At 69.0% G+C, this 57085-nt stretch carries 52 protein-coding genes (1 of these 52 running past the window's edge); 13 read left to right on the top strand and 39 right to left on the bottom strand.

Going from position 1 to position 57085, the window contains the following annotated elements; translation table 11 throughout:
- On the top strand, window positions 1-420 hold part of the coding region annotated (locus QHF85_RS21305) for a CAP domain-containing protein (protein ID WP_281329088.1) (this coding region is incomplete at its 5' end). The annotated region extends 216 nt beyond the left edge of the window; 420 of 636 annotated nt are visible.
- A 4-nt stretch (window positions 421-424) separates the two neighbouring features.
- Here QHF85_RS21305 and QHF85_RS21300 read toward each other — a convergent pair.
- Window positions 425-2257, bottom strand: a complete 1833-nt coding sequence (locus QHF85_RS21300) for a radical SAM protein (protein WP_281329087.1) — start codon at window positions 2255-2257, stop codon at window positions 425-427.
- Window positions 2258-2478: 221 nt separating this feature from the next.
- Entirely contained in the window at window positions 2479-3645 is a 1167-nt protein-coding gene (locus QHF85_RS21295; RefSeq protein WP_281329086.1) for a radical SAM protein, read from the bottom strand.
- A 98-nt stretch (window positions 3646-3743) separates the two neighbouring features.
- On the opposite strand from QHF85_RS21295, the gene QHF85_RS21290 reads away from it, so the two are divergent.
- Window positions 3744-4178, top strand: a complete 435-nt coding sequence (locus QHF85_RS21290; protein WP_281329085.1) for a zf-TFIIB domain-containing protein — start codon at window positions 3744-3746, stop codon at window positions 4176-4178.
- On the opposite strand, the gene QHF85_RS21285 is transcribed toward QHF85_RS21290, so the two are convergent.
- Together QHF85_RS21285 and QHF85_RS21280 are read right to left on the bottom strand one after the other, a co-directional pair.
- Window positions 4175-4699 carry a hypothetical protein gene (locus QHF85_RS21285; protein ID WP_281329084.1) on the bottom strand — a complete coding sequence of 175 codons (525 nt, stop codon included), beginning with the start codon at window positions 4697-4699 and terminating at the stop codon, window positions 4175-4177. The genes QHF85_RS21290 and QHF85_RS21285 overlap by 4 nt on opposite strands.
- Window positions 4700-4819: 120 nt before the next feature.
- A complete protein-coding gene (locus QHF85_RS21280) occupies window positions 4820-5896 on the bottom strand; it encodes a vWA domain-containing protein (protein WP_281329083.1) in 1077 nt (358 codons plus the stop codon).
- A 338-nt stretch (window positions 5897-6234) separates the two neighbouring features.
- On the opposite strand from QHF85_RS21280, the gene QHF85_RS21275 reads away from it, so the two are divergent.
- The 3 genes from QHF85_RS21275 (at window position 6235) to QHF85_RS21265 (ending at window position 9788) form a co-directional block, all read left to right on the top strand.
- A complete protein-coding gene (locus QHF85_RS21275; protein ID WP_281329082.1) occupies window positions 6235-7212 on the top strand; it encodes an ATP-binding cassette domain-containing protein in 978 nt (325 codons plus the stop codon).
- Window positions 7209-7967, top strand: coding sequence for an ABC transporter permease (locus tag QHF85_RS21270; protein ID WP_281329081.1), 759 nt, complete (start codon window positions 7209-7211; stop codon window positions 7965-7967). Before QHF85_RS21275 ends, QHF85_RS21270 begins: the two co-directional genes overlap by 4 nt.
- A gap of 120 nt (window positions 7968-8087) precedes the next feature.
- Window positions 8088-9788: a hypothetical protein gene (locus tag QHF85_RS21265; RefSeq protein ID WP_281329080.1), complete on the top strand. Its 1701-nt coding sequence runs from the start codon at window positions 8088-8090 to the stop codon at window positions 9786-9788.
- Here QHF85_RS21265 and QHF85_RS21260 read toward each other — a convergent pair.
- The 4 genes from QHF85_RS21260 to QHF85_RS21245 form a co-directional block, all read right to left on the bottom strand.
- Entirely contained in the window at window positions 9754-10923 is a 1170-nt protein-coding gene (locus tag QHF85_RS21260; RefSeq protein ID WP_281329079.1) for a 5-(carboxyamino)imidazole ribonucleotide synthase, read from the bottom strand. The genes QHF85_RS21265 and QHF85_RS21260 overlap by 35 nt on opposite strands.
- A 4-nt stretch (window positions 10924-10927) precedes the next feature.
- Window positions 10928-11416, bottom strand: a complete 489-nt coding sequence (gene purE / locus QHF85_RS21255; protein WP_281329078.1) for a 5-(carboxyamino)imidazole ribonucleotide mutase — start codon at window positions 11414-11416, stop codon at window positions 10928-10930.
- A 185-nt stretch (window positions 11417-11601) separates the two neighbouring features.
- Entirely contained in the window at window positions 11602-12333 is a 732-nt protein-coding gene (locus tag QHF85_RS21250) for a hypothetical protein (protein ID WP_281329077.1), read from the bottom strand.
- 368 nt (window positions 12334-12701) lie between these two features.
- Window positions 12702-13508: a hypothetical protein gene (locus tag QHF85_RS21245; RefSeq protein ID WP_281329076.1), complete on the bottom strand. Its 807-nt coding sequence runs from the start codon at window positions 13506-13508 to the stop codon at window positions 12702-12704.
- 261 nt (window positions 13509-13769) lie between these two features.
- On the opposite strand from QHF85_RS21245, the gene QHF85_RS21240 reads away from it, so the two are divergent.
- Window positions 13770-15995 carry a hypothetical protein gene (locus QHF85_RS21240; protein ID WP_281329075.1) on the top strand — a complete coding sequence of 742 codons (2226 nt, stop codon included), beginning with the start codon at window positions 13770-13772 and terminating at the stop codon, window positions 15993-15995.
- 244 nt (window positions 15996-16239) lie between these two features.
- Here the strand turns inward: QHF85_RS21240 and QHF85_RS21235 are convergent, their stop codons facing one another.
- Window positions 16240-16431, bottom strand: coding sequence for a hypothetical protein (locus QHF85_RS21235; RefSeq protein WP_281329074.1), 192 nt, complete (start codon window positions 16429-16431; stop codon window positions 16240-16242).
- Here QHF85_RS21235 and QHF85_RS21230 point away from each other — a divergent pair.
- Window positions 16424-17284: a hypothetical protein gene (locus QHF85_RS21230; protein WP_281329073.1), complete on the top strand. Its 861-nt coding sequence runs from the start codon at window positions 16424-16426 to the stop codon at window positions 17282-17284. The two genes, QHF85_RS21235 and QHF85_RS21230, sit on opposite strands and share 8 nt — an antisense overlap.
- A 60-nt stretch (window positions 17285-17344) precedes the next feature.
- Here the strand turns inward: QHF85_RS21230 and QHF85_RS21225 are convergent, their stop codons facing one another.
- Both QHF85_RS21225 and QHF85_RS21220 read right to left on the bottom strand, forming a co-directional pair.
- Complete coding sequence (locus QHF85_RS21225; protein WP_281329072.1) at window positions 17345-17920, bottom strand: peroxiredoxin; 576 nt, start codon at window positions 17918-17920, stop codon at window positions 17345-17347.
- A 59-nt stretch (window positions 17921-17979) separates the two neighbouring features.
- Window positions 17980-19338: a hypothetical protein gene (locus tag QHF85_RS21220; protein WP_281329071.1), complete on the bottom strand. Its 1359-nt coding sequence runs from the start codon at window positions 19336-19338 to the stop codon at window positions 17980-17982.
- Window positions 19339-19467: 129 nt separating this feature from the next.
- Between QHF85_RS21220 and QHF85_RS21215 the strand changes: the two genes are divergently transcribed.
- Window positions 19468-21723: a bifunctional salicylyl-CoA 5-hydroxylase/oxidoreductase gene (locus QHF85_RS21215; protein WP_281329070.1), complete on the top strand. Its 2256-nt coding sequence runs from the start codon at window positions 19468-19470 to the stop codon at window positions 21721-21723.
- Window positions 21724-21726: 3 nt separating this feature from the next.
- Here the strand turns inward: QHF85_RS21215 and QHF85_RS21210 are convergent, their stop codons facing one another.
- Together QHF85_RS21210 and QHF85_RS21205 are read right to left on the bottom strand one after the other, a co-directional pair.
- Window positions 21727-22515 (bottom strand): class I SAM-dependent methyltransferase, encoded by a 789-nt coding sequence (locus tag QHF85_RS21210; protein WP_281329069.1) that lies wholly within the window; start codon window positions 22513-22515, stop codon window positions 21727-21729.
- Window positions 22516-22608: 93 nt separating this feature from the next.
- The gene (locus QHF85_RS21205) at window positions 22609-23514 is read right to left on the bottom strand and encodes a LysR family transcriptional regulator (protein WP_281329068.1); all 906 of its coding nucleotides are present in this window, start codon (window positions 23512-23514) and stop codon (window positions 22609-22611) included.
- Window positions 23515-23624: 110 nt separating this feature from the next.
- Between QHF85_RS21205 and QHF85_RS21200 the strand changes: the two genes are divergently transcribed.
- Complete coding sequence (locus QHF85_RS21200; protein WP_281329067.1) at window positions 23625-24290, top strand: YceI family protein; 666 nt, start codon at window positions 23625-23627, stop codon at window positions 24288-24290.
- 13 nt (window positions 24291-24303) lie between these two features.
- On the opposite strand, the gene QHF85_RS21195 is transcribed toward QHF85_RS21200, so the two are convergent.
- The 16 genes from QHF85_RS21195 to QHF85_RS21120 form a co-directional block, all read right to left on the bottom strand.
- A complete protein-coding gene (locus QHF85_RS21195; protein WP_281329066.1) occupies window positions 24304-25188 on the bottom strand; it encodes a L,D-transpeptidase family protein in 885 nt (294 codons plus the stop codon).
- Window positions 25189-25241: 53 nt separating this feature from the next.
- A complete protein-coding gene (locus QHF85_RS21190) occupies window positions 25242-26561 on the bottom strand; it encodes a DUF58 domain-containing protein (protein ID WP_281329065.1) in 1320 nt (439 codons plus the stop codon).
- Between the two features lie 6 nt (window positions 26562-26567).
- On the bottom strand, window positions 26568-27533 hold the full coding sequence (locus QHF85_RS21185) for a MoxR family ATPase (RefSeq protein WP_281329064.1): 966 nt from the start codon (window positions 27531-27533) through the stop codon (window positions 26568-26570).
- Window positions 27530-29878, bottom strand: coding sequence for a DUF4350 domain-containing protein (locus tag QHF85_RS21180; RefSeq protein ID WP_281329063.1), 2349 nt, complete (start codon window positions 29876-29878; stop codon window positions 27530-27532). Before QHF85_RS21180 ends, QHF85_RS21185 begins: the two co-directional genes overlap by 4 nt.
- Window positions 29875-30675 (bottom strand): hypothetical protein, encoded by an 801-nt coding sequence (locus QHF85_RS21175; RefSeq protein ID WP_281329062.1) that lies wholly within the window; start codon window positions 30673-30675, stop codon window positions 29875-29877. The genes QHF85_RS21180 and QHF85_RS21175 overlap by 4 nt, the downstream gene beginning before the upstream one ends.
- Window positions 30672-31637: a stage II sporulation protein M gene (locus QHF85_RS21170; RefSeq protein ID WP_281329061.1), complete on the bottom strand. Its 966-nt coding sequence runs from the start codon at window positions 31635-31637 to the stop codon at window positions 30672-30674. Before QHF85_RS21170 ends, QHF85_RS21175 begins: the two co-directional genes overlap by 4 nt.
- Window positions 31634-32410, bottom strand: coding sequence for an RDD family protein (locus QHF85_RS21165; RefSeq protein ID WP_281329060.1), 777 nt, complete (start codon window positions 32408-32410; stop codon window positions 31634-31636). The genes QHF85_RS21170 and QHF85_RS21165 overlap by 4 nt, the downstream gene beginning before the upstream one ends.
- A 39-nt stretch (window positions 32411-32449) precedes the next feature.
- Window positions 32450-33055 carry a Uma2 family endonuclease gene (locus QHF85_RS21160; protein ID WP_281329059.1) on the bottom strand — a complete coding sequence of 202 codons (606 nt, stop codon included), beginning with the start codon at window positions 33053-33055 and terminating at the stop codon, window positions 32450-32452.
- Between the two features lie 116 nt (window positions 33056-33171).
- Window positions 33172-34200, bottom strand: a complete 1029-nt coding sequence (locus QHF85_RS21155) for a serine/threonine-protein kinase (protein ID WP_281329058.1) — start codon at window positions 34198-34200, stop codon at window positions 33172-33174.
- A gap of 10 nt (window positions 34201-34210) precedes the next feature.
- Entirely contained in the window at window positions 34211-35272 is a 1062-nt protein-coding gene (locus QHF85_RS21150) for an ABC transporter ATP-binding protein (protein WP_281329090.1), read from the bottom strand.
- Between the two features lie 14 nt (window positions 35273-35286).
- Window positions 35287-36075, bottom strand: coding sequence for an ABC transporter permease (locus QHF85_RS21145; protein ID WP_281329057.1), 789 nt, complete (start codon window positions 36073-36075; stop codon window positions 35287-35289).
- Window positions 36072-36998 (bottom strand): ABC transporter permease, encoded by a 927-nt coding sequence (locus QHF85_RS21140; RefSeq protein WP_281329056.1) that lies wholly within the window; start codon window positions 36996-36998, stop codon window positions 36072-36074. Before QHF85_RS21140 ends, QHF85_RS21145 begins: the two co-directional genes overlap by 4 nt.
- 10 nt (window positions 36999-37008) lie before the next feature.
- The gene (locus QHF85_RS21135; RefSeq protein WP_281329055.1) at window positions 37009-38169 is read right to left on the bottom strand and encodes an ABC transporter substrate-binding protein; all 1161 of its coding nucleotides are present in this window, start codon (window positions 38167-38169) and stop codon (window positions 37009-37011) included.
- Between the two features lie 28 nt (window positions 38170-38197).
- Window positions 38198-39649, bottom strand: coding sequence for an aldehyde dehydrogenase family protein (locus tag QHF85_RS21130; protein WP_281329054.1), 1452 nt, complete (start codon window positions 39647-39649; stop codon window positions 38198-38200).
- A complete protein-coding gene (gene gabT / locus QHF85_RS21125) occupies window positions 39646-41028 on the bottom strand; it encodes a 4-aminobutyrate--2-oxoglutarate transaminase (RefSeq protein ID WP_281329053.1) in 1383 nt (460 codons plus the stop codon). The genes QHF85_RS21130 and gabT overlap by 4 nt, the downstream gene beginning before the upstream one ends.
- Before the next feature lie 23 nt (window positions 41029-41051).
- A complete protein-coding gene (locus QHF85_RS21120; RefSeq protein ID WP_281329052.1) occupies window positions 41052-42518 on the bottom strand; it encodes an aldehyde dehydrogenase family protein in 1467 nt (488 codons plus the stop codon).
- A gap of 272 nt (window positions 42519-42790) precedes the next feature.
- On the opposite strand from QHF85_RS21120, the gene QHF85_RS21115 reads away from it, so the two are divergent.
- On the top strand, window positions 42791-43645 hold the full coding sequence (locus QHF85_RS21115; RefSeq protein WP_281329051.1) for a DUF4393 domain-containing protein: 855 nt from the start codon (window positions 42791-42793) through the stop codon (window positions 43643-43645).
- 14 nt (window positions 43646-43659) lie between these two features.
- Here the strand turns inward: QHF85_RS21115 and QHF85_RS21110 are convergent, their stop codons facing one another.
- From QHF85_RS21110 to QHF85_RS21095, 4 genes are all read right to left on the bottom strand, one after another.
- Window positions 43660-43962: a hypothetical protein gene (locus tag QHF85_RS21110; protein WP_281329050.1), complete on the bottom strand. Its 303-nt coding sequence runs from the start codon at window positions 43960-43962 to the stop codon at window positions 43660-43662.
- A 177-nt stretch (window positions 43963-44139) separates the two neighbouring features.
- Complete coding sequence (locus QHF85_RS21105; protein ID WP_281329049.1) at window positions 44140-44367, bottom strand: hypothetical protein; 228 nt, start codon at window positions 44365-44367, stop codon at window positions 44140-44142.
- 48 nt (window positions 44368-44415) lie between these two features.
- On the bottom strand, window positions 44416-45084 hold the full coding sequence (locus QHF85_RS21100; protein WP_281329048.1) for a hypothetical protein: 669 nt from the start codon (window positions 45082-45084) through the stop codon (window positions 44416-44418).
- Window positions 45085-45462: 378 nt separating this feature from the next.
- Window positions 45463-46830: a M12 family metallopeptidase gene (locus QHF85_RS21095; protein ID WP_281329047.1), complete on the bottom strand. Its 1368-nt coding sequence runs from the start codon at window positions 46828-46830 to the stop codon at window positions 45463-45465.
- A gap of 81 nt (window positions 46831-46911) precedes the next feature.
- Here QHF85_RS21095 and QHF85_RS21090 point away from each other — a divergent pair, with 81 nt between their 5' ends.
- Window positions 46912-47337 carry a DUF4377 domain-containing protein gene (locus QHF85_RS21090; RefSeq protein ID WP_281329046.1) on the top strand — a complete coding sequence of 142 codons (426 nt, stop codon included), beginning with the start codon at window positions 46912-46914 and terminating at the stop codon, window positions 47335-47337.
- A 28-nt stretch (window positions 47338-47365) separates the two neighbouring features.
- Here QHF85_RS21090 and QHF85_RS21085 read toward each other — a convergent pair whose 3' ends face one another.
- The 4 genes from QHF85_RS21085 to QHF85_RS21070 are packed head-to-tail and all read right to left on the bottom strand — an operon-like array spanning window position 47366 to window position 54087.
- Window positions 47366-48265 (bottom strand): Uma2 family endonuclease, encoded by a 900-nt coding sequence (locus QHF85_RS21085; RefSeq protein WP_281329045.1) that lies wholly within the window; start codon window positions 48263-48265, stop codon window positions 47366-47368.
- A gap of 28 nt (window positions 48266-48293) precedes the next feature.
- The gene (locus QHF85_RS21080) at window positions 48294-48617 is read right to left on the bottom strand and encodes a hypothetical protein (RefSeq protein ID WP_281329044.1); all 324 of its coding nucleotides are present in this window, start codon (window positions 48615-48617) and stop codon (window positions 48294-48296) included.
- Window positions 48614-53155, bottom strand: a complete 4542-nt coding sequence (locus tag QHF85_RS21075; RefSeq protein WP_281329043.1) for a sigma 54-interacting transcriptional regulator — start codon at window positions 53153-53155, stop codon at window positions 48614-48616. Before QHF85_RS21075 ends, QHF85_RS21080 begins: the two co-directional genes overlap by 4 nt.
- Window positions 53156-53178: 23 nt before the next feature.
- On the bottom strand, window positions 53179-54087 hold the full coding sequence (locus QHF85_RS21070; protein ID WP_281329042.1) for a hypothetical protein: 909 nt from the start codon (window positions 54085-54087) through the stop codon (window positions 53179-53181).
- 286 nt (window positions 54088-54373) lie between these two features.
- Between QHF85_RS21070 and QHF85_RS21065 the strand changes: the two genes are divergently transcribed.
- Complete coding sequence (locus QHF85_RS21065) at window positions 54374-55417, top strand: alpha/beta hydrolase (protein WP_281329041.1); 1044 nt, start codon at window positions 54374-54376, stop codon at window positions 55415-55417.
- Window positions 55418-55495: 78 nt separating this feature from the next.
- On the opposite strand, the gene QHF85_RS21060 is transcribed toward QHF85_RS21065, so the two are convergent.
- Complete coding sequence (locus tag QHF85_RS21060; RefSeq protein ID WP_281329040.1) at window positions 55496-55939, bottom strand: hypothetical protein; 444 nt, start codon at window positions 55937-55939, stop codon at window positions 55496-55498.
- 285 nt (window positions 55940-56224) lie between these two features.
- On the opposite strand from QHF85_RS21060, the gene QHF85_RS21055 reads away from it, so the two are divergent.
- Window positions 56225-56503 (top strand): hypothetical protein, encoded by a 279-nt coding sequence (locus tag QHF85_RS21055; RefSeq protein ID WP_281329039.1) that lies wholly within the window; start codon window positions 56225-56227, stop codon window positions 56501-56503.
- Here QHF85_RS21055 and QHF85_RS21050 read toward each other — a convergent pair.
- On the bottom strand, window positions 56500-56931 hold the full coding sequence (locus QHF85_RS21050) for a hypothetical protein (protein ID WP_281329038.1): 432 nt from the start codon (window positions 56929-56931) through the stop codon (window positions 56500-56502). The two genes, QHF85_RS21055 and QHF85_RS21050, sit on opposite strands and share 4 nt — an antisense overlap.
- Window positions 56932-57085 lie beyond the last annotated feature (154 nt).

The raw sequence follows: 57085 nt of genomic DNA, 5'->3' as shown, positions 1-57085 counted from the left end.
GACGCCGAAGAGCAGGGCTTTCTGGGCATCCTGAACGATTACCGCGCGCAGAACGGCCTCCCGCCGCTCATGGGTTGCACCTCGCTGCACCGCGCCGCGCAGGGGCACAGCGAGGACATGCGCGACCAGAACTATTTTTCGCACACGGGCCTGAATGGATCGGGCTTCAGCGACCGCGCGTGCGACGCCTGTTACGACCACGCGTGTCCCGTGCAGACCGCCATGGGCGAGAACATCGCCGCGGGCAACGGCACCGCGGACGCGACGTTCACGCAATGGAAAAACTCGGCCGGGCACAACGCGAACATGCTCGGCAGCTCGTACACGGTGATCGGCATCGGCCGCGCGACCGGCGGCGGCGATTACGGCGCTTACTGGACGACGGTCTTCGGCGGGGCGACCGAGGCGAGCTGCAACTGAGCCCTCACGTCACGACGCGGAGGCGCGTCCGCGGCTGGAACGAGGCGTGGCTGCCCGTCTGCGGGACGCGCATCTCGGGGTCCTGGGCGCGCGGCGCGGGCGCGCTCCAGACCGCGTAATCGGCCGAGAGCGGCCCCGGGAGCATCGGCTGCACGGTCCGTTCGAGGAGCTGAAACTCGTTGTGGGCTTCGAGCTCGAGCGGCATGCCCCGCAGCGGCCCCGCCTGATCGAGCCACGCCTTCACCTTCTGCACGTTGCGCACGAGCACCCAGTGCTGCGGATCCTTGCGCCAGGCCTCCGTGAAGAGGTCTTGCATGTTCTTCCAGGCCGAGCGCCGGGCCGCGATCACCGCGAGCATGTTCAAGCAGAGCCCGGGCAAAGGGTGCCCGAGCTCGAGCGCGCGCGCCGCGTGCCGCTCGGCCGCGTCGAGGTTGTTCTCCCGGTAATGCGCGCTCGCGCAGTCGAGGTGCGCCGCGTGGTGATCGCCGAGCCGCGCGAGGATCGCCTCGCATTCGGCCGCGCTCTCCCGGTAATGCTCGCGCAGGCCGCTGTTCTCGCGGAACCAGTCGCTCATGAGCTTCGTGTCCTCCTCGGACGCGTCGAACGGGACCTTGAGCTCCTGGAAATCGCCGTTGAAATAGACCTCGGGATCGAGCCACCCGGAGGCCGTCGCCTCCTCGTAATCGCGCGTGCCGGGATAAATCGAGAGGCACGAGAAAATGTACTGGTGGGGCCGCGCGCGGTCGAGGAACGCGAGGGTCTCGCGGAACGTCTCGGCCGTCTCGCCGCGGTTGCCGAGCATCATGAAATACCTGACCTTGATGCCGTATTTCTTCGCGAGCTCGGTCGCGTCGATGATCTTCTGCACCGTGATCTTCTTGTCGACCGCCTTCAAGATCCGCGGCGAGCCGCTCTCCACGCCGAGCGACAGCCGCTCGCAGCCCGCGAGGCGCATCTCGTAGAGCAGCTCCTCGCCGAGCACGTCGACGCGCGTGTCGCAGCTCCACAAGAACCGGAGGTTGCGCTCCCGGATGCCGCGGCAGAGGTCGAGGACGCGCTTTCGGTTCGTGGTGAACGTGTCGTCCTTGACGAGGATCATCTTCACGGGCAAACGCGCCACCGTCTTTTCGAGCACGTCGAGCACGTGCGGCACCGATTGCCCGCGGAACCCGCGTCCCCAGGTGTTCTCCGCCCCGCAGAACGTGCACGCCCACGGGCAGCCGCGGGACGTCATCAGGATGTGCGTGTCGAAAAACGTGTGCGGCGATGCGAGCGTGTCGAGGTCCTCGATCGAGGCGCGGCTCGGCCCCATCTCCACGCGGCCTTCGAATCGATACGCCGCGCCCGCGAGCCCCCGCAAGCTGCGGCCCGCGGACAAGCGATCCACGATCTCGAGGAACGTGACTTCACTCTCGCCGATCGTGGCGACGTCCACCTCGGGCCAATGCTCGAGGATCTCCTTCGCGAACGGGCTCGCGTGCGGGCCTCCGACGACGATGGGCGCCTTCGGGCGGCGCGCGCGGATCGCCTTCGCGACGAGCGCGACGCCGCGGCGGTTCGCGGTCCAGCACGACATCGCGTAGAGATCGGCGTCGAGCGTGGAGAGCACCTCCTCGACCTTCGCCCACGTCATCGCCGAGAGGTTCAGGACCTTCACCTGATGGCCGGCGCGAATGGCCTGCGCCGCGATCGACAAGAGGCCGTAAGGGATCTGGTAGAAATCCGCGTCGAGATCCCCCTCGCGGTACTCGGCGGGCGGCCCGTCGCCGCGGGCGTCGAATGGCTCGCCGCGAGCCGGGATCTTCCAGGGCGGGGGATACAGGAGCGCAATACGCATCGGTGCCTCTCGACGGACCGATTGTAACGGGTCGCGGCGGATCAGCGCCTCGAAAAATCACGCGCGCCGTTCGGCCCGGCCGGCCGGGTCCCACGAGCAGACGCAAAAAAAAACGCGCCACGCGGACCTCGGGGGGGGACAGGTCGACGCGCGGCGCGCGAGGAGGTTGATAGCAGCGGGGTCCGGAGCGTGCAAGCCGCGGAAGCCGGATCTCCGCGATTTCATTCGGGGTTCATGCCCGGCGGCAGCTCGCCGCTCCACACGGGGATCCCGCGCGCCGAAAGCTCGCGCGCGAGCTCCTCGGCCCGCTCGGCTTGCCACGCCGGGTCGCGTGTCCGGGCAAACCGTGCATCGGAGAACTCCGCCTCGGCCCCGAACGCGCCGCGCAAGACGTCGATGCTGACCGACCGAACGACAGGCGCGAGCGCGTCCGCGAGCCGCGGGATCGATCCCTCGAGGATCGGCTGGACGACCGCGAAGGTGCGCACGCCGTGCCGGGAGAACGTGGACAGGAGGTCGAGCCGCTCCGGGATGCTCGCCCCGCGCGGCTCGAAGAATCGTCGGACCTCGTCGTCGATCGTCGGAATCGACACGCCGAGCCAGGCCTCGGGGAGCGCGGCGAAGACCGAAAGATCCTGCTCGACGAGGCGACATCGCGTGAGCACGAGGACCGGCCGCGGCGAGCGAGCGGCCGCGATCGTTTGAAGACACGCGCGCGTGAGGCCATAGCGGCGCTCGATCGGATGGTACGGATCACTCACGATCGGGCAGAACTTGATCGGCCACCGCGGGAGCCGTTCGAGCTCGTCCGCGAGCACCTCGGGCGCATTGACGCGCACGTCCACGTACGAGCCCCAGGGCACCTCGGGCAAACGAGCGAGGCGGCGCGACTCGACGACGCGTGTCTGCGCGTAGCAGAACCGGCACCCCACGAGACAACCGACATACGGGCTCAGGGTATGGTGCCGCTCGCTCGGCGCGCCGGCCGGGGTGAGCAGGCTGCCCACGCGCACCTCCCGCACGCGCGCGCCCGCCTCTTCGAGCTCGCGCGCCTCGAACGCCTCGCGCTCGATCGCGGCGAGCACGTCCCGCTCGCTCGTGGATGCGCGCGCGGCGAGGGCCTTGCAAAGCGCGAGGCCAAGCGCGGGATCGACGTCGCCGCGGCCCGCGCCGTCGCGATACCGGAAGAGCAAGCGCTCGGTGCGCGCGGCGAAGCGGCCGCCGTCCTCCACGCGGGCGATCTCGAGGTGCACGTCGCGCCCGCCGACGTCGACGGTGACGCGCAGCCCGAGCTCGGTCGAGAGCGCGGTGATGCGCGCGCCTTTCGTGAGCTCGTCCCCGGGCGCGAGGGGCGCGAGGAGGGCTCGGAGGTGGCGATCGAGATCCATGCGGGGCGGCGAACGATAACGTACCGGCGGCGCAAACGAAACAAGCTTGCCTTCCTCGCTTCCGGGCGCGGCGGGAGCTCTGGTAACATCGGGAGCCGATGGAATGCCCTCGTTGCACGTTCGAGACGACGAACGACCCCTACCGCGGCACCGACGCGCGCCACCACCGGCGTATGCGACTCTCCGCCATCGCCCACGCGGCCGGCGTGGAGATCGATCACTGTAGCGGGTGCGGCGGCGTCTTCCTCGACCACGGCGAGCTCGCGAAAATCCAGATCGCGGCGCGCAGCGACACGAAGCCGACGCGCGCCCCGACGACGGCCCTCCAGCGCGTCTACGCGCGCGCCCGGGAGCACGGCGCCGGGACCGACGGAGAGGCCGCCGCCGCGCTCGTTTGCCCGTCCTGCGGGGGCGAGATGGCCGCGCGCAACTGGGGCTTCGGCTCCGAGGTGATGGTCGACACGTGCATCGAGTGCCGCGGCGTGTGGCTCGATTCCGGCGAGCTCGAGGCGCTCGAAGACCTGTTCCGTTAAAATCCGAGGCCGGCGTGCAGGCCGAGCTCGACCCATTCGAGGGGCGTGTACACCGAATAGGTCCCTCGATCGGACGTGCTCTGCACGGCCACGTATCCCGCGTGCACGCCGACCCGGACGATCGCCGCGCTCAGATCGACCGCGGCGCCCAGGTCGTACGTCGGTCCGCGGACATCCGCCTGGACGATGGCGAGCCCGTAATGGGCGAAAATCGAGGGCTGCACCATCCCGCGTAATGCCAGGCGCCCGCCCACGACCCCGCGCATCGGGGTCTCGATCGCGTTCAGGCGCAGGTAGGATCCCCCGACCTCCGGGGTGATCGCGAAAGGCCCGAGGTTCGCGCGATACCCGATCCGGCCGCCGAGACCGCTGCCGACGTCGCCGAGGGGGCCGCCGCCGCTGGTCACGACGCCGACGTTCATGTCGGCCCCGACCGAAAGGCCAGCCCGGGCCGTGGAGGGGAACAACCCCGCCACGCCAAAGCCCGTGATCGCGGAAATGAGGAAAAGGGGTCGGCGCATGTTTACCTCCAGGGACGGTCTTCCGCTGAGGGGAAGCACGTCCGGCGCCGAGCCGACGGACAGCCGGCCCGGACGCCTTTCGCTGGAGAAACCATGGCCCGCGGGAATGCGGAATTCGATTCAGGCGGCCTCGGCCTTGGCCCAGTCGTCGACCTCGTAGAGGAAGCGCGTGCCGCCGATGAGCTTGCGGTTGTACGAGGTGCTTTGCACGAAGACCACGTACTTCTCCAGGCTCGCGGGCTTGATGCGCACGGTCGCGCCGGGCGGCAAACCGAGCATCTCGCGGGCGCGCTCGCCGCTATAGAGATCGCCCGTCTTGCGATCCATCAGCACGACCTCCTTGTGCCCCTGGATCGTCTCGGTCTTCATGAACTCGTAGAAGCCGCGGCCCACCTTGAAGGTCAGGCCGTTTTCCTGGACGAACTGCTTGATGGCCATGTCGCGGTCCACCTCGAGCGCCTGGAACCTGCCGGGCGACACGGCGCGGAGGTCGGTGTCGCCGTATTCGGCGGACGCCTCGCGCTTCATCATCGTGCCGAACATCTTGTCGAGGCCGCGGTTCATGCGGCCCTGCTTCTTCACCTCGCGCTCGTAGCTCTGGAGCTTCTCGTCGGACGATTGCTTGTAGCAAACCGCGAGGATCATGTCGGTCACGTAGGCGAACTGGTCGAGGCCGATGTGGAAGCCGCCGCTCTTCCGCGCGAGCTCCGCGTAAAACGGCGTCGCGTGGCGGCGGCCGAGGCATTGCACGCCGTAGACCGGGATCCCGGCCGCGCCGAGCGCGTCGACCTCATTGCGCCAATCGAGCTTCTTCGGGTTCTGGTTCGGCCCGTGCGGCACGTCGTCGCCCATCAGGACGAAGACCTTCGTGTAATCCTTGGTCCAGGACATCGACCGGGCCTCGTGCAGGACGAGCTCGTAACACTCGGGCGCGTCGCCGCCGCCCGTGGGGCCGACCTTCTCCACGAAGCGCACGATCGCGTCCCCGTCGTCCGTCAGGTCGAGGGCCTTCGTCACGTACGTCGAGCCGGCGTCGCAATAATCGCCGTGGGCGATGATGCCGATCCGGATCCCCGGGATCTCCTTCATCAATCGCCGCACCGTCTCGCCGACCTTGCGGCGGACCTGCGTCAAGCAGGGGTACATGCTGCCGGTGGTGTCGAAAGAGAAGACGACCTCGATCCTGTTGTCGATCATGCCCAAGCCCTCCGATGGTCGCGACCGCGTCGCGATTGGTTCGTCCAATGTGCGACCATTCGACGCGATTGTCCATTGACGATTCAGGTGGGTCGGACATTGTTCGACACGTCGTTCGGCAATGGCGAACCACGATCCGCGATTGCAGCGAAAAGTGCGGCGGAATCGCGATGGGACATTGTTCGTCACATCTCGGGGACAGCCGCGGCGCGGCCCCGCTTTACGAGCGGACGCCCCTCCGGTAACGTCGCGCGCCCCGGGCGTTCCGCGCGCCTCCCTTGCGGCCCTCGGCTTGCAGGGCGTATGAAGACAGCCCCCAGAAGCCCTATCCGCACACGATGAGCCCCTCCCCCGCGATCGAGGTCCGTGACCTCTCGAAGCGCTTCGGCGACGTCGAGGCCGTCCGCGGCGTGAGCTTCACCGTGAAGGAAGGCGAGATATTCGGGTTTCTCGGGCCGAACGGCGCCGGCAAGACCACGACGATCAAGATGCTCTGCACGCTGCTCGCGCCGACGAGCGGCGTCCTCGAGCTCGCCGGCTTCGACGTCACGAAAAACCCCGAGGACGTGCGGCGCTCCATCGGCGTGATCTTTCAAGATCCGTCCCTCGACGATCGCCTCACCGCGGAGGAGAACCTCGAGCTGCACGCCGTCGTCTACGGCGTTCCCCGCGCCGAGCGACGCGCGCGCCTCGACGAGGCCCTCGCATTCGTGGAGCTCTCGGATCGAAAGAAAGATCTGGTGCGCACGTTCTCCGGCGGCATGAAGCGGAGGCTCGAGATCGCCCGCGGCCTCGTGCATCGCCCGCGCGTGCTCTTCCTGGACGAACCAACGACCGGGCTCGATCCACAGACGCGGAAAGCAACGTGGGAGGTGCTGCGCGGCCTGCGCGACCAGAGCGGCATGACGTTGTTCCTGACGACCCATTACATGGACGAGGCCGAGAACTGCGATCGAATCGCGGTGATCGATCACGGGCGGATCGTGGCCGAGGACAGCCCCGAGGCGCTGAAGCGCGCCGTGGGCAAGGACGTGGTCTTCGTGCGGACGAACGAGCCCGCGGCGCTCTGCGCGCTGCTCGCCGAGCGCTACGGCCTCACGCCGGATCGGACCGAGGAGGGCCTCTGCTTCCGCGTGGAGGACGGTGAGGCGTTCGTGGTGCAACTCGTCTCCGAGGCGCGCGTCGCCGTCACGGGCATCGCGGTGCGTCGCCCGACGCTCGACGACGTGTTCCTCGCCCTCACGGGTCGTCAGATCCGCAACGGCAACGGCGAGGCCGGACGCGCCGCGATGCGCGCCATGGCGCGGCGGAGATGAGCATGCGCGCGGAGGTCGTCTACCACCTCGCCCGCCGCGACGTCGTGAAGTTCCTGCGCGACCGGCAGAACCTCGTCGCGACGCTCGTGCGGCCGCTGCTCTGGATCCTCGCCGTCGGCTTCGGGCTCCGGCGCGCGTTCGACACGGGCGCGACCGGCGTCGATTTCGTCTCCTTCCTCGTGCCCGGCGTGGCCACGATGGCCGTGCTCTTCTCCAGCATGTTCTCCGCGATCTCGATCGTGTGGGACCGTGAGTTCGGCTTCCTGAAGGAGCTGCTCGTCGCGCCCGTCCCGCGCACGACGCTCGTCCTCGCGAAGATGATCTCCGCGAGCGTGACCGCGCTCGTCGAGGTCTCGGTCGTGCTGCTCGTCTCTCCGCTCCTCGGGGCGCGGATCGATCCGCTCGGCGCGCTCGTCGCGATCCCCGTGCTCGTCGCCTTCGGCATGTCCGTGAGCGCGCTCGGGATCGCCGTGGCCTCGCGCATGAAGACGTTCGAGGGCTTCGGCGGGATCGTCAACTTCCTGATCCAGCCGGTCTTTTTCTTCTCGGGCGCGCTTTATCCGCTCGACGGCCTGCCGCCCGCGCTCGCGGCCGTGGTGCGGCTGAACCCCATGTCCTACGCGGTCGACGCGACGCGAGGCCTCTGCGTCGGCGTGCACCATTTCCCCATCGCGCTCGACGCGGGCGTCGTGCTCGCGACGCTCGGCGTCTTCGGGACGCTCGCGGTGCGCTCGTTCGCGCGGATGCAGGCCTGAAACCCCGGGGCGGCCGCGCGCGCCGCCGCAAGTTCTTGACGCGCGCGGCAACGAATTCCATACGTCGAGGAGCGTCGTTCGATCGAAATGCGAAGGCCTCGCCGTCCTGCCCTCCCCGCCTTGTTCCTTGCCGTGACCCTCGCGCTCTCCGCGGCGGGCTGCGGACGCGCCTACAAGCACGCCATGCAGCGCGGCGACACGTTCGCCCGCGCCGGCGACTGGGACGCGGCGGCCGCGGAGTACGAGCGCGCGGTGCGCATCGAGCCGGACGAGGTCGAAGCGCAGCGCAGGCTCGCGGGCGCGCGGCGCAAGCAGTCGGAGGCGCGCACGGCCGAGAGCCGCGAGGCGCTCTCGCGCGGAGAGCTCGAAAAGGCGCTCTTCTTCGCGCGCGACGCAGTCGCGTTCGAGCCGGTGAACCAGGAGGCGCGGCGCGCATACGTCGAGGCGCGCGCCGCGGTCTTCAAGCGAGCCGAGGAGCTGCTCGCGAGCGGCCACGACGACGCGGCCCTCGCCCTCGCGCGCGCGGCGCGGCGGTGCGATCCGAACGATCGAGACGCCGCCGCCCTCGAAGGCCGGGTCCTCGATCGGATGGCGACGCGCGCCTACGACCGCGCCGTCAAGTACGCCGCCGAGGGCAAGCGCGGAAACGCCCTGCTCGCGTTCCGCGACGTCGAGGCCGCCCGCCCGGGCTTCCGCGACGCGAAGCAACGCGCCGAGGACATCCGCCGCGCGCTCGAGGACGAGCTCCGGTTCTTCCTCGTGATCGAAAAACCCGCGGACACGAAGGCGAGCGGCGTCTCCGCGCTCGTGGAGGCCGAGCTTCTGCGGTGGAAGGGCGACTCGCGCGCGCGGCTCGTCGCCGCGACCGATCACGAGCCGCCGCCGAACGCGGCCGGCGTGCGGATCCAGGCCGCCTTCGACACCATCGCCCGCGGCCACGACGTCGCCACGCAGGCCCGCACCTGTGATTACGTGTGCGGGACCGATCGCCTCCCGAACCCCGCCTACGACGCCGCCTCGCGCGAGGTCGACGAGGCCGAGCGGCGCGCGCGCGCCGCCGAAGGGAACGCCCGCCGCGCGAAGAAGATCGTCGAGGACGCGCGCCGCGCGCTCACGGTGGCGACGAACTTCCACGACCGCGCCAAGGCCGACGAGAAGCGCAAGGACCGCGAGCTCGATCAGTGCCGCGCGACGCACAAGCTGCCCTCCGAGTGCAAAGCCGAGGACGATCGCCTCGAAGACGCGCGCCGCGCCCGGAGAGACGCGGAGAACCGCGAGGACGAGGCGAAGCGCGAGGTCGAGCGCAAGGAGCAGGAGCACGGGGACGCTCAGCAGAAGGTCTCCGACGAGCGCGACGCCTGGGAGCGCGCCGTCGCGGTCCTCCGCAGGACGCCGACGACGGTCCTCGTCGATCGCATCTGCACGCACAACTACGGCGTCGAGCTGCACACGTGGACCGCCGCCACTTCACTCGCGCTCCGCGCCCACGTCCTCGGCGACGCGAACCCCGTGACCTTGCCGGCGGATCCGATCACGACGCGCGCGACGGACGAGACCTTCCGCGCCGAGTCCGGGCGTTGCGTCGAGGTCGCAGCGGGCGATCCCTTGCGCCCGCCCTCCGACGGGGACATCGAGGCCGCGCTCGCCGCGCGCGCGGTCGAGAAGATCCGCGGGCAGGTGTTCGTCTGGTACGCGGGGTACGTCCAGAGCTACGCGGACGACCACGCGCGGGAGAAAGCGGCGGGGCGGATCGAGGAGGCGAACGAGGCCTGGGTCCGCCACCAGATCACGGGCCCGGGTCTTCCCCCGATCGGCCGCTGACGAGCGCGCTGCGCGCCGCGAGCACCCGCTCTGCGGCCTTCTCCGCCGTCTCCGCCATCGCCACGAGGTGCCCCATCTTCCGACCCCGGCGCGCCTCGGTTTTTCCATACAGATGAATCTTCACGTCCGGGAACGCCGCGGCGCGATCCCATTGCGGCTCGCCGTGTTGCCACAGATCGCCGAGCAGGTTCGCCATCGCCGCGGGCCGGAGCAACGTCGGCTCGCCGAGGGGCAAGCCACAGACGGCCCGCAATTGCTGCTCGAACTGGCTCGTCACGCAGGCGTCGAACGTGTAATGCCCGGAGTTGTGGGGCCGCGGGGCGAGCTCGTTCACCACGATGTCGCCGTTTGGCAGGTAAAACATCTCCACGCCGAGCACGCCCACGAGGTCGATCGCCTTCGCGATGTCCGCGGCGAGCTCCGTCGCGCGCGCCCGCGCCGCCGCGGGGACGCCCGCGGGAGCGAGCGAGACATCCAGGATGTGCCGCGCGTGCCGGTTCTCGGCGACCTCAAAGGGGACGATGTCTCCGGCATGCGAGCGCGCGACGACCACGGAGAGCTCGCACGCGAACGGGACGAACGCCTCGAGCACGCCGAGCTTGCCGGAGAGCGCCTCGAACGCGCGGCCCGCGTGTTCGGGCGCGTTGATCCGGACCTGGCCTTTGCCGTCGTATCCGAACTCCGCCGTCTTCAGGATCGCCGGCGTGCCGAGACGCACGAGCGCGGCGCGGAGCTCGTCCTCCGTCCGGATCTCAGCGAAGCCAGCCACCGGAAAGCCGCCCTTTTCGAGGAAACGTTTCTCCCGAAGCCTGTGGCGGCACGTATCGAGCACCACCGGCGAAGGGTGAACGGGCCGCAGCTCTGCGACGGCGGCGAGCGTCTCGGAGGGGACGTTTTCGAACTCGAACGTCACGACGTCGACCGCCTCGGCGAAGCGCCGCGCTGCGTCCACGTCCTCGTACGGCGCGACGACCTCGACGTCCGCGACCTGCCCCGCGGGTCCGTCCTGCGAGGGGTCGAGCGCGTGCACGCGGTAGCCCATGCGCCGCGCCGCGATCGCGAACATGCGGCCGAGCTGTCCGCCGCCCAGGATGCCCACGGTGCGTCCGGGGAGAATGGGGCCGCGGGAGGTCACGTCGTCAAACCTCGCTTTCGAGCGCGGCCCGGGTCTGCTCCGCGCGGAAGGCTTTGATGCGCTCGCGCAGCGGGGCGTCGTGCAGCGCGAGAATGGAAGCGGCGAGGAGCGCGGCGTTCTTCGCGCCCGCGTCGCCGATCGCCAGGGTCCCCACGGGGATGCCGCCCGGCATCTGCACGATGGAGAGCAGCGAGTCGAGCCCATGCAGCGCGTGCGACAGGATCGGCACCCCGAGCACGGGCAGGACCGTCTTCGCGGCCACCATCCCGGGCAGGTGCGCGGCGCCGCCCGCGCCGGCGATGATCACCTGGAGCCCGCGCGCCTCGGCCTCTTCCGCGTAGCTGAAGAGGAGGTCCGGCGTGCGATGGGCGCTGACCACGCGCATCTCGTACGGCACCTCCAGGCGATCGAGCATCTCGGCGGCCTTTCGCAAGGTCGGCGCGTCGCTCGTGCTGCCCATGATGATCCCCACGCGGGGGGCGCGCTGCGTCATGGCGGGTGTTCTAGTCGGTTTCGGGGCGCACGTCACCGAGGTCGGAAGGGAGGGCCCGGCCGCCCGGTGAAACGAGCGGACGGACCCTCCGTCCCTTGCGCCGCCCCGAGGGTCCCCGAGCCCTGCGCGAGCTCGGGGACCACGGGGGTGTTCGGGTTTGCGCGAAGAAACGACGCGCGTTTCGCTCAGTCCCAGCCGCCGCCGCACGGCCCGATGTCGTTGAACGCGAACTCGCGGCCGGCGATGTAGAGCCTCATGCGGGCGAAGTCGAGGTCGCCCCCGAAGGCGCCGCCGCCAGGGCAGAAGTCATCGTAATAGTCATCGAGCCCGATCGCACCCTGCCAGATGTTGCCGCCGGCGAGCGGCGTCGCGTAGTAGCCGCCGATGCCGACGTCGCTGAAGAACCCGTCGCCGCCGTACCACCCGCCCCCGCCGACGGCGCCGCAGGTCGCGCCGCCCGTGAGGAACGCGTAGATCTCGACCTGGTCCACCCCGCACGCGGAGGCGCCCGGGAAGCGACAGAGAATCTGCTCGCCGTCGAAGCAGACGTCGATGTCGTCGAACGCCAGGTCGCCGAGGCAGGCGCCGCCGGCGCCCCAGCCGCCGAAGCCGCCCAGGCCGCCGACGCCGACGCCGCCGTAACCGCCGTAGCCGTAGCCGCCATACCCGCCGTAGCCGTAGCCGGGGAAGCCGCCGTAGCCGGCGTAGCCGCCGCCCCAGCCGCCATAATAGCCGCCGATCCTACCGAGGCCGCCGTATCCGTACCCGGCGCGGTATCCAACTCCGCCGCGGGGTCCGTAGTATCCGTTCCCATACCCCAGGCCGCCGCCCCAATCACCAGCGACCGCCTGCCCGGAGGCGGCGAGGAGCATGGCAGAAGCGAACGCAGCGGAAAGGACGCGGAGCGACTTCTTCATGAAAACCCCCTTTTCGGTTCTCTGCCTCCTCTCGCGCCAAACATCGACGCGAGAAGGGCCGGCGTCTCATTACATCAAGCAGCGGCTCGCCGGCGTGCCGCGCGCTCCGGAGCATTGCAAGGTCGCGGCCGTGGGCGGGGCGCGCCATGGTCGTTCGAGAGCGTGCGATATGGGCTCGCACACCGGCCAAGCGACGCGGCCGCGAACGTATTTCGGTCCGCGGACATACGCGCGCCGTGCAATGAGAAACCATACCGCCCGGGGTGCGCCGCGCATCCGAATCGAGGACGGAGCCTCGCGCCCCGCGCGAAATGGCCTGGTCGGCCGGGACGCCGCGACGCCGCCCCAGATCGTCGGGAACGCTCGGATCAGCCGAATCGCTCGAGCGCTTCTCCCACGGTGGAGAGGCGCGGCGCGCGGAGCAGGCCTCCTTCGAGGGGCTCGGCGCGGACCGGATCGACGAGGTGCGTGTCCGTCGGCCGGCCTTCGAGATCGGCACAAAGCACGTCGAGAAGGACGCCGTCGGTCTCGGCGACGTGCCAGTGCACGTTGTCACGCGCGTCGGAGATGCTCGTCGCCTCGCCCGGGCCGAGGATCCGATCGATCGTGGGTCGGAGGACGATATTGCCGGGCTCGTCGCGCACGCGATCGTAATGGCGGACGCGGAACCGGCCCCGGAGCACGTAATGCATGGAGACCATGTTGTCGTGCGCGTGGGGCGGGTTCGCCCGTCCGGCGCGCAGGACGAAGAGCTTCGTCACGACGCGCTTCCCCTCGTTCTCGGGGAGCGAGGACGAGAACGGTACGACCGCGGCGCCCCGGATCGCCGCGGGCGCACGCGCGAGCAGGGCTTCGACGTCGATCGCCCGGGCGATCTCCTCGGGCGAGGCGCCGCGGAACGCCTGCTCCACGAGCTCCTGCCACGTCACGGGCGCAAGTCGCCCCTCGGCGAGGGCCTGGGAGGCCTCGCGGGCGGCCCGGAAGACGTCCTCCGCGCCGCGGCGCTCGGCGGGCGCGGCCGAGCCTGAAAAGAGCGTATACCGGGCCAGCGCGCCGAGGGCCGCGGCGAGGCAGGCGCCCATTGCGACGCGACGCCCGACGCGTCGCTCGGCGCGCTGGGCCCCCGCGGCCGTGGGCCGGCCCGGGAGCACGAACGTGCGGGGTTCGCTGGGCATGGATATGCGCGCATTACGAGACGACCGATGGAAAGTCAAGAAAACAGCGCGATCCATGTGTCGCGCTTCGTCTCCGCGCCCCGGCGATCTCCGTGACCGCGCGGCATTCCGAGAAATATCCAGCCCGGAGATACCCGGCGTTCGTCGTGTACGGAACGGGCGTGACGTGACGTCGCGTGCCCGAGGGACGGTGAATCCGCCCACGTTCGACGCACGAGGGCATTGCCTGGGCTGCGAAACCGTGGCAAGAGCGTCCACCGCGTGGCAAAAGCGCCCTTCATTTTCAGTGATTATCGCGGCCTCGTACAGCTCAAGCTGGAGACGGCCGAGGACCTCGCGCTGATCCATGCGCTCCCGCCCGCCCGCTGGTCGTCGACGAGCGTCCCCATCGACCAGCTCCTCTGCGACGAGGCGTTGCTCCGGTACGTCGACGTCGACGGCAACGGGCGCATTCGCGTGCAGGAGCTCCTCGCCGCGCACGATTGGCTGCGGGCGCGCCTCCGGAACACGAACCGCCTCGCCGAGCGGACCGACACCGTCCACCTCGACGACCTCGACACCTCGCAGCCCGAGGCCGCTCGCCTCCGCGCCCTCGCGAAAAAACGCATCAAGGCGAGCGGGCAGGCCGCGCGCCCCGGCGCGACGCTCACGCTCGCCGACATTCGGGGCTTCCGCGACGGGTATGCGCGAAAATCGCCGAACGGCGACGGGATCGTGGCGCCCGCGCAGATCGAGGCGCCGGCCCTCGCGCGCCTCGCGGCGTTGATCGTCGAGGCCACGGGCGGCGAGATGGATCTGTCGGGTGACCTCGGCGTCTCCGCGGCGAAGCTCGACGCGTTCCTCGCGCTCGGCCACGCAGAGCTCGCGTGGGAGGCGGCGGGCACGCTGCGCGAGAATGCGGAGGTGAGCCTCGTGCTGCCGTTCGGCGCCGGGACCGCGGCCGCGTTCGAGGTCGTGGACACGCTCGCGGGCAAGCTCGATCAATTCTTCGCGCAATGTGATCTGCTCGGACAAGGCCCGGTCGCGGAGGATCGGCTCAGCGTCAAGCCGGAGCGGCTCGCGGCGCTCGACGTGGGTGATCCCGCGGCGATCCGTGGCTTCTTGCGGGAGGCCGCGCTCGCGCCGCCGGACCGGTCGGGCGTGCTCGACCTCGAATCCGCTTTGAATCCGCTCTTCGCGGACGAGGCGCGACGGCTCTCGGTCGAGGTCTTGCCGCGGGCGCTCGGCGAGCCGGGGCCCGTGCGCAAGCTCGATCGCAAAGGCTGGGAGCGGGTCCGCGCGCTCTTCGAGCCGTACCGCGCGTGGCAATCGAAGAGGCCCGCGCCATTGCCGGGCGGGCTCGGGGGCGCGGAGCTCCGCGCCTTGCTCGAAGGGCCCTCGCCGGAGGCGCTGCGCGCGCTCTTGACCGAGGACGAGAAGGCCTCGGCGGAGCTCGTGGCCCTCTCGGATCTGGAGAAGCTCGCGCTCCTGCAGCGGTGGCTCCTCGACCTCGCGAACAACATGGTCAGCTTCCCCGCGCTCTTTTCGGCCGGGGAGCGGTGCTTGTTCGAGGTCGGCACGCTCGTGCTCGACGGCCGCGAGATCAACCTCTGCGTCCGCGTCCTCGACAAGGCCGAGCACCGGCCGATCGCGGAGACGAGCAACATCTTCGTCGCGTACGTCGATCTGGAGCGCAAGGAGGGCGACGAGCCGCGCGCGATGTACGTCGCCGCGGGCGTGACCTCGGGCTCGCGGCGCGGCATTGCCGTGGGCAAGCGCGGCGTGTTTTACGATCGCGACGGCAAGGAATGGGACGCGAAGGTCACGGACGTGATCGTCAAGCCCATTTCCATCCAGGAGGCGGCGTTCGCGCCTTTTGTGAAGCTTCGCGAGTTCGTCGGCGACAAGGTGACGAAGCTCTTCGGCACCAAGCTCGAGGCCATGGAGAAGCGCGTCTCCGATCGCGTCGACGCGCAACTCGCGGCCGGCCCGCCGCCTCCCCCGCCCGCCGCGCCTCCGCCGCCGCCGACCCCGCCCGCCGCGCCGCTCGTGGGCCCGGGGCTGCAAGGCTCGATCGTGGGCGGCGGCATCGCCTTCGCGGCCGTCGGCTCGGCCGCGGCGTTCGCGCTCCAGACGCTTTCGAATACGAACCCCTTGAATGCCCTGCTCGCTATCGTGGGCATCGCGCTCGGGGTGATGACGGTCTCGGGCTTCCTCGGCTGGTTGAAGCTCCGCAGGCGTGACGTCTCTGCGCTGCTCGAAGCGTCGGGCTGGGCGTTCAACGTGCGCATCTACCTCCGGCGGAATCTGAGCCTGCGCTTCACGCGGGTGCCGCCGCTCCCGCGGGGCAGCGTGCGCGAGCGAAGCGTCCTTCCCGTCTTCGTCTCCGGCGAGGACCAGGCGCCCGTGGGCCGTATCGTGCTCGGCCTCGCCGCCGTCGTGATCACCGTGACCCTCGCGTGGCATTACCGCGAGGCCATCGTGGCATGGCTCCGCCATTTCTTCTGATTTGATCCGAAACGCCCGCTGGCGCGTACCCCTGTACGCTGCGAAGGAGCCATAACGAGCCCTGCTCGGGAGCTTGACAGTGGCTCGCATTCGCGATTTCCTGTCCATCCTGGCGCGCGAGCGCCAGCATTTTCTTAACGAGGGGACTACGACATGAAGGCACTTGCGAAGTACGCTGGCATTGCGCTCGCCGTGGGCATCGTGGGCTGCGGCGGCGGCGACGGCGTGAGGGGGACGCGATCGATCAAGCGCTGCTCGCGCAATACCGCGCGGCCGTCCCCAGCGAGACGCAGATCAAGGCTTCCGCGCCGGAGGCCTCGAGCGGCGCGAAGATCGGCGATCCGGCGCTGTACCCGTCCGGCTCGGCGGAGATCGCGCTCGGGATCAACGGCTCGATCGAGTACATCATCACGTCGCTGAAGGTCATCGTGAGCATCGAGCCCACGATCTACAACAGCGACACGAAGGAATTCTTCTGGGGCCCGTACGAGAGCGAGGACGGGTTCGGGACGATCGCCGCATACATCAAGGACGCGGGCGAAGGGCAGGAGTTCCGTTACCATTACGCGATCCTCCGCGGCAAGGACAAGGACGTCGCGGGCCTCGTGCCGGTCCTCTGGGGCGGCGCGAACCCGGATCCCGAGGCGAAGGATCACGGCTCGGGCATCACGCTGGTCGATTTCGAGGCGAACCACGCGTTCGAGACGGCGAACAACCCGAACGGCGCGAACATGCCGATGGACCGCGGCCGATTCGTCGCCGTGTACGGCAAGGACGGGACGGACAAGGGCGATCTGACGCTCGTCCTCGCGGCCCTGCGCGGCTTCGTGTCCAAGGACAAACCGGACGCAGAGCCCGCGGATCTCGATTACCTGTACGGCCGCCTCGACGACGGCGCGAACAAGGTCGATTTCATCGACTGGAAGAGCGCGTTCGACGTACACGAGGATCCCGCGAAAGCCAAGCCCGAGGACGTCGGCGTGCGCCTCGCGTTCGTGAACGAGGGCCAGGGCCGCGCCGAGGCGCAATCGTCCGGCGGCGACCTCGCGGAGGGCCAGGTCGCGGACGCGATCGAGTGCTGGGACAACGCGCTCGCGCAGACCTATCTGTCGTTCACTACCTCGACGAACGGCGCGGAGGACGCCGCGGTCTCCGAGGGCGATCTGGCGAGCTGCGGCCTCTTCCAGGCGTCGCTCTCCGAGCTCGGCGTGCCCGCGCTCGCGGACGTGCCCGCGGAGTACAAGGCGGCGCTCGATCAGCTCGCGAAGAACGGCGTGCCGCAGGATTGATCCGGCGGCAAACTCCGAAATGAAACAAGGGGGCTCGGACGACCGGGCCCCCTTTTCGTGTCAGCTCTTCGCGGCGGCGATCACGGTCGAGGCGTGCTCCTTCGGGTCCACCTCGAGCCACACATGCTTGATCTTCCCGTCCTTGCCGATCAGGAACGATTGCCGCGCGGCGAACGAGAGGCGCATCGGCACGCGGAAGGCCTTCGCGACGGCGCCGTCCGTGTCCACGACGAGCGGGAACGGCAGCTTGTATTTGTCGATGAACGCCTTGTGGCTCTCGGCGTCCTGCGTCGAGACGCCGTACACCTCGAGCCCGGCGGCCTGGATGTCGGCCCAGCCGTCGCGCAGCCCCTGCGCCTCGATGGTGCACCCGGGCGTATCGTCCTTCGGATAGAAATACACGAGGACCTGCTTGCCCTTCAGGCTCGACAGCTTGACCTCCTTGCCGTCCGTGAGCTTCAGCGTGATGTCGGGCGCGGCGTCTCCGACTTCGAGCAGCTTCGTCTCGTCGGAGCCGTGGGGGTTCGCCGCGGCGGCCGGATCGGCCTTCGTGGAGGCGGGTTTGTCATCCTTGCACGCCGCGAGGCCGAGCGCGGCGATCACGAGGAGCGGGAGGAGGCGGGGCGATCCGTTCATGGCCGGCAGGATGGCAAAGACGCGCCGGCGCCGCAAGGCTCGAGGTCCGCGCTTTCGGATCAGGGCTTCTTGCGCGGCTTCGGCCTCGGGGCGGGCAGCGTGGTGAGCTGGCGCGTCGTCGGCAGGTAGCCGCCGTACTGCTTGTCGAACCGCCACAGGATCTCGATCGCCCGTGGCGTCTCCTCGTCCGCATACTCACGGGGTATGCCGCGCATGCCGAACCAATCGAATTTGTCCGAATGGATCTCGTAGACCTTCTCCCACCGGCCGACCCCCGTCTCGGCGTTGAACGGATACAAGGTGGAGCCATCCTCCAAGATGGCGAGGACCGACCATCCTGCCTGGAAGCCCGCGTCGTCGAGCTTGTCCGTCTGCGAATAACTGAAGATGTGGATCTGCTTGTTTCGCTCGACGATGCCCATCGGCTCCTCGCCGACGTCCCCGATGTCGACGAGCTCCATGAGCTCACCCGCCTTGAAGACGGCGATGGAGGGAATGACGGCGGAGACATGTCCGATCTCGACATCGCCGAGCTTCCGCTCGAACACGTAAAGAGGGTACTCCGTGGCCACGGCGGTGGAGGTGTCCTTGCCTGGGTGGCGGACCGTCTCGATGTGGTCGAGATCCGCGGGAGAATACGAGAGGCCGACTGGCTTTCGCTCGGCGCGGTTCTGATGATAGACCGCGGCGCGGAGCTTGGCGTGCGGCTCGAATGCCACGGGTTCGGGCACCGGGACGTCGATCCATTCCCCTGCGTCGATCTTCGGGGGCGCGGGGGTCGTCGCGGCGATGGCCCGGACCCGCGCCGCGACGATTGGCGCTTCCGACGCGCGAGGATACGCCGAGACGGGAATCCGGGCCTCGATCGTCATCCCGCGCTCGGTGCGCTTCATCGCCGTGACGGAATGGGCAACCGGCTCCAGCGCGCCGCCTGGGGCCACCTGAAAAAGGCCCCTCTTGTCGAGCCGAAACATCCGCTCGAATCGCGCCGCGTGCGCCTCGTCGCCGGACGAGGGCGCGGGCGCCGAAGGAGGAAAACCAAAGGCGAGCCAGATCCCGTCTTTCGCGAGCTCGGCGAGATCCGCCGCGACGAACGCGCCGTCCTTCGTGAGCGCGAAGGCCAGGTGCGAGGGCGCGTCGCGCGCATTCGGATCGGTCGGAGACGGCTTGCCCCCGGGCGAGCGCGGCAGGAGCGAACCCCATTCGGCGATGTCGCCGTCGATCGAAGGATTCTCGGGGAGGTTGTAGGGGTCCGTCACGCTGACGAGCGGCGAGGGCTCGCGGGGCGCGGGCGCCTTCACGACCGCGGACTCTTGCGGCGACGGCGCGGGCTTGCCACTGTTCTGCGGCGCGGGCGCAGAGGCGCACGCGGCCGACAGCGCGGCAACCGAGGAGGCAAGCGCGACGAAGCGGGTCATGGCCTTCCGCGTCTACCATACCTGTTCACGCTCGGGGCTGCGGATCGCCTTTGGCGTCCTACGCCCCGAACCCCTTGACACCTTCGCCATCGTGGACTCCCCTCCGCCGCACGAACCGGAGGATCGACGTTGAAGATCACGAGCATCGGTGGCGGACCCAGCGGCCTCTACCTCGCCATCCTGGCCAAGAAGCGCGACCCCTCGCGCGAGGTGACGGTGCTCGAGCGCAACCGGCCGGACGACACGTTCGGCTTCGGCGTGGTCTTCTCCGACGCGACGCTCGACAACCTGGAGAGCGTCGATCGGCCGGTCTACGACGCGATCCGGAAGAGCCTCGCGCACTGGGACGACATCCACACGTTCTACCGCGGCGAGCGGCTCGTCTCGACAGGGCACGGCTTCAGCGGCCTCTCGCGTCAGCGCCTGCTCACGATCCTGCAGGCCCGCGCCGAGGAGCTCGGCGTCGTCCTCCGGTTCGAGCACGAGGCCACGGACGTCGAGGCGATCCGGCGCGCGAGTGACCTCGTCATCGGGGCGGACGGCGTGAACAGCGTGGTGCGCTGTCTCTACCAGCCGCACTTCGGCACGCGCGTCCACGGCCGGCCGAACCGCTTCGTCTGGCTCGGCACGACGTTCCCGTTCGACGCGTTCACGTTCTACTTCGACGCGAACGACCACGGCCTCTTCCGGGTGCACGCGTATCGTTACGAGCCCGAACGATCGACGTTCATCGTGGAGTGCCGCGAGGAGACGTGGCGCCGCGCCGGGCTCGATCGGGCGACCGAGGACGAGACGATCGCGTACTGCGAGAAGCTCTTCGCGCCGCGGCTCGCCGGCCACCGGCTGCTCAAGAACAGGAGCGTCTGGCGGAGCTTCCCGACCGTCTACAATGAGCGGTTCTCCTGGGAAAACGTGGTCCTCGTGGGGGACGCCGTGCATACGGCGCATTTCTCCATCGGTTCGGGGACGAAGCTCGCGCTGGAGGACGCGATCAGCCTGGCGGACGCGCTCGACGCGCACCCGCGCCTCCCCGACGCGCTCGCCGCGTACGAGGTGGATCGACGGCCGAAGGTGGAGACGCTCCAGCGCGCGGCGCAGGTGAGCCTGGAGTGGTTCGAGAATACCGAGCGATACATGGATCTCGATCCGCTGCAGTTCGAGTTCAGCATGCTGACGCGCAGCCTGCGCGTGACGCACGAGAACTTGAAGGTGCGGGATCCGGCGCTCGTGCGCTCGGTCGACGCGTGGGTCGCGTCGAAAGCCGAGGCGCAATCGGGCGTGCGGATCGAGGGCAAGGAGCCGCCGCCGCCGATGTTCACGCCGTATCGGCTCGGCAAGCTCGTCCTCGACAATCGCGTGGTCGTGTCGCCGATGTGCCAGTATTCGGCGGAGGACGGGGCGCCGAACGATTGGCACCTCGTGCACCTCGGCAGCCGCGCGGTCGGCGGCGCGGGGCTCGTCATCGCCGAGATGACGGACGTGAGCCCCGAAGGCCGCATCACGCCCGGGTGCACGGGCCTCTACCGCGCGGGCCACGTGCCCGCGTGGCGGCGCGTGACCGAATTCGTGCATCAATGCTCCACGGCGAAGATCGGGGTGCAGATCGCCCACGCGGGTCGAAAAGGATCGACGAAGCGAATGTGGGAGGGCATCGATCAGCCGCTCGAATCGGGCGGATGGCCGCTCATCGCCGCGTCCGCGATCCCCTACCTGCCCGAGAGTCCCGTGCCTCGCGCAATGGATCGCGAGGACATGGTTCGCGTGAAGGCCGATTTCGTGACGGCCGCGAAGATGGCCGACGAGGCGGGGTTCGACCTCGTCGAGGTGCACATGGCCCACGGGTACCTGCTCGCGAGCTTCCTCTCGCCGATCACGAACCGGAGGACCGACGAATACGGCGGCTCGATCGAGAATCGCATGCGCTTCCCCCTCGAGGTCTTCGACGCGGTGCGGGCGGCGTGGCCGAAGGACAAACCGACGAGCGTGCGCATCTCGGCGACGGACTGGGCGCCGGGCGGGATCACGCCGGAGGACGTGATCCGGCTCGCGGTGGCGCTGCGGGAGCACGGGGTCGACATCGTCGATGTTTCGGCGGGACAAACCGATCCTTCGGCGAGGCCGGTGTACGGTCGGCTCTTCCAGACACCGTTCAGCGAGCTCGTGCGGCTCGAAGCGAAGGTGCCGACGATGACCGTGGGCAACATCCAGAGTTATGCCGACGTGAACAGCATCATCGCCGCGGGGCGGGCGGATCTCTGCGTGCTCGCGCGGGCGCACCTCTTCGATCCCTACTGGACGCGGCACGCGGCGGCGGAGCAGGGATACGTGATGCGGTGGCCGAACCAGTACGTATCGGTGGAGCGGTACGTGCCCCGCATGAAATGAGCGTCATCCCCGGCGGCGCGCGAGCGCGAAATAACTCGGCAGCGCCTCGATTTCATCACGCGTCCGCAGCGGCAGCGTGTACATGACCGTGGGTCCGCTCTCCAGGATCTCCCACGCGGCGCTGGGGAAGTATTCGCGGACCTCGGCGTCGCCAAAGCGGGACGGCGGTCGGACGCCGGCGGCGACGACCTTGCGCATCGGCTCGGGCAAATACGTCGGTGTCGCGCCCTGGAGCACCATGTGATCGAGCGGATCGCCGTCGATGCTGCTCTCCGATAGGTAAAGCACGCCCCGCGCGGCGAGGGCGCCGCGCATGTTCTCGATCGCGACGGCGCGGCGCGGCGGATCGAGGACGTGGAGGACGCCGCGCATGAAGACATTCGTGCCGCCGAGCTCGTCCGTGAGCCATCGGAGCGCGTAGGGCATGCTGACGTCGGCGACATGGAAGGAGAGGTTTGTGATCCCGGCAGACTCCTCCCACGCCTTGTCGATGGCGTGGCTCGAAACGTCGAGCCCGACGACCCTGGGAAACCGCGCGGCGAGGAGCCGCGTGAACCTTCCATTGCCGCAGCCGATGTCGATCACGGGCAGGTCGGGGGCAAAATGGGCGGCCACGCGATTCATGACCTCCTCGATTTCGCGGATGTCCTCCGTATCCCAAAGCACCTCACCGCCGTTGCCCGTGCGGCGGATGCCGCTCCAGAAGCGGTCCCACGCCTTCGCCGGGTCACGCGGCGCGCGCGCGGCGTACGAGAGGAGCTGCGGGAGGAGAAGGTATTTTTGGAAGGACATGGGGAGACGACGATGAGGCCAGCGGGTAGAATCGAGAAGATGTGCCCTCCGCGCGCTCCCGCTGCCTTTCGAGCGCGCCAAGGCCCGCCGCCTCTATTCGTCGCTCGTGCTGCGGAACCGCTGGACGACGTAATCCACGAAGGCCCGCACCTTCGTCGGCATGTGCCTGCGGTACGGGTGCACGAGGAAGACGTTTGTCTCGCCAAGCGCGTGCTCCGGCAGGACGCGCCGCAGCCGGCCCGCCTCGATGTCCGTCGCGATGAACGACCGCGGCAGCCGCGCGACGCCGATCCCGTCGAGCGTCGCCTGGCGCAGCACGGCGATGTTGTCGGTGATGAGGCTCCCGGAGACGGGGACGAGGTGCGTGCGGCGGCCGCATCGAAACGACCATTCGCGCCGGACCGGCGAGAGGCGCAGGCAATTGTGGTGGACGAGATCCTGCGGGGAGGCCGGCGTCCCGCGGCGCGCGAGGTAATCGGGCGACGCGCAGAGATTCATCCGCACGGCTCCGATGCGGCGCGCGACGAGCGCCGAGTCTTCGAGGTTGTCGGCCACGCGAATCGCCACGTCGAAGCCCTCCGCGACGATGTCGATGCGGTGCTCCGAGAGCGAGAGCTCGACCACGAGCCGCGGATATCGCTCGTGGAGCTCGCGCAGGATGGTCGGGAATTGCAGGATTCCAACACCCACGGGTACGGTGACGCGCACGAGGCCCTCGGGCTCCGCGGATGCGCTTTCCAGGACGCCCTGGGCCTCGTCCGCCGCGCTGACGATCCGCGAACACGTCTCGTAGAGCCGCGCGCCCTCCTCCGTGAGCGAGAGGCGCCGCGTGGTACGATGCAGGAGCCGCACGCCGAGCCGCTCTTCCAGCCCCGAGATCCGCGCGCTCACGACCGATTTGGAGAGGCCGAGGAGCGCCGCGGCGCCCGTGAAGGAGCGCGCCTCCACGACCCGCGCGAAGACCGCCATGGAGACCACATCGTCGAGCGCCGCCGTCATCGATTGTTCGCCCTGGCGAACAGTGGTAACCCGGTCGGCCCCCCTAATCAAGCGCCCGTTCGGGGCGCATGGTAGGGCCCTCGAAACAACCCCGAAGGGACGATCCGACCATGCGTACGATTCGTTTTGTCGTTCTCGCCGCCGCCGTGCCCGCTCTGCTCTCGCTCGCGGCCTGCGAGGATCCGGCCAAGGACAAGCCCAAGGCGACGGTCGCTCCGGCCTCGTCGACGCAGGCCGAGGCGAAGCCCGCCGCCGCCACGAAGGCGGCCGAGGAGGCGCTCGACGTCGACGCCGCGGCCTCGTCGGTCGGGTTCATCGGCTCGAAGGTGACGGGCAAGCACGAGGGCAAGTTCGAGAAGCTCGCCGGCAAGATCACGCTCGCGGACGGCAAGGCCGAGGGCGGCAAGATCTCGTTCGAGGTGGAGACCGCGTCGGTCAAGACAGACGCGGCCGACCTCGACAAGCACCTGAAGAACGCCGATTTCTTCGACGTCGAGAAGTTCCCCAAGGCGACGTTCACGTCGACGGAGATCAAGGCCGGCGGCACGAACGGCGCGACGCACACGATCACGGGGGATCTCGATCTCCACGGCGTGAAGAAGTCGATCACGTTCCCCGTGACGATCACGATCGCGGCGGACGCCGCCACGGGCACCGCGGAGTTCTCCATCAACCGGAAGGACTTCAACATCACGATCGCGGGCAAGCCCGACGACCTCATCCGCGACGACGTGCTCTTGAAGCTCACGCTCAAGGCGCCGCGCAAGAAGGGCTGATCGCCCCCTCTCCTCACCCGACCTGCTCGTAGCGGCCCTTCGCGTCGATACGGTATTTCGGGATTCTCTTCGTTCGCTCGAAATCGTCGAGGAACGGCCTCAGGTTCTCCCAGAAAGCACGGTGCGCCTCGCCCGCGGGCGAGGCGAGCAGGCCCGCCATGTCCCGCGTCGGGAAGATGTGAACGGGCACCTGGCCGCCCGCCCATCGATATTCGCTCGCCGCGACGTAAATCTCCGCAATACGGTCGTCGCCCATCGCGAGGCAGCCGACGGACGCGCACGCCCCGTGGATGAGAATCTCGCCGCCCGGCCGTCGTTTGTCCCCGAGGATACGATCCGACAGATTCGGATAATCCACGTGCAAGGCGAGGTAATACGGCGTGCTCGGGAGGGACTCCTTGATCTTGTAAAGCCCCTCGGGCACCTGCATGTCTCCCTCCACGCGTTTCGGGCCGAGCTCGCCGGACGCGAAACATACGCCGTAGACCGCAATCCGCGAGAGCGGCTCATCCGCGCGCGAGGCGGCCCATAGCTCGAGGACGCGCTCCTTTTTGAAGGCGCGGAGGAACATCTGCGCGGGAGGGAAAGAGACGTGCGCCTCCGCGAAGAGGCGCTTCACCTCGGCCATTTTGTTTTTCTTCGCCTCGGCGACGCGGCCGAACGGGGTGATCTCGTTCGAGGACCATTCGGTTGGCGCGCGGATGGGAAAGGCCGGCGCGGACGGAGCGGGGGCGGGCGGCGCCGCCGAGGGAATGGGCGCGAGGGCCTTCGCGGGCAAAGGCGACGCGGACGCGGGCGGGGGCAGCGTCGATGCGGCCGCGGGGGGCGGAGGCGCGGCGGAGTTCGTGCAGGCGGCGAGGACGGCGAGGGCGGAGAAGAGCGCGCGAGAGGGAGGCACGCGAGGTGGTACACCCGAGCGCGCCCGAGGATTGGGCGCGCGGCGCACAGGCATTACAGGAGGTGCCGGGCCTTGATTTCGAGGTAACGATTGATGAGCGCGGGCGTGAGGTCGCCGGGCGCGACGTCGAGGACGAGCGCGCCGTGCTGCTTCAAGCGGCGCACGAGCTTGTCGCGAAAGGAGAGGATCTCGGCGGCCGCGCCGCGCAGGTAGGGCCCGACGCCGGAGAGCGCCTTGGCCTCGCCGGAATGCCCCAGCGCGAGGGCGTCGACGTCGACGTCGCGCAGGAGCACGAGGAGCGGCAAATGGCGCGGCATGAGCCCACGCAAAAGCTTTTCGAGCTCGGCGGCGGCGACCTCGTCGACGACCTGCGTGAAGAGCACGACGAGCGTGCGCTTTTTCACGCGGACGGCGAGCGCCTCGAACGCGGCCCTGTAATTCGTGGGGGCGAGGTCCGGCTCGATGTCGTAGCCAGCCTGCACGATCTTGCGTGTCGCGCGGGCGCCGCCCGTGAGCGGCGCATACGCGAGGACCTCCTCGGCGAAGGCCATCATGGAGACCTTGTCGCCGCCGCGGGAGGCGACGTGCGAGAGCATGAGCGTCGCGTTGAGGGCGTGATCGAAGAGCGAGAGGTTCGCGAACTCGGCCGTCATGAGGCGGCCGGCGTCGATCAGGAAGACGACGCTCTGATCGCTCTCGAGCTGATACTCGCGGGCAATGAGCTTCTTGCGGCGCGCCGTGGCGCGCCAGTCGATGCTGCGATACTCGTCCTCGCGGCGATATTCGCGCAGGCGCTCGAACTCGCTCTCGCCACCGAGGCGACGCGAGGCGCGCACGCCGGCCGGGTCGCGGTCCTGCCGGGCGAGCAGCTCGTAGCCGCGGACGGCTTCGAGGTCGGGGTACACCTTGACGGGCGAGCGGGCGGAGATGGCGTACTGGCGAATCCAGAGGCCGAGGGGCGAAGGATAACGGACGTAATGGTCGCCGAGGGCGTGGGCGCCGCGGCGGGAGGGCGTGACGCGATACTTGAGCGTCGCGTGTCCGCGCGGCAGGAGGTGGGTTTCGAGCGGGAGCTCTTCGCTCTCGGCGGACGGAAAGAGGTCCTCCTGCACGCGCACGTGGAGCTTACGCCGCGCGAGGGAGCGGACGTCGAGGGAGATCACGTTTGGCCGGCCAATCGAGAGCACGGCCGGGGCGCGGCGGACCACGGAGACGAGGCGGCGCCGCGCGAGCAGGGCGTCGAGGAGCGCGAGCAGGAGGATCGCGGCGTCCGTGAGGACCATGGGGACGATCAATCCCCGGTCGAGGAGCGTGAGGAAAGAGAGGACGAGCGGCCCCGCGAACAGGAGGACGAGCGCGCGCGAGGGGACCATGAGGAATCAGGCCGCCGTGCGCGGGACCTTCGCCTCGCGCAGGATGTCTTCGACGCAATCGTCGGCGCTCGTGCCTTCGATCTCGGCGTCCGGGTGGAGGATCAAGCGGTGGCGCAGGACGGCCGGGGCGAGCGCCTTGACGTCGTCGGGGGTGACGAAATCACGGCCCTCGCTGGCGGCCCGGGCGCGCGCCGAGCCGACGAGGCCAATCGAGCCGCGCGGGGAGGAGCCGAGGTAGACGGCGCGGTGGGCCCGGGTGCGGGCGACGATGTCCGTGATGTATTCGATGATGCCGTCGTCGACGCGCACCCCGCCGAGGGCCGCGCGCATGGCGAGGATCTCGTCCGCGGTGGCGATCAAATCGATGCCCGCGCGGTCGAGCTTCGCCGCGGAGAAGCCCTCGACGTGCTGGCGGAGGATCTGCTTTTCGACGGCGGGCCCAGGATACCGGACGTGCAATTTGACGAGAAACCGATCGAGCTGGGCCTCGGGCAGGGGATAGGTGCCCTGCGATTCGACGGGGTTTTGCGTGGCGATGACGAGGAACGGCTCGGGCAGGGGGCGCGTGACGCCGTCGGTGGTGACGGCGAGGTCCTGCATGGCTTCGAGGAGCGCGCTTTGCGTCTTCGCGGGGGCGCGGTTGATCTCGTCGGCGAGCAGGAGCTGCGTGAAGACCGGGCCCTGGTGGAAGACGAAGCGGTCCTCTTTCTGGTCGAAGACGTTGCCGCCGGTGACGTCGCTCGGCATGAGGTCGGGCGTGAATTGAATGCGGCGGAAGCTCGCGCCGAAGACCTGGGCGAGGGTGCGGACGAGCAAGGTCTTTCCGAGGCCGGGGACGCCTTCGATGAGGACGTGGCCGCCGGCCAGGATCGCGAGGAGCGTGGTCTCGATGATCTCGTCCTGGCCGAGCAGGACCTTGCCCGCCTCGCGGCGGATGCGATCGAAGGTGTCGCGGAAATGGGACAGGTTCATGCTTTTCGGGTCTTCTTGCGGGAGCGCTCGCGGGAGGTCTGGGCGAGGAAATGGTCGAGGGCGCGCATGACGGCGAAATCGGCCGCGGCCTGGGCCCTGTCCTTGCTCCGCGCGCGGCCGCGGAGCGAGGCGTCGCCGGCGCGGAGGGACGCGGGGGCCGCCTCTTTTTGCGCCTCGGTGGCCTCGACGAGGACGCTCATGACCTCGCCCGTGGGCTTGCCGACGCGGACGGCGACGGCCTCGGCGAGCCCGGACAAACCATGGCGGCCCTCGCGCGGGACACGCTCGCGGAGGCGCTCGACGGCCCACGCGGAATACAGGCCGAGGGCGTGGCGCGAGGCGCCGGCGCGGGCATAAGCGAGGCCGAGGGCGCGGACGTGGTCGGCGAAGGCGCGACGGCGATTCGCGAGCGGGTCGCGCAAGGCGCCGAACGCGCGGCCCTGCCAGAGGAAAAAGAGGCCGAGGAGCAAGAGGAGCTGGAGGAGGACCGGCAGGAGGCGCGCGCGGCTCAGGGTCTCGAAGGGCGTGTCGGCGCCGAGCGAGGTCCAGGCGTCGCAGAGGTCGACCTCGCGGTGGAGCGGGCGGAAGAGGGAAATCAAAAACGCCGCATTGTCGCCGGCCGTCAAGGCGACGTTCGTGAAGAGTTTGTCGTCGGCGAGGACGATGACGCGCCCGTCGCCGAGCTTCTTGAACGACGCATACACGCCGTCCGAGCGGGCGAGGAGCGGCTCGGCGTCCGTGAGCGAGAGCGAGGGCCCCGCCGGCACGGCGAGGACGATGTCGCCGAATTCGTATCGATACCCCGAGGAGACGAAGATGTCGCCTGCGAGGGTGCTGTCCGCGTCGAGGGACGCGCCGGTCCAGGCGGGCAGGTCGGCCACGCCCGCGACGACGAGATCACCGCCGGCCTCGACCCAATCTTGCAAGCGGCGAAAATCGGAAGACGAGATGTCGAGGTCCGGCAGGAGGACGAGGGTCGTGTCGTCCTCGTCGGGCAGTTTGTCGAACGGATCGCGACGATGGCGGAACTCCATGCCATACGCCGAGAGCATGGCGCCGAGGGCGTACGTGCCCGAGGGGGAGGCGTCGCCGCGGAAGGCGCCGTCGGATTCGTCGAGCGCGGCGACGCGGCCACAAGAGACGGTCGCGGAGAGGCCGACGATCACGGCGAGGATGCCGAGGGCGCGCGAGACGAGCGGGACGACGCGCTCGTGAATGCGAGCAAAGGCCTCGGCCGAAGGGGCGCGGGCGCCGAACTGGACGCTCTCCACATCGGCAACGATGATGCGCACGTCGGTTGCGATGTCGGGCCGGTCGCGGCGGAGCGTCCGCACGTAATCGCCATTCGTGCGAGATGCGTGAATCTCGATGAGCCCGTCGCCGTCGAGGCGGCGGAGGAGCGCGGCATACACGTCGTCGATCGCAGGCCCGAACGCGCCGCGCTGGGCCGACGCGCGGGCGCGGGTGAGCAGGCGCGCGACGTCGGTCTCGACGGGGCCGCGGGGCCCCTCGCGCCGCGGCCCCGGGGCATTCTCGGGCAGATCCTCGGGCGGAGGCTCGTCCTCGGGCGCGTCGCGCTCGGAGACGACGTTTTTCAGGACCATCCACGCGATGTAGGCGACGAAGCCGCCGAGCAGGATGAAAAAGAGGACCCGCGCGAAGCCACTCGCCGCGCCGGCGACGGCCGGATCCGGCGGCGGAGGCGGAGGCGGAGGTTTCGCGGGCTTCGGTTCGGCCTGCCCCTTCCCTTCCCCGCCGCTGCCCGGGCTCTTTCCGGGCGCATCGCCGGGTTTGCCCGGGCCATCCTGGCCGCCGGGGTTGCCCGGCCCCTCCGGGCTGCCGGGTTTGCCCGGGCCAGACGCGTCACCGCTGCCGTGCTGGCCTTGTTCCCCGCCGGGTTTGTCCTGGCCCGGCGTGCCCGCGCCGGGGCTGTCTCCGTCGCCGCCGGGGCCGCCCTTGCCCTGCCCGTCCGCGCCTGGCTTCCCATCACCCGAGGCGCTGCCGGACGATCCCTCGAATCGGCGGACGGCCACGCGATCGTCGCGCCCGGAGGATCGTCCGGCCAAACAGCGGGAGCCCGCCTTGCAGCTCGGGGAGATGCCGGGCGGGGGGCCGCCCTTCTCGATCGGCGCAGGCTCCTTGCGGCATGCGGCAGGTAGCGACGGACAAAGCGCGCTCTCGTCGTCGAGGAGCGGGCAAAAGGCGCGCTCGTCGCCGCTGAGAGGATAATCGTCCTCGTGGCAGAACCGATAGCGGTCGTCGGCGAGGACCTCGCGGACCCGCTCGTCGGCGTTGTACACCGGGCTCGCGCCGAGGACCGAGAGGAGCACGACGAACTTGATCACGCGGCCCTCCTGCGCTCCTGCTCGGCCCGCGCACGGATGGCGGTGAAACGGAGCTGGATGTCCCAGCCGTCCTCGCGCGTGCGGGTGTCGATGTAATAGAGAAACCGCGCCGTGGAGACGAAGGGCACGGCCAGGAAAAACCCAGCGAGGGCCGCGGGCGAGCCGCCGTCATGAAAAAGCCAACCGAAAGGACGGCCGAACTGAAGGAGGTCGTTCACGAGGCCATCGAAGAGCAGCTCCGCCGTGAGGACGCCGCCGAGCCGCGCGCCGAGGAGCATGAGGAGGACGAGGAACGCGTCGCCGCTGCGCATCGAGACGAGGCGCTGGGCGCGCTCGTGCGCGCGCGTGCCGGAGAGGCCTTCGAGCAAGCAGGCCTCGTCGAGGAGCAAGAGGCGAATGCCGACGAACGGCAGGGTGAGGAAGAGCGTGATGGCGGCGATCAAGAGGCCCAGAAATCGAATGACGAACGAGCCGAGGAGCGCGCCGAACCGCTTGCGAAAGAGGGCAAAGACGGCGCGTGGGGTGATCGACGGCGAGAAGATGATCTGGCTGACGGCGACCGTGAAGAGCGCCTCGACGAAGGGCACGGTGAGGAACGCCGCGAGCCAGACGAGGAGCCAGGATGCGTCGAGCGCATAACGGAGCGCGAGGCAGCCGGCGAGGAGCGGGACGATGGCGAAGAGGGTGAGCCGCGCGTAAAGCGAGAATGCGAGGGAGAAGCAGAGGCGAAACGCGAGGTCCATGACCTCGGTGAGGCTGCGGGGGCGCAGGACGATGGCGGAATCGCCGAGGTTCAACGGGCCCTCCCGCGCTCACGGCCGGCGAAGAGGAAATAGGCCGTGACGAGCAAGGAAAAGAGCGCCGCGACGGCCCATTTGACGGGCGGCGGCGCGGCCGAGGGGGACCAGAATCCCTCGATGCCCGCGGCGATGAGCAGCATGACGGCCGCGCCCACGACGAGGCGAACGATGTCGGGCGCGCTCTCGCGGAGGGAGCCGAGGCGCGTGCGGCCGTGGGTGACGACGAGGGAATGCCCCATGCGGAGCCCCGCCGCGCCCGCAATGAGGATGGCCGTGAGCTCGAAAGGCCCGTGGCCGCACATGAACGTGCCGATGTTCCCGCCAAACCCGGCCGCCGTGACCCAGCCGGTGACCATGCCGATGTTGAGGCCGTTGTAGATGAGGTAAACGACGCTGCCGAGGCCGTAGAAGATGCCGGTGGCGAAGCAACGAAACGCGATGCCGACGTTGTTGTTGACGTAAAACCCGGCCATCGCGGAGTCGGCCCCCTCGCCGCGGCCCTCGTCGAAGCCCTTCGAATACATGTCGGCCATGCCGTCGAGCATGCTGCGCGGGAGGATCTGCGAGGCGGCGTCGGGGACGAAGAGCGCGAGGACGATGCCAATGGCGCATGGAATCAGGAAGAGCGCCGAGGAGAGGGCGAAGAACGAGGCATTCTTGCGGAGCGCGCGGGGGAAGTCGCGGGTGAGGAGGGACCAGAAGGCCGGGATGCGGAAGGGCTCGGCCCCATAAAGGGCGCTGTGCGCGCGGCCGGCGAGGTTGTCGAGGTACGCGACGAGGTCGGGCGTGCAGCGGGCGCGGCAGAGGACGAGGTCGCCCGAGAGGGCCCGATACAGCGCGGCGGCGCGCGAAATCGAGGGGCCGTCGAGGTGGTGGAGGGCCTCGGCGCGCGAGATGAGGTTTTCGAGCTCGCGCCAATCCGCATTCCGCGCCGCGACGATCTCGTCCTGGCTCTTCACAAGGGCCTCCTGCGCTCGCTGGCGCGCGCGTGGAGCAAGGCGAGGAGGCGCGCGGAGTCCTTGTTGCGGATGCCCAGGCGGCTCGCGAAGATGGGCGCGACCATGGCCGCGAGCTCTTCCTCGCGCGCGGGGCCGAGGCCCTCTTTGCGGCGAAGAAAGAGCTCGATGGCCTCGAGCTCGTCGCCCGAGAGCGGGAGGCGCTGCGGGAGGCTCGAGAGCTCCTTCGGCGTGGGCGGAGGATCGATGCGGAGCGTCGAGGCGACGGCGCGGCGCTCCTCGACGACGACCATGGTGCCCGCGACCATGTCGCCGAGGCGCCGAAAACGGCTGTCGCGCGCCATGACGACGAGGCCGATGGCATACCCCAACGGGAGAAAATCGGCGGCGCGGAGGAGGTTGCGAAGGAAGCTGTCGCCGACCCGCAAGGGATGGCCATGGACGGAGACGACCCGCAGATCGAGCGCACGTTTGCCCGGGGTGCGGCCATTCCAGGCGATCTCCCAGAGCGTGTAATACAGCCACTCCAGGAGGAAATGGATGACGAGGAGGAGCCCCGCGGAGAGCTCGGCGACGGCATCTCCGACGGCGAAGCCGCCCATGAGCGCGAAGATGGCGAAGACGAGGAGGATGGCGGCGCGAACGAGCCAGTCGAGCACCCAGGCGACGACGCGGCGAGCCGGGCCGGCGATGGGGTAATGGAACCGCACGTGCTCGGGCGTCTCGATCTCCGCGGTGGTGTCGATCGGCTGGAGGCGTCGGGCAGGCTCCGCCATGGGGGCGGATGACATCACATCACAAGCGAGGGGTGGGGGTCAAACGACGTCGTCGTCGCCCTCGGTTGCCTCGGCATCACGCGGCGCTTGCTCGTCGGACACGTCATCGACGATCCACGCGACCTCGGCCCACAAGGCGTCGAGATCGAGCTCGAGCCCTTCGCATCCAGGGAGCCTCAGCTTGCCCTCGGCGGCGGCATCGAGGACGTAACGGCCGTCCGCGCCGAGCTCGTGGAGCTCGAGCACGCGCGCCTCGGGGTCGACGAGCAGGTAGAGCTTGACACCGAAGTGGGCGTACTCCGCGCGCTTGTCGAGGCGATCGCGCCGGATGTCGCGCGGGCGCGGGGAGAGAACCTCGACGACGAGCAGAGGCGCGGTGCGGGAGAGAGAGCCGCGTCCGAGGCGCGTCCCAGGGGCGTACATGGAGATATCGGGCTTGCGTCCGTGTGTCTTCGAAACGCCGAGCTTGTGGTCGGAGCCGAGGACGGCAGCGCGGCGCTGAGACGCCCATCCGTGGAGCGTGGCGAGGAGCCAGGCCACGACGGCCTCGTGCAGGTGATTCGGCACTTCTTCGTCCTCCAGATGGCCATCGACGAGCTCGCCCGGCTCGTCCTCGTCCATATCGGCCCACGCCTCGAGGGTCATGGGTTCCGGAGGGAGGATCTCGGCGGTCGCGAGAGAGCGCATACCGCAGTGTACCATGCAGAGAACGTGGGGCACCACCGCCGCTCCGAAGAAACGGGTGGTCCGGATGTTCCCGGTCAAACCCCCGCAGTTTGGAGCGCGAGCGCAATCGCCGCGACGAGCAGCAGCGCGCCGAGCGCGACGGCGACATACAGCAGAAGGCGCCTGGGTTTCGCGGGCGGCGCGCTCGGCGTGACCGTCGCGGCAGGCGCGGGCGCGACCATGGGCATCGCGCGCGTCTCCGGCGGGAGGGGAAAGCCGCGCTGCTGGAGCCAGGCGCAGAGCGCTTCGTGCATCTCCGCGGCTGTCTGGAAACGGGCGTCGGGGTCGCGCGCCATCGCGCGGCGGATGATCGCCGAGAGCTCGAGATCGAGCGAGGGCAGGCGTTCCTCGGGCGGCGGAGGATCTTGCGAGACCACGCGGAACGCGAGCTCGACCGCGTTTCTCACGTCAAACGGGACCTTGCCCGTGACGGATTCGTAAAGGATGACGCCCGCGGAATAGACGTCCGTGCGCGGGTCGACCTTGTCGGAGCTGCGGATCTGCTCGGGCGACATGTACATCGGCGTGCCGACCATGGCCCCGGTGCGCGTGAGGGCCTGGCCCGCGTTCGAGAGCTTCGAGGCGCCGAAATCGAGGATCTTGAGGAATTCGCGGCCGGCCGGGCCAGGCACGAGGAAGAGGTTCGCGGGCTTCAAATCACGGTGCACGATGCCGAGCGCGTGCGCCTTCGAAAGGCCGGCGAGGAGCTGCGCGACGAGCGAGGCGGCCTCCTCGGCCGGGAGCGGGCGGCGCTTTCGCAAGAGGTCGGCGAGCGTGCCGCCGTCGAGGTATTCGAGGACGATGAACCGGCCCTCGGGGGCCGCGCCCGCGCCATACACGAGGACGATATGCTCGGAGCCGATGCGGCTCGCGGCCTCGGCCTCGCGCTCGAATCGCTGGATGATTTCGGTGTTCTGGGAGAGCTCGCGGTGCAGGAGCTTCACCGCGACGCGATGGCCCCGCACGTCGTCGACGGCCTCGTACACGGCGCTGACCGCGCCCTCGCCGAGGAATCGCACGACACGAAAGCGCCCCGCGACGAGATGACCAGGCTGGAGCTCCATGGTCTCTCCGTCAGGCCTCCAGGACGACGGCGCTCTTCGGTTCCCAGCCCACGACGACCGAGGTGCCCGGCTCGATATGGCCGTGCGTGGCCGGCGGCTCGGTCGCGACGACACGCTCGCCGCCCGCGAGACGCACGACGGTCTTCCAGACGGAGCCGACGAACACGGTCTCCTCGACGGTCCCGGGGAGCGCGACGTCGGAGGCTCCGCCGTCGCCCGCCTTGCGCACGGTGACCATTTCGGGGCGCACGCTCAACGAGACGCCGCGACCCGCTTCGAAGACGGCGTCGGGCTCGATCGGGATCCGCGCGTCGCCGAGGGAAAACGCGTGCGCGGAGCCCTCGCGCTGGACCTCGCCCGCGAGCAGGTTCGTCTCGCCGATGAAATCGGCGACGAAGCGGGTCTTCGGGCGGTTGTAAATGGCGACGGGCGCGTCGATCTGCTCGATCCGGCCGCCGTTCATGACCGCGACGCGGTCGCTCATGGTGAGCGCCTCCTCCTGGTCGTGCGTGACGTACACGAACGTCATGCCGAGCTTGCGCTGGAGGCTCTTCAGCTCGAATTGCATCTCCTTGCGGAGCTTCAAATCGAGGGCGCCGAGCGGCTCGTCGAGCAGGAGCACGGTGGGGCCATTGACGATCGCGCGCGCGACGGCGACGCGCTGCTGCTGGCCGCCGGAGAGCTCGCGTGGCTTGCGCGCGGCGAAGGTGTCCATGCGGACCATGGCGAGGACCTCGGTCACCTTGCGCTCGATCTCGGCCTTGGGGAGGCGCTTCTGCTCGAGGCCATACGCGACGTTCTGGCGCACGCTCATGTGCGGGAAGAGGGCGTAGCTCTGGAAGACGGTGTTGACGTCGCGCTTGTAGGGCGGGAGCGCGGAGACCTCGCGGCCGTCGAGGTAGATCTCGCCGGAGGTGGGCATCTCGAAGCCGCCGATCATGCGGAGCGTCGTGGTCTTGCCGCAGCCGCTCGGGCCGAGGAAGGTGAGGAATTCGCCCTTCTCGATGGATAGATCGAGCGATTTGACGACCTCGACGTCGCCGAAGCGCTTGACGACCTTGCGTAGCTCCACGATGCCCAAAACGATTACTCCTTGTCGCGGCCGCCGAGCGCGGTGCCGAGCAGGATGAGGCCGATCGATCCGGCGAAGACGAGGGTCGAAATGGCGTTGACCTCGGGGGAAATGCCCCGGCGCATCATGGCCCAGATCTGAATGGGGAGGGTGTTGTCGCCCGCGATGAGGAAAAACGTGACCGGTATCTCGTCGAGCGAGAGCGTGAACGAGAGGAGCGCCGAGCCGATGATCGCCGTCTTGATGTTCGGCAAGACGACCTTGAAGAAGGTCGTGATCGGCGGCGCGCCGAGATCCGCCGACGCCTCTTCGAGCGAAGGATCGAGGCGCCTCAAGCGAGCATAGACCTGCGTGAGCGTGATGGCGATGAGGAAGGTGCCGTGGCCGATGAGGACGGCGAGGAGCGATACGGGGACGCCGATGAGCGGAAAGAAGCTCAACATGGCGACGCCCGTGACGATGCCCGGCAAGGTGAGCGGCAAGAGGACGATGCGTTCGAGGATCCGTTTGCCCGGGAAATCGTGGCGCGCGAGCGCGATGGCGCCGGGGACGCCGAGGAGGAGGCCGATCGAGGTGCCGCCGAGCGCAACGAGGAGGCTGATGCGCAGCGCCCCGATGAGCTGCTCGTCCTCGAGCATGATGCGATACCAGCGCAAAGAGAAGCCGCGCATCGGGAAGACGTTCACCGCGTCGGGGTTGAACGAATACACGACGACGACCACCATCGGCAGGTAGATGAACGCGAGGACGGCCGCCGCCGCGGCGCCGACGAGGAACGTGGGCAGATCGAAGCGGCGCTTCAACGCGCGCCTCCGAGGCGACCGCGGCCCGATTCGAGGCTCGCGAACGATTGTTCGACGCGGGACGTCGTCTCCAGGAGCGCCACGACCACGACGAGCAGGACGATTCCGACGACGGAGCCGAGGGGACGATCGTTCGAGGTGCCGAAGAGGTTCTGCACGACGTTCGAGATCATGAGGTTGTCGGTGCCGCCGAGCAGGACGGGCGCGAGGAAATCACCAAGCGAGAGGACGAACGCGAAGGTGCCGCCCGCGATGATGCCGGGGAGCGAGAGCGGCAGGACGACGCGGAAAAACGTGGTGAGGCGGCCCGCGCCGAGGTCCTTCGAGGCCTCGACGAGCGAGCGCGGGATCTGCTCGAACGCCGTGTACACCGGCATGAGGACGAAGGGCGTGTAGATGTGGACGAGGCCGATGATGATGGCCCACTCGCTGTAGAGAAAGGCCTCGACGGGCGCGTCCGTGATCTTCGCCCATTGCAGGAAGGAGTTCAGGATCCCCTCGCGGCCGAGGATGATCTTCCACGCATACGCGCGGACGATGTAGCTCACCCAGAGCGGGACGATGATGAGGCTGTAGAGCAGCTCCTTCCCGCGGCGCACCTTGAATGCAATGAAGTACGCGAGCGGCACGCTGAAGAGCACGGCGAGGCTCGTGACGGTCAGCGCGATCTTGAACGTGTAGAGCAGCGTGCTGCGATAGAGGGTCTTCGTGAAGAAGGCCTTCCACGGGTCGAGCGTGGGCTCGAAGACGACGTCGCCGAGGTCGTTCGTGGCGAGGAAGCTCTGCACGAACAGCGACAGGTACGGCACGACGAGGAAGCAGAGAAGCCAGAGCGCAGGGGGCAGGACGAGGAACAGGAGCGCCCGCCTCTTCGGCGGGGTTTGCGTGTGATCCGATGCCTTCGCGGCGGGCGCCGTGTCCATTCGTGTTCGCCTACTTCGCGCTCTTCACCTCGTTCCAGAGCTCGTTGTACTTCTTGCGCTCCTTCACGTATTGCCAGAAGTTGAGGCGCTTGAAGTACGTCTCGCCCTCGGTGACGCACGGGCTCTTCTTGAGGTCCTCGGACATGTGCTCCTTGGCCTTCGCGTTCGCCACGCAATACCCGCCCGTCGCCTCGAAGACGAGCGCCTGGGCCTTGGGCGTCGTGACGTAATCGAGGTACGCGAGCGCGAGGTCCTTGTTCTTCGAGGACGAGGTGATCATGAGCCGATCGATCCAGCCCGTCGCGCCCTCCTCGGGGATCACGCCCTTGAGGTTCAAGCCCTCCTTGTTGAGCGTGCCGACCGTGAGCGGCCAGCCGACGGCCAGGACGACCTCCTTGTTCTTGAAGAGATCGTTCAGCTCACCCGCGGTCGCCCAGTACTTGCGCACCTGGGGCTTGAGCTCGACGAGCTTCTTTTTCGCCTCGGCGAGCTGCTCGTCCGTCATGTTGTAGAGCGCCGCCTGGTTCGTCTTGTCGAGCCCCATGATCTGGCCGACGAGATAGATGTTCGAGATGTCGTCCCAGAGGCTGACCTTGCCCTTGTATTGCGCGTCGAAGAAGACCTTCCAGCTCTTCGGCTCCTCTTTCACGACGTTCGCGTCGTAAATGAGGTAATCGGGGCCCCAGGTGAAGGGGACGCCGTATTGCTTGCCGTCCTTCTTCGTGTCCTCGAGGTTCTTCAGCGCGTCCGCGAGCTCGCCCCAGCTCGCGATCTTCGCCGTGTCGATCGGATCGACGAGGCCGCCCTGCACGAGCGTATACGCGACGTCGGAGGACGGCGAGACGATGTCGAACACGCCGGGGCTCGACTTGAGCTTCGCGACGAGCTCGTCGCTCGAACCGAAATAGGTGCCCTTGACGGTGACGCCGTATTTCTCCTCGAACCCCTTCGTGAACTTGGGATCGGCATACCCCTCCCATGCGAGGATGTTCAAGGTTTGTCCCTTGAACTTCGCGGCAGGGTCGACGGGCTTTGCCGCCGCCGAGCCCCCGGGCGCCGCGCTCCCCGTCGGGGCAGCGCCCTCCGGCTTTTTCTCGCCCTGACAGCCGAGCGCCACGATCCCGAGCACGGCGAGGCCCGCCGCCGATACCCACGAAGACAAACGAATCATCGCGAATCCTCCAATCCCACGGACGGGTTCATCCCCTGAACGAAATGACGGTCTTGCGCTCGCTGTACTCTTCCATCGCGTAACGGACGCCCTCGCGGCCGAGACCGGACTCCTTCACGCCGCCATAAGGCATGTGATCGGCGCGATAGGTGGGGACCTCGTTGACCATGACCCCGCCGACCTCGAGGTCCTCGACGGCGCGACGCGCGACGCGCAAGCTGTCGGTGAAGATGCCCGCCTGCAGGCCATACTTCGAGCGGTTCACGGCGTCGATCGCCTCGCCGACGTCGCGGTAGCCGAGCAGGTTGACCACGGGGCCGAAGACCTCCTCGCGCACGATCGCGAGCGCCTCACCCGGACGATCGATCACCGTCGGCTGGATGATGTTGCCCTCGCGCTTGCCGCCGCAAAGCACGTTCGCCCCGACCTTCTGCGCCTCGTCGATCCACGCCGTGATGCGCTCGGCCGCCTTGCCGTCGATGACCGGGCCGACGAGCACACCCTCGCCGCGCGGATCGCCCGTCTTGATACGGGAGACCTCGTCCAGCAAGAAGCCGCGGAACGCCTCCTCGACGCTCTCCTCGACCCAGACGTTTTGCACGGAAATGCAGACCTGGCCGGCATACGCGAATGCGCCGTGCGCGACGCGCGAGGCGGCGCGGACGAGGTCGGCCCCGCTGTGCACGATGACCGCCGCATTGCCGCCGAGCTCGAGCACGGTGCGCTTGCCGCGCGCCATGCCCTGGATGCTCCAGCCGACGGGAGCGCTGCCCGTGAAGCTGACGACGGCGACGCGCGGATCACGAATCGCGCGGCCCGTGACCTCGTTCGGCGCGGTGATCGTCTGGAGCGCGCCGAGCGGGATCGTCTCGCGGCTCTCGGAGACCTCGTTCGCCGCCGCTTCGAAGACCTCGGCGAGCAAGCGGACGGCGCCCGGCGTCTGCGGCGCCGGCTTGACGAGCACGGGCGCGCCGATCGCGAGCGCAGGCACGACCTTGTGCGCGACGAGGTTCAGCGGGAAGTTGAAGGGCGTGATCGCGAGGACCGGCCCGCGCGGGACGAAGAGGCTCGTGCCCGGCTCGTAGGCGCGGCCCGCCGCGTCGATGTCGATGGGGAAGACCTCGCCGCCATACCGCTTGGCCTCCTCGGCGCCGACGGTGAACGTCGTGATCGCGCGGGAAACCTCGGCGTCCGCGAGCGTCGCGGGTTTGCCCGCCTCCTCGACGATCGACGCGACGAACTTCGCCCGCTCCTCGTCGATCCGCCGCGCCATCGCGGCGAGCAGGCGGCTGCGCAGGTACCGGCTCGTCTTGCGGAAACGCGTCTGCGCGGCCTTCGCGGCCAAGAGAGCGCGCTCCATGAGGTTTTCGTCCGCCTCCTCCGCGACGGCGACGATGCGGCCGCTGAAGGGCGACTTGATGGTGTGCGTACGGGACGATTCCCGCCACGCGCCGTCAATGAAGAGCAGGTGCCGGCTCATGCGCTCCTCGCTTTGTCAACGATCGGGGCTTCGGGTCGCCGTTCGGCGCCCTCCGCCCCGAACCCCAGTTCGGAAAGCCCCGCTTCGAGGACCGCGAGCCCCTCGTCGAGCTCGTCGTCTTCGAGCGTGAGCGGCGGGGCCAGGCGAATGACGTTGCCGTACGTGCCAGCGCCGAGGACGACGACGCCGTGCTGATAGCAGTACTTCGCGAGCGCCTGCGACGAGGCCTTGTCCGGCTCCCGCGTCTGCCGGTCGCGAACGAGCTCGATGGCCCGCATGGGGCCGATGCCGCGCACGTCGCCGACGACCGGAAAACGCTCTTTCCACGCGAGGAGGCGCGCGCCGATGCGCTCGCCGACTTCATGGATGCGCTTCAAGAGCGCGCCGCCGTCGGCCTCGAAGCGATCGAGCACGGCGAGCGCGGCCGCGATGGCGACGGGGTTTCCGCCGAACGTGCCGCCGATCGCGCCCTCGACGGGCGCATCCATGATCTCGGCGCGACCCACGACCGCGGAGATGGGCAGGCCCGCGCCGAGGCCCTTCGCGAGCGTGACGAGGTCAGGCTCGATGCCGTAGTGCTCGCTCGCGAAGAGCGCGCCCGTGCGGCCGAAGCCCGTCTGGATCTCGTCGACGATGAGCACGATGCCGTGCGCCTTGCAGAAGCTCGCGAGCTGCTTGACGAAAGGCACGGGCGCGTCGACGAAGCCGCCCTCGCCGAGGATGAGCTCGATCACGACCGCGGCGACGTTGTTCGCGCCGATGTGGTGCAGGACGAGCTCGGAGAGCTCGCGCATGGCCCACACGGAAGCGTCGGGCTCGGGCGAGCGGTAGGCGTAGGGGAACGGCGTGCGGTAGACCTCGGCGCAGAAGGGCGCAAAGCCCTGCCGATAGCCGACCTTGCTGGTCATGCTCATCGCGAGGTAGGTGCGGCCGTGGAAGGCGTGGTCGAAGACGACGACGGCCTGCCGCTTCGTGTGAGCGCGCGCGATCTTGACGGCGTTCTCGACGGCCTCGGCGCCGCTGTTCGCGAGGAAGGCCTTCTTCGCGAAGGCGCCGGGCGTGAGGCGGTTCAAGCGCTCGCAGAGCGTGACGTAGCCCTCGTACGGGACGACGTTGAAGCTCGTGTGCAAGAACCGCTCGGCCTGGTCCTTCACGGCCCGCACGACGTCCTCCGGCGTGTGGCCGAGGTTCGTCACGGCGATACCCGAAGCGAAATCGAGCAGTCGATTGCCGTCGACGTCCTCGAGTACCGCCCCGTGCGCCTTCGCGACGAAGATGGGCGTGCCGTGGAACGGCCCCCGGGCGACCGCCGCGCGACGCTGCTCCATGAGCGCCCGGCTCCGAGGCCCCGGGATCTCGGTCTTCAATTCGATCCGCATGCGGTCTCTCCCAAAAATGCCGGCTAGTACCAGCCGAGCGGGGCTTCGTCCAAGTTGATGTTGACCTGCTTGGTCTCGAGATACGCCTCGATCCCGTAGAGCCCGAGCTCACGCCCGGTGCCGCTCTGCTTGTAGCCGCCCCAGGGCATCTCGTTGAACGTCGGGTGATACGTGTTCACCCACGTGATGCCCGCGCGGAGCTCGCGGATCACGCGGTGCGCGCGCGTGAGGTTCTTCGTCCACACGGCCGCCGCGAGGCCGTACTCGGTGTCGTTCGCGAGCGCGATGGCCTCCTCCTCGGTGTCGAAGGGCAGCACCGCGAGCACGGGCCCGAAGATCTCCTCGCGCGCGATGCGCATCGAGGGCTTGACGTCGACGAAAATCGTGGGCTCGAGGAAGTGCCCGCCCGCGAGCGCAGGATCCGCCGGGCGCTTGCCGCCGCAGACGAGCCGCGCGCCCTCCTCGACGCCGATGCGGATGTACGACTCGACCTTCTCGCGATGCGCGGCCGAGACGAGCGGGCCCATCTTCGTCGCGGGATCGAGGCCGTGGCCGACCTTCACACGCGGGATCTTCTCGACCATCCCGGCGACGAGGCGATCGTGGATCGATCGCTCGACGAGCAGGCGCGATCCCGCGGAGCAGACTTCGCCCTGGTTGGCGAAGGCGCCGAAGAGCGCGCCGTCGACGGCGGCCTCGAAATCGGCGTCGGCGAAGACGATGTTCGGGTTCTTGCCGCCGAGCTCGAGCGTGACCTTCTTCAAGTTGCTCGCGGAGGCGTGGAGGATCTTGCGGCCGGTGACGGTGCCGCCGGTGAAAGCGACCTTGTCGACGCGCGGGCTCTCGGCGAGCTCCTCGCCCGCGCCGGCGCCGGGCCCGGTGATGATGTTGACGACCCCCGGCGGAAAACCGACCTCGGTGAGGATCCGGCCGAGCTCCAGGGCCGTGAGGGGCGTCAGCTCCGAAGGTTTGAGCACACACGTGTTGCCGGCCGCGAGGGCGGGGCCGAGCTTCCACGCGGCCATGAGGAGCGGGTAGTTCCAGGGGATGATCTGGCCGCAGACGCCGAGGGGCTCGCGGACGACGAAGCTCAGGCTGTTGGCGGGGACGTTCATCGTCTCGCCGGCGATCTTCGTGGCGAGGCCACCGTAGAACTCGAAGCAGTTGGCGGCGTCGGCGACGTCGAACTGGGCCTCGGCGAGGGGCTTGCCGCAGCTCTGGACCTCGAGGCGCGCGAGGGCGTCGGCCTCCTTGGTGAGGGCCTCGGCGAGCTTGAAGAGGAGTTTTCCGCGTTCGAGCGCGGTGGTTTTGCGCCAGGGGCCGCGATCGAAGGCCGCGCGCGCAGCATCGATGGCGGCCCGCGCGTCCTCCCGGGAGGCCTCGGGGACCGTGGCGACGATCTCGCCATTGGCCGGGTCGCGAAGCTCGCGCGTCTGACCGGAGACGCTGTCCACCCAATTCCCACCGATGAGCATCTGATAGCGTTTCATTGCGCGGGCCCTCTCCTCCCCTCGGAAGGCGGGCAGTCTACCCGGGAAGAGGGTTCCAGCGGGAGAAAAAAGGCGCGCGGGCGGACGAGGGAGCGACGCGGACGGACCGGGTGGGCATGACGCGAGGCGCGAGGCGCGAGGCCGCAGCGCGGGTGCGACGGGACGGTTTCGGCTGTTTGGCGGCGGTGCCCGCGTGTTCGGCTCACCAGGGCAGCGGTTGCCAGGACAAGTGAGATCAGGCATGTAGGTCCCGTTCGCAAGGAGAGAGCTGCGTGGACGAAAAGGACCTGATCGAAGCAGGCAAGGTCGTGGTGGAGTCGACAGCGCTCGCTGTTGCTGTGAAAAAGGTATATCCGGACGCGCTTCAGCCCTTGACCAAGCAGGTCGGCAATACGCTGGAGACTGCCGGAAGCCTCATCAATACGGTGCTGCGGCCGGTGAAATCCGCTGCTCTCGGCGTCAACCTGGTGTTCGACAAGGTCGATGCGTGGCTCACCGAGAAGCTCAAGAACGTTCCCAAGGAGAAAATCGTCGCGCCACCGACGAACATCGCGGCCCCCGCCATGCTGCAGCTCGCATTCATCTCGGAGGACGAGGAGATGAACGAATTGCGCAATCTTTACGTGGAGCTACTCGCGACGGCCATGAATACCGACCGTCGCAAGCTGGCGCACCCAGCGTTCGTCGACATCATCAAGCAGATGACGCCGGAAGAGGCGAGGATGCTGCAAAAAATAGCCAGAGACATCTCGTCACAATCGGTCGGAGACAAGCCCACGTATCCGATCATCGAGTACAGAAGAATAGACAAGGGGCAGGAAGGGTATCATCCAATCGGACGCATTTACACGGTCGATGGTGATTGCGGCACGCTCCTGGACGACATGAGACCGTTGGACAACTTCCAGAGACTCGGCATCATCACAATCGACTTCACGACATATCTCTCCGATTCCTCACGATACGAACCGCTGCAGAATCTAAAAGGACTCAAATCGGTCGAAGCACGCGCGAAGAAAATGGGCATCACTGTGGACACGGATAACGGAACGATCCAGGTGACGGACTTCGGTCGTATGTTCATCATCGCGTGTACGGGAATCACGGAGACGAAAACGCCGACCTGATCCGGGTTCCCGACTCACCCCCCGACCTTGCTCCGCTCCTCCAGCGTCGCAATCAGGATCGGCAGCATCATCCGATCCTTGGCCCGTCCGACCTTGGCCTTCACCGCAATCAACGTCGGCAGATCGAGCACCCGAAGCGTTCGCCCTTCGTCTACGACCGACTCGCTGTGCGCCAGCAGTTCATCGTACCCGGTTCCCTCGTCGAGCTCGCAGAGCGGATCCAGAGGCCCGAGGGACGTGGAGAGATTGACCTGTCCGCTCCCGGCAAGCATCTCCGCCGTCGGGCGTAAGCCTCGGTTGGCCAGATCGTATCGCATCGTTGCATCGAGCTGAGCAGGAGGTCGAGCAGGCGCGCGACGTTTTCGGGCGTTCTGCGGTGAACGATATCGAGATCGCTGGTCGTGATCGGCGCGCCATGGATCACAGCGGCTGCTCCTCCCACGATGATGAACTCGACTCCTGCATCACAGAGCCGAGCAAGCAGCGCCGGCAGGTCAGCCGCGCTGGGATGCCGCTGCATCGCGAATCCTGGCGAGGGTCTGCATCATCCGGGATGCGGAGCGCAACCGGTCCCAGGGCGACAGCTGAAGGGAGAGCAGGATCAGCGTGCGGTCCACGTCGACGACTGCGTCGCGGACGTCGGGATCGAGCTCGGCGATGAGCGACCGGGCCTGCGTCGCCGCTGGCAAGCTCGTCGGTTGTTCTTGGAGCAGGCTACCCACACCTTCAACCTAGCACGAGCTGTCCGACGAGAGCAGCTCCCGTGGAGCCTACTCCCCCACCCCCTCCGCCGCCTCCTCGGCCACCCCCGTCCGACTCACCTTCCGGAAAAACTGATCCGCCCAATCCCGCGGCAGCCCTCGCTCCCGCGCCCGGACCGACAATGCATCGTGCAATCCATCCCGCTCGCGCGTGAGCCCCTCGGCGAGCTCTTCCCGGCCGATCCGCGCCTCGCCGCGCACCGTGGCGACGGCCGTGGTCCGCTTGAGCGCGGCGGCGGCGGCCTTGGCCCAAGGCTCCAGGGCGGGGCGGTGCTTGTCGACGATGGGGTCCTTCGATTCGAGCCACGCACCCACGCGCGCGACCTGCTTGGGCAGCGCTTGCCGGACGAATCTGCTGACGGAGACCGAAAAGAACTGCGTCCACCGCGCCGCGCTCCGGTTCTTGTTCACGGCGAGGTAAAGCTCGTCGCCAAACCGCTCGCAAGCTCGGTCGAGCCGACCATTGGCCACGACCCGCGCGGCGTCCGCGTCCGCCAGCGCCTCCCGCGCCGAGCGTTCCTTCGTCCGCACTTCGTCGACCCTTTCGAGCCAGCCGTCCGTGAGCGATAGAAGATCCTGGGCGTCGGGGTCGGCCTTGAGGCCGGAGCGCGTGAAAAAGACCTCGGTCTCCACTTCATCGAGAGGCAGCGTGGGCGGGATCTTGCGGGGATAGGACATGGGAACCTCCAGAAAGGGGTGACGTGCGAGACGTCGTGATACGGCGACGAGGCAGACGCTCCGACCGAGGCGAGCATGCTACGGGAGCACACTCCCGACGGAAGATTCCCCCGCGAGCATCACGGGACCCGCGTGCAACGGTTGCAAAGCACGATGTGCACGTGCAAAGCGCCGCTTGCACGCGTTGCAAGCGGCATTCGGTACGCTTCGAAAGGCGTTTGCATCGCTTGCAAGCGGCGTTCGGTACGCCCTGAGAGGCGCTTGCAACGCGTGCAGGCGGGTCTCGGAGCGGTCGAAGTGCCGTTTGCAACGGTTGCAAACGGCACCCGGAGCGTCACCGATGGCGTTTGCACGCGTTGCAAACGGCGATCGGTCGAATCACTGCCTCGTCGCGTCCCACCGCCCGCCGTCGGCTTCACTCTGGAAATGGCCCCAGGTCCCGGCGAGGTTCGGGTCCGCCGTGGAGCCGCGCCGGAGCGAGGCGCGGCCCGCGGAAGGGCGCGGGAGGAACGTCATCCAGGTGCAGGAGAGCTGCACGCTCCCCGCGTCCTTCACGCAATCGAGGCGCCCCGGAGCGCCTGCATCCTGAAAGCTGCAAGCCACCATCGAGGCGGTCTCCGAGCATTGCATCGGCCCTCGCGTGCTCGCGTAGTTGCCCGTGAACGAGACCGGAGCGGCCGGCACCTGCGGCGCGGCCGGGGGAGGCGTCGTCGTCGTGGGGAACGGGAACGAGGGGATCGGAAAGGGCAGGCTCGGCAAAGGCAGGCCCGCCACGGGGAACGGGAAAGTCGTGCCGGGGAACGGCAGGCTGAGCTGCGGCACGGGCAGCTCCGGCGCTCCGCCGCTCCCGTAAAGCACCTGGATCGCAGCCCGGTCGAGCTGGGAGAGGCCTTCACGCTGGCCGATGTTCGCATTCGCGACCCGGGGGACGATCGTCGGCCGGCCGGTCTGGCTGAACGCGTGGGCCGAGTAATGCATGATGCTGTCGTAATCGTAAGGGCCGATGTCCTGCCCCGCCCCGCCCCGCTGCTCGAAATCGTGCCGAAATTGAGGATGGATCTCGTTCCACATGATGGTGACGTGCTGGTCGCGATCATTGCGCGATTGCTCGTGGAAGAAGCCCGCCGCGTGCAGGACCTCGTGGACGAGGCTGCCGCGCGCGCAGTCGGCGACCTCGATTTCCTGCGGGCCCCCGACGCGGCCGACGAACGAGCTGCACCCGCTGCCCTCTCCGCTGTTGCGGAAAACCACGTAATCGGCATCCGCCGCGCGGGGGCGGAGCTTGAGCTGCGTGGTGTTCACGTGGGAGACGGCCCAGGCGATCGATTCGGCCGTGGCGGGGAGGACGGAGCCGTCGATGACATAAGGGATCTCGCCCCGCGGCCAGAGGTCCGAGCGGTTCTGAATGCCCATCGCGCCCTTGATCTCCCCGGTGGGGCGCGGCGGCGTCCCATACCGGAAGGGCACGAGCGTCGCCGGGCCGAGCCTCATGTCGCCCTCCATGACGGCCTGTCCGTCGACGACGTCGAAGCCCACGAGCTGCCGGGCCACGTTGTTGGCGAGGTAGATGAGCGCGCTGCCGAAGCGCCGAGGCGCGGCCGGGCGGTAGGCCTCGGCCTGCTGCGAAGAGGCTTGGGGGGAAAGGCCCGCCGTTCGAACCGGCGCGGAGGAAGAGCCCTGGCTGCACCCCGCGGCGGAGACGAGCAACACGAGCGCACCGGAAAGCGAACGAAGCCTTTCGCTCATGATCGAACTATTCCAGGCATGGGGCGCAGGTTCCAGGAAATCCGCGCAAGGGCTCGACGAAGGGTGTACGTTGCGCGGGCCATGGTCTCCGCATTGCGTCAAGCGCTCTGGATGGTCGTCCTCTTCACCGCCGCCTGCGAGCCGAGCGCGACGCAGAGCGGCACCACCGTCCCCGTCGGCACGACGACCGAGGAGGCGAACCCGGACGCGCCGCCCGTCACGACGGGTAGCCCCGAGGAATCAGCCGCGAAGACCGGGGAAAAGACGCTCTTCGTCCACGAGGAGAAGGTCGACTGCATGGGCGTGGGCCCCATGCGGTGCATGCAAGTCCGCGAGGCGGGCAAGAAGGAATGGGAGCGCTTCTACGGGAGGATCGAGGGGTTTACGTACGAAGAGGGGTACGCGTACGAGCTGCGGGTGAAGGTGGAGACGGTGGCGAATCCGCCCGCGGATGGGTCGTCGCGAAGGACGGTGCTCGTGAAGATTGTATCGAAGACGAAGCCGTAGGAGCACGCGCTGAGCCCGAAGGAAAAGGCTACTCCGCGAGCACCTCGGCCATGGAGCCGACCGTCGCCGCCCGGACGAGCCAGCGCTGGAGCGTTTCGAGCTCGACGCAGGACCGGACGCGCTCGCGTTCATCGTCCGAGCAATGGATTCCCCGGGCCGCGACGATGGCGAGAAGGCCGTTCTGCAGGCTCGTGAGGGCTTGCTCGGTTTGTGCCTCGGCCTGCTCCACCTTCGCCTCCAGGCTGTGCATCATGCCTTTCAGGCGCCCGATGAGATCGTCCGTGCCGAAGAGCGCAGCCATTCCGTAAAAAAACTCGAGCTTGCCGTTCTCGATGGCCAGGTCGAGCCCCAGCACGCCTGAGGCATGACGCCCCCCCTGCGGCACGAGACGCTGATAACGGCGCGCCTCGGGGCTCGGCAGGCGGTAGCCGTGAAGCGCTTGCTTCTTGCGGTCGTAGACGAAATATTCAGGAATCCCGAGGCGCGCGTAACGCTCCACGTTGTCGACGAGGTCCTTTTTGCGATAGCCCTCGTAAAGGACCTCGATGACGAGGTCGAGACCTCGCCCCTCATCCGCCACGACCCACGCCATCCGCTCGTCGTCCTCGGGCTGGGGGACGTCGAGGACGGCCAGGATGTCCGGACAGAACGCGCGCTCGCCGGGGTAGAGGACGTTGAGCTCCTCGGCCAGATAGATGCGACGGTCGATCGCGTCGAAGTGCCTACGGAGGCGATCGGTCGCGCGGCGCTTGGCGAGGTTGTGGGGCTGGCCGTTCCCCATGGTGAGGCGGGGATCGGAGAGCGCGTCGATCACCTCGACGAGGAACTTGTGCCGGGCGTCCGGCGTCATCGCACGCCACGCCTCCGCCGAGGGCGTCACGGGCGGCTCAGGCAGGGGCGCGTCGCTCTTTTCGGCCGGAGGTGCCATGCACCGAGGATACCACGTCCGCCCGCTCTCAGCGTTTTCCGCCGCCGCCCCGGCGACCCCCACCGCCCCCGCGACCGCCTCCGCCTCGACGAGCCCCGCCCCCCTTCCCCGCCGGCTTCTTTTGCGGCGGCGGCGCGGGCGGCGGCTCCTTCGTATACGCGATCAGCACGGCCCGCCCGCCCCTGAATTCAGGCGTGATCCGCGTATACCCATTCTGCTTGCCGAACCCCTCCATGTCACCCTTGTGCTCGCCCATCCATTCGCTGAAGCGCTTCCAGAGGTCGCGCGCCTCCTCCTCGGGCAGCGCGACGCCGTCCACGAATGCTGCGAGGTTCCCGGGCTCAGTCGTCATTGAATTCCGTACTCCTTGAGGCGCCTGTAAAACGTTCGGCGGGGCAAACCCACGAGGCGCGCTGCCTTCACGCGGTTCCAGTTCGATGCCTGAAGCGCCGCGAGGATGCGCTCGCGCTCGTCGTTCTTGTGCGCTTCGAGCGAGGAGAGCTTCCGCGAGGGCTCGGGCGACGTGCTGCGCGGGCCTTCCCGCAGGCTGTCCGGCGGCGGCGGCGGGCGCGGGGCGAGGCGCGCCTCCGGGAGCTCGAAGTCCTCGGGCTCGAGCTCCGCTTGATCCGAGAGGACCCACGCATTCAAGAGGACATTTTCGAGCTGGCGCACGTTGCCCGGCCAGCCATGCCCCATCAATCGGCGAAGCGCCGCCCGCGAGACGCTCCGGCGCTCACGGCCATAACGCGCCGCGAAGATGCCGAGGAAATGGTCGATCAAGATCGGGATGTCCTCGATGCGCTCGCGCAAAGGCGGGACGCGGACCTCGACGACGTGCAAGCGGTAGAGGAGGTCCTCGCGGAACGTGCCGGCCGCGGTCATCGCCACGAGGTCCCGGTGCGTCGCCGCGATGACGCGCGTGTTCACCGGCTCCTCGCGCGCGCCGCCGACCGGGCGGACGACCTTCTCTTGCAAGACGCGGAGGAGTCCGGCCTGCATCTTCGGCGGCATCTCGCCGATCTCGTCGAGCAGGATCGTGCCGCCCTCGGCCTCGCGGAAGAGGCCGCGGCGATCCCGATCGGCGCCGGTGAAGGCGCCTCGCATGTGGCCGAAGAGCTCGCTCTCGAGGAGGTGCTCGGGAATGGCGCCGACGTTGATGCCCACGAAAGGCTTCTTGGCGCGTGGGCCGGCGTTGTGGATGGCCCGCGCGACGACTTCCTTGCCCGTGCCGCTCTCGCCGATGACGAGGACCGGGATGTCCGTGTCCTTCACGCGATCGATGAGCGCGTAGACGCGGCGCATGGCCTCGCTGCGGCCCACGAGGCCCTCGTAGCCGAAATGGCCCTTGATGACCGCGCGGGCCGAGCGGAGGTCACGCTTCGTGGCCTTGAGCTCCTCGGTGCGCTGGCCAAGCAGCTCTTCGAGCTCGGCGCGGGCCGCTTCGAGGTCATGGTTGGCGCGCTCGAGCTCCGCGCTCTTCTTTTCGAGCTCACGCGCGCGCCGCGCGTTCTCGCCGACGAGGCGCGCCGTCTCGATCGCGATCGCCACCTGATCGGCGAGCGCGACGAGCGTGGGCAGCTCGTCCGTGAAGCCCATCGCGGGGCGCAGGCGCGTCTCCAGGTAGAGCGCGCCGATCACCTCGCTGGCCCGCGCGCGGATGGGCACGCACGCGATCGACTGGAGCATGAGCTGGTGGACCGAGACATACCCGGCCATGCGCGCGTCCTCGCGCGCGCTCACCGTGACGATCGGCTCGCCGACGTGGACGACGCGCTCGGCGATCGACTGCGAGAAGCGCGCGTGCGCGTCGTCGCCCTCGCGGCCGCGGAAGGCGTGGACCGAGAGCGCGAACGGGAGCGGCGCGGAAGGATCGGCCTCGTCCCGCGGATGCGTGCTCTTCAGGATGACGAAGCCACGCTCTGCGCCGAGGAGCGCGATCGCGTGATCGGTGACCTTCTCGAGGAGGCGCGCGAGATCGACCTCGCCCGCGATGGCGCGGTTGATCTCCAGGATGCGCGCGAGGCGCTCCTCCGTCGGAGCCTTGCGCACCGCGAGCGTGCTCGACGGCGAGGCGTTCGACGGCACGGGGAACGGCGTCGCAGTGGGCGGCGTGTGCACGGAGGGCACGCAGAGCGCGCGCAGGGCGCGGCGGCGCGGGTCGTCCCAGAAGACCTCGCGCAGGTCGCGCGGCAAGACCGAGGCGATCTCCTCGAGGACGGCGAGCGCAGCCTCCCGATCGCGGCGCGCGAGCATGGGCTTGCCGCCGTCCTCGTGCAGGGTCGCGCGCGCTTCGAGGGCGCGGGCGATGAAGTCCTTCTGGCCCGAGGCGCGCGCCGCTTCGAGCGCCTCCTCGCAGTGCGCCGCGGCTTGCCGCTCGTCGCCGTGCAGCGTGGCCACGCGGGCGCGCGCGAGCGAGAGGAGCGGGCGATGCGCCGAGCCACCGCCGAGCGCCGCCGAGGCACGCTCGATCTCGGCTTCGAGATCCTCCGCGCCATCGCCAGGCGTCGCGGGCGCGACGAGCACACGTTCGAGCCGCGCTTCGGCCGCGTCGACGCCCCGGCCGAGGCTCTCCCAGCTCTCGGCGCAAGCGCGGCAGAGGCGCTCGGCCGCGGCGGGATCCCCCGAGCGCGCGGCGTGCTCCGCTTCGAGGGAGAGGAGCTGCGCGCGCTGGCTCGGGCCGAGCTCGCTCCGCTGGAGCGCGAGCTGATCGATCGAGACGCGCGCCCGCGCGAGCCGACCGAGGTAGAGCTCGAGGTTCGCGAGGTTCAAGAGCGCCTGGCGAAGCGTGGGGACGCGGCCCGAGCGGTGGCCCATGTCGACCGCGGCTTCGAGGTGCATGAGCGCGGCCGCGAGGTCGCCCTGCGCCTTGGCGATGCCCGCGAGGTTCAAGCGCGTCGTGGCCACGCTGCCCGCGTCGCCCGCTTGCTCCGCAGCGGAGAGCGCCTCTTCGTAGGCTGTCTTCGCGGCGTCGAGCTGATCGTCGCGCTGGAGCGCGAAGGCGAGCGAGCCGAGCGCGACGGAGAGGATGCGCGGCTCGCCGGCGCCCACACCGCGCGCGAGGCGAACTGCGCGCGCGAGCGTCCGCTTTGCGTCCTCGTGGCGCGAGGAGAAGCTCTGCGCGAGGCCCGAGACGGCGAGCGCATCGGCGGCGATCGCGAGCATGGCGCGCGCGCGGCGGCCTTCCGCGCGGGGCAAGGGCGCGGCGTCGTCCGCGGCAGCCGAGAGGCCCGTGCGTTCGGCCGCGGCAGAGGCCTGGGTCTCGGCGCCCGCGTAGTCGCCGGCGCGCAGGAGCGCGCGCGACGCGTGGAGGCAATACGAGGCGGCCGTCTCCGCGTCGGCCGCGAGGGCCTCGTCCTGCACGCGCTCGAGCTCGGCGATCGCGCGCATGGCGTCGCCGCGGCTCGTGAACAGGCGCGCGCGGGCGATCGCCACGGCCGGCGAGGGGTCGTCTTCGAGGCGCGCGAGCACCTCGGCGGCCTCGTCGACGTGGCCACGATCGAGCAGCTTCATCGCCCGCTCACGATCGGTGCCGCGCTCGTCCTCCTCGGCGAGCAGGCGATCGACGTCCGCGGCGCTCGCGACGGGGGCGCGCGCGATCGCCTCGACGATCGCGCGGATCTTGCCGGGCAAATGGTCCGCGCGACGCGCGACGTGATCCGCGACGACGTCGCCGAGCGAGGGGATCGCCGAGCGCACGAGGTCGCGCGCGCGTGACTCTTCGAGCGGGGGGACGGCGAAGAGCTCGAGCGTCGGGCCCGGCAGGTTCGGCAGGCGCTCCGGGTCGAACGTCACGACGACGCGTGCGCCGGCCTCGCGCAGGGCGGCGAGGCGCGTGAGGTCGGGTTTGGCGAGGCGATCGGCGTCGTCCACGAGGACGATCGCGCCGTCGGTCGCTTCCGCCCCGGCGAGCTCGAGGTCCATCGCCTGCCCCGGGTCGGGCGCGAGCGCGGCCTCGACCCACGCGACACCGCGCCCCTTCACGCCGAGCCACCAGGCGACGCGCCGGAGCAGCGTGCTCTTGCCGGCGCCCGGCAGGCCCGTGACCACGATGCCGCCGCCCGGGCGCAGGTCCTCGATCTGCGCGTCGAGCGCTGCGGCGTGCTCGTCGAGGCCGACGATCGGCCAGACGAGCGCGTCACGTGAGGTGAACGCCGAAGGCATCGGCAGGGACGCGGCGCTGCGGATGGCGCTCGCGAGCTCGTCCGCGCTCGGGAAGCGGCTCGTCGGATCGGGCGCGGTGGCGCGACGCTCGATCTCTTCGAGCGCCGCCACGACGGCCGGATCGAGCTGCGGCCCCGCCGCGACGAGGGCCTCGCGCAGCGTGACGCCGAGGGCGTAGATCTCCGCGCGCACGCCGAGCGGCGCGCCCGACAGGAGCTCCGGCGCGGCGTACCGCGGGGTGAGGCCCGACGGGCGCTCGCCGCCGTCGCGGAAGTTCGCCGCGAGCCCGAGGTCGACGAGCGTCGCCTTGCCGCCCGGCCCGACGATGATGTTCGCCGGCTTCAGGTCCCCGTGCAGCAGGAGCGCGCGGTGCAGCCGCGTGAGCTGATCGGCGGCCTGCGCGATCGCATCGAGGATCTCCAGAGGCTCATCCGGCTCCGCGAACCGCGCGGCCAGGCTCTTGCCGACGACGAGCTCGCGCACGAGGTAGGCGCGGCGGCTGTGCGGCAGGCGGCCGAAGCCGAGGATGCGCGGCACGCCGAGGCCTTCGAGGCCGGAGAGCGCCACGGCTTCGCGCACGAGGGCGAGCATCTCGGCTTCGCTCGCCCCCTCGGCGAGGACCTTCACGGCCACGGTCGCGCCGGTGATGCGGTCTTTGGCCGACCACACCTCACCGCCGCCGCCCTTGCCGAGGGACGCGATGGGCTCGTATCGAGGCGGGAGCTGCAACGTTCCCCTGGGCTCCTCTTCCTTCAGAGGATGTAGTCGATGCTGGCGCCGAAGTACACGCCCGAGCTAATGGCGAAGCCCACGTCCGCGCGCGCCTGGAGCATCTTGATGGGCTTGTAGCGGAAGCTCACCTGCGGAAGCGCGATCCACGGGAAAATGAACGGCTTGGATCCGCCGTTCGCCCAGCTCGGCTCGGCGTAGTTGCCGAAGTGGCCGTTGTCGTTGGCGCAGTAGGTCGCGTCCGGCTCGTCGCGGGCCGTGCAGTCGTTCCACTGCGACGGGACCGCAGGATCGCTGCCCGTGCCCGGGTAGACCTGCCGCCGATGGAGATCGCCGATCACGCCGCCGATGCCCACGCCGCCGCCGAAGAGCAGCGAGAAGCGGCTCTTCTTGTCGAGCGGCACTTCGTAGAGGATCTCGACCTTCCCGAAAATCACGGCGAGATCGCTCTGCACGCGCTCGTACGCCGTGTCCGGCTGGCTCTTGCCTTTGAAGATCATGTCGCCGCTCGAGTAGTCGGCGTACGAGAGCGAGAAGATGTATTCGAGCCGATCGCGCCGCGTGCCGAACTCGAGGCCGCCCATCGGCACGCCCACCGTGGCGCCGCCGTCGGCGAAGAGGTTCAGGATCCCCTTCGGCACGATGGCGTGGCGGTAGCGGAGGCCGATGTAGCGGTACGCCTTCGTGGGATCCTCTTTCGTGTCCCAGATCCCGGTGTCGCCGCTCTCCTCCGTTTTCGTCTTCTCCTTCTCGCCCGGCATCTTGTCGCCGGCGGCTGCCTCTTCCTTGTCGTTCGCCTTTCCGGCCATCGTGTCGTCGACGTCCTTGTCGAACCCGTCCTCGGAGGGCTGCGCGGACGCGGTGCGGGCCACGAAGAGGCACGCGCCAAGGGTCAGGAGGGCGAAGCGGGCAACCAGGGCCTTGCGGGTCATGGGGCGCTCTTTCGTCGGTGTGTGCGAAGGAGAAGGACGCCCGAGACAGTACACGAGCCCGCCCGTCTTGAAAGCCCCCGCGACGCCAAAAACCCCACCCGAGATTCACACAAGAACGTGGTCCAACCCACCTAACAAGACCCGCGTGCCAGCCATTTCGGCATCCACGTCGCGAAGGCTTCCCGGTTTTCCTTGAAAACGATGCGCCGCGCGCGTCCCCAATGTCCGGGAAGTGCTCGGCGCGTTGCATGCTCGGAGCATTCTTGTAGGTAATCGGAGGGCACCGATGATCCTGCACCAACTCCGCGTCGAACAGGCGATCGATCGCGACGCGCGCGGGCGTTTCGTCAAGGAGCTGTGCATCGTGCGGGGTGGCGGATCCGACGAGGGGATTCCGCTGGCGATGGTGCGAAAACGCTCAGCAGAGCTCGGCGGGACGCGGGGGAGCGTGCTGCTCATTCACGGCTACGGGCAAAATCGGTACGCCTGGCACCTGCCCGCCCGGAGCCTGTCGAACTACCTCGCGCGCGAGGGCTTCGACGTCTTCAACCTCGACCTGCGCGGACACGGCCGTTCGAGACACCTCGGCGCGCGGCGGCCGACCGACGTGAGCGAGTTCGTCCACCAGGACGTGCCCTGGGCGCTCGAAGAGGTGCAGCGGCTCGCCGGGCCGCGCCCCGTGTTCCTCGTCGGACACTCGCTCGGCGGGCTCGTGAGCTACGCGGCGGCGCCGCTCGCCCACGGCGCGGTGGCCGGCGTGGCGACGCTCGGCAGCCCGTACCATTTCACGCGCGGCTCGCTGCCGCTCACGCTGGCCGGCCACCTCTTGCTCGCCGTGGACCGGCGCATGTCGTTCGGCCACGGCGCGCTCGGGCTGCGCGCCATCGGCGAGGTCGTCCGCCTCGCGCGCGTCCTCGTCGAAAGCCCCGTTTTCCCGCTCCCGATCCGCGGCTTCCGTCCCGGATCGATGGAGCCCATGGTGCTCTCGCAGCACATGTCGCTGGCGATGGATAGCGGCAGCATCACGGTGCTCCGCAACATGTTCCTCGCGGCGGCGGAGGCGCGGCAGAGCGGGCACCGGCTCGGAGGTTTGTCCGGGTTCGTCGAGGGGTTCGAGGCGATGGACGTGCCGCTGCTCGTGATCGCCGGCGAGAGCGACGACCTCGCGCCGCCCGCGTCGGTCGAGCCGGCGTATCGATCGAGCCGCTCGCGGGACAAGACGTACCGCGAATTCCCGCAGGGTCACATCGATCTGATCATGGGCAGCCGCTCGACGCACACGGTCTGGCCGCTCATCGCGCGGTGGCTCGGCGCGCGCGTCGCCCATTGAAGAATTGCTGCACGAAAAAGGCGCTCGGAGGCCCGGCGCGCGCCTGCGAGCCCAGCCTCCGAGCGCCAAGGTAAACGTTCACCAGCCGACGGTAATCGCCAGCGGATCGGTGGACGACGGGGGCGCTGAATCCGGCGCTGGCTCCTCCGGCTGGCGGAGGACGACGCGGATCGGGCGCGGCGGCGGCGGCGTCGATTGCGCTTTCCGCCCGAGGGCCACGGCCACGGTGATGTCGGTGACGGGCATGATGACCTCGGCCCACGGGACATAACCCGGCGCGATGGCGCGCAGGACCCGCCAGCGGAGCTCACACGGAATGCGCCCGCGGTGCGGCCCGACCGAGATCAGCGCGTCGTCGAGGAAAATGCGCGCGTCCGGCGGCGTGACCTGGACGCAGAGCAGCACCGTGGAATCGGGCGACGCCGCGGCAGAGCGCTGGGTCCTGGGCTGGGTCGACGGCGGATCGTCGGCGGATTCGTGAACGCCCGGCACGCAGCCATTGGCGAGGCCGTTCGAGTGCATTCTCTCCCCTCCCGAGCACACGCGCGGGAAAAATCCCGCGCGAATGGCTCCACGGGACTCTGACAAACGTAATGACAAACGCAAATCGAACCCACGTTTTATCAGGGGACGGGGGACAGGGGGCCGCCTACGCTGCACCCGGCACTCGCCTGGGTCTTTTGTCCCGAGGGGGACGCCTCGCGTCCCCCTCTCGGCCAGGCAAAGCCCGGCCGATTCACCCGCCCGAGGGAAGCTCGTTTCGCGATCTTCCGGGCATCGACCGGGTCGATGCTCTAGGCTCCGTCCATGTCCATCAAGGATCGGATCGTCTCCGAGGGAATGAAGTTCGCGGCGAGCCCGCAGGTCGCGAAGCTCATGCAGGACGAGCGCTTCATGAAGCTCGTGATGACGGCGATGAGCATGCCCGGGAGGGTCTCGACGTTCACGACGGAGCAGAAGGAAGCGTTCGCGAAGTCGATGGGCCTCGCGACCTCGGATGAAGTGCGCGACCTCCGGCGGGTCGTTTCGTCGCTGGAGCAGAGCGTCTCGCGCCTGCGCGCGAAGCTCGAAAAGGACGCGTCCTAGGGCGCAGGTTCGGTCTGTCGAACGGTACGGAGGAGCGGCGCTTCCTGGGCAGGCGGCTCCTCGCTCGCAGGCTTGGCCTTCTCCTCGACGCCGGCGAGCTGCCCGCGCGCGGCTTCGAGCTCCCGCTTCTCGTCGGCCCGCAACGTCCCGGGCCGCTGGGCTTCGACCTGCTCGGCGAAATCGAGCCAGCGATCGGCGCCGTCGTGGTCCCCGAGCTTCATCAGGGAGAGCCCCAGATACAGCCCGTAGCTCACCTGCTTGCGCGGCGAGAGCGCGGCGACTTCGTCCTCGTGATCCCCGAGCTTCTCGGCCGCTTCGAGGTAACGGCCATCCTGGTATGCGCGCTGGGCGCTACCGAGGTATCCGCCGCAGCCGACGGAAACCAGCAAGAAGAGGGACGAACCAAGGAGCGCGCCGAGGCGTCGCATGAACCATCTATAACCCGGGAAAGACCGGGACCCAATGGGGAGATCCGCGAAAATAGGCGCGAAATGGGTTTTGCGTAGCGCGAAGGCGGCTGCGCAGCGCTGATTTTGTCGACGTTTCGCGTGTATTCGAACGCGGGGCGGGGTTTACGGCGCA

Source organism: Polyangium sp. 6x1 (assembly GCF_029946515.1).
In the GTDB taxonomy this organism is placed as follows: domain Bacteria; phylum Myxococcota_A; class Polyangia; order Polyangiales; family Polyangiaceae; genus Polyangium.
This window is presented reverse-complemented; position numbering and strand designations above follow the sequence as displayed.

Coding starts and splice junctions, on each gene's coding strand:
- QHF85_RS21200 (WP_281329067.1), top strand. CDS start 23,625: ATGCGTACGATTCGTTTTGTCGTTCTCGCCGCCGCCGTGCCCGCTCTG.
- purE (WP_281329078.1), bottom strand. CDS start 11,416: ATGACGCAGCGCGCCCCCCGCGTGGGGATCATCATGGGCAGCACGAGC.
- QHF85_RS21245 (WP_281329076.1), bottom strand. CDS start 13,508: ATGCCCAGCGAACCCCGCACGTTCGTGCTCCCGGGCCGGCCCACGGCC.
- QHF85_RS21270 (WP_281329081.1), top strand. CDS start 7,209: ATGAGCATGCGCGCGGAGGTCGTCTACCACCTCGCCCGCCGCGACGTC.
- QHF85_RS21280 (WP_281329083.1), bottom strand. CDS start 5,896: ATGATCGACAACAGGATCGAGGTCGTCTTCTCTTTCGACACCACCGGC.
- QHF85_RS21100 (WP_281329048.1), bottom strand. CDS start 45,084: ATGTCCTATCCCCGCAAGATCCCGCCCACGCTGCCTCTCGATGAAGTG.
- QHF85_RS21055 (WP_281329039.1), top strand. CDS start 56,225: ATGTCCATCAAGGATCGGATCGTCTCCGAGGGAATGAAGTTCGCGGCG.
- QHF85_RS21080 (WP_281329044.1), bottom strand. CDS start 48,617: ATGACGACTGAGCCCGGGAACCTCGCAGCATTCGTGGACGGCGTCGCG.
- QHF85_RS21165 (WP_281329060.1), bottom strand. CDS start 32,410: ATGGCGGAGCCTGCCCGACGCCTCCAGCCGATCGACACCACCGCGGAG.
- QHF85_RS21185 (WP_281329064.1), bottom strand. CDS start 27,533: ATGAACCTGTCCCATTTCCGCGACACCTTCGATCGCATCCGCCGCGAG.
- QHF85_RS21290 (WP_281329085.1), top strand. CDS start 3,744: ATGGAATGCCCTCGTTGCACGTTCGAGACGACGAACGACCCCTACCGC.
- QHF85_RS21160 (WP_281329059.1), bottom strand. CDS start 33,055: ATGACCCTCGAGGCGTGGGCCGATATGGACGAGGACGAGCCGGGCGAG.
- QHF85_RS21275 (WP_281329082.1), top strand. CDS start 6,235: ATGAGCCCCTCCCCCGCGATCGAGGTCCGTGACCTCTCGAAGCGCTTC.
- QHF85_RS21285 (WP_281329084.1), bottom strand. CDS start 4,699: ATGCGCCGACCCCTTTTCCTCATTTCCGCGATCACGGGCTTTGGCGTG.
- QHF85_RS21190 (WP_281329065.1), bottom strand. CDS start 26,561: ATGGTCCCCTCGCGCGCGCTCGTCCTCCTGTTCGCGGGGCCGCTCGTC.
- QHF85_RS21085 (WP_281329045.1), bottom strand. CDS start 48,265: ATGGCACCTCCGGCCGAAAAGAGCGACGCGCCCCTGCCTGAGCCGCCC.
- QHF85_RS21205 (WP_281329068.1), bottom strand. CDS start 23,514: ATGACGGCGGCGCTCGACGATGTGGTCTCCATGGCGGTCTTCGCGCGG.
- QHF85_RS21220 (WP_281329071.1), bottom strand. CDS start 19,338: ATGACCCGCTTCGTCGCGCTTGCCTCCTCGGTTGCCGCGCTGTCGGCC.
- QHF85_RS21070 (WP_281329042.1), bottom strand. CDS start 54,087: ATGACCCGCAAGGCCCTGGTTGCCCGCTTCGCCCTCCTGACCCTTGGC.
- QHF85_RS21120 (WP_281329052.1), bottom strand. CDS start 42,518: ATGAAACGCTATCAGATGCTCATCGGTGGGAATTGGGTGGACAGCGTC.
- QHF85_RS21210 (WP_281329069.1), bottom strand. CDS start 22,515: ATGTCCTTCCAAAAATACCTTCTCCTCCCGCAGCTCCTCTCGTACGCC.
- QHF85_RS21090 (WP_281329046.1), top strand. CDS start 46,912: ATGGTCTCCGCATTGCGTCAAGCGCTCTGGATGGTCGTCCTCTTCACC.
- QHF85_RS21140 (WP_281329056.1), bottom strand. CDS start 36,998: ATGGACACGGCGCCCGCCGCGAAGGCATCGGATCACACGCAAACCCCG.
- QHF85_RS21060 (WP_281329040.1), bottom strand. CDS start 55,939: ATGCACTCGAACGGCCTCGCCAATGGCTGCGTGCCGGGCGTTCACGAA.
- QHF85_RS21065 (WP_281329041.1), top strand. CDS start 54,374: ATGATCCTGCACCAACTCCGCGTCGAACAGGCGATCGATCGCGACGCG.
- QHF85_RS21155 (WP_281329058.1), bottom strand. CDS start 34,200: ATGGAGCTCCAGCCTGGTCATCTCGTCGCGGGGCGCTTTCGTGTCGTG.
- QHF85_RS21110 (WP_281329050.1), bottom strand. CDS start 43,962: ATGCGATACGATCTGGCCAACCGAGGCTTACGCCCGACGGCGGAGATG.
- QHF85_RS21300 (WP_281329087.1), bottom strand. CDS start 2,257: ATGCGTATTGCGCTCCTGTATCCCCCGCCCTGGAAGATCCCGGCTCGC.
- QHF85_RS21130 (WP_281329054.1), bottom strand. CDS start 39,649: ATGAGCCGGCACCTGCTCTTCATTGACGGCGCGTGGCGGGAATCGTCC.
- QHF85_RS21235 (WP_281329074.1), bottom strand. CDS start 16,431: ATGCTCACGATGACCTTCAGCGACGTGATGATGTACTCGATCGAGCCG.
- gabT (WP_281329053.1), bottom strand. CDS start 41,028: ATGCGGATCGAATTGAAGACCGAGATCCCGGGGCCTCGGAGCCGGGCG.
- QHF85_RS21050 (WP_281329038.1), bottom strand. CDS start 56,931: ATGCGACGCCTCGGCGCGCTCCTTGGTTCGTCCCTCTTCTTGCTGGTT.
- QHF85_RS21295 (WP_281329086.1), bottom strand. CDS start 3,645: ATGGATCTCGATCGCCACCTCCGAGCCCTCCTCGCGCCCCTCGCGCCC.
- QHF85_RS21095 (WP_281329047.1), bottom strand. CDS start 46,830: ATGAGCGAAAGGCTTCGTTCGCTTTCCGGTGCGCTCGTGTTGCTCGTC.
- QHF85_RS21135 (WP_281329055.1), bottom strand. CDS start 38,169: ATGATTCGTTTGTCTTCGTGGGTATCGGCGGCGGGCCTCGCCGTGCTC.
- QHF85_RS21225 (WP_281329072.1), bottom strand. CDS start 17,920: ATGAACGGATCGCCCCGCCTCCTCCCGCTCCTCGTGATCGCCGCGCTC.
- QHF85_RS21250 (WP_281329077.1), bottom strand. CDS start 12,333: ATGAAGAAGTCGCTCCGCGTCCTTTCCGCTGCGTTCGCTTCTGCCATG.